Origin of the sequence: Deinococcus misasensis DSM 22328 (genome assembly GCF_000745915.1) — a bacterium.
GTDB classification, from domain to species: Bacteria; Deinococcota; Deinococci; order Deinococcales; family Deinococcaceae; genus Deinococcus_C; species Deinococcus_C misasensis.
This window is the reverse complement of sequence record NZ_JQKG01000016.1, coordinates 33,182-90,852: the sequence shown is the minus strand read 5'-3', so window position 1 is coordinate 90,852 and position 57,671 is coordinate 33,182. Positions and strand designations below refer to the sequence as shown.

General features: G+C 55.9%; 39 protein-coding genes (1 of these 39 cut by a window edge). 11 read left to right on the top strand and 28 right to left on the bottom strand.

Annotation, left to right across the window (positions count from 1 at the left end):
- From Q371_RS25725 to Q371_RS12385, 7 genes are all read right to left on the bottom strand, one after another.
- Window positions 1-2,147 carry the 5' portion of a sensor histidine kinase gene (locus Q371_RS25725; RefSeq protein ID WP_051964204.1) on the bottom strand. It extends 481 nt beyond the left edge of the window, so only the first 2,147 of its 2,628 coding nucleotides appear in the window; the start codon lies at window positions 2,145-2,147; the stop codon falls past the left edge of the window.
- A 9-nt stretch (window positions 2,148-2,156) separates the two neighbouring features.
- Window positions 2,157-2,822 (bottom strand): response regulator transcription factor, encoded by a 666-nt coding sequence (locus Q371_RS12410; RefSeq protein ID WP_034341011.1) that lies wholly within the window; start codon window positions 2,820-2,822, stop codon window positions 2,157-2,159.
- A 234-nt stretch (window positions 2,823-3,056) separates the two neighbouring features.
- On the bottom strand, window positions 3,057-4,118 hold the full coding sequence (locus Q371_RS12405) for an HD domain-containing phosphohydrolase (RefSeq protein ID WP_051964200.1): 1,062 nt from the start codon (window positions 4,116-4,118) through the stop codon (window positions 3,057-3,059).
- 75 nt (window positions 4,119-4,193) lie between these two features.
- Window positions 4,194-5,882 carry an alginate O-acetyltransferase AlgX-related protein gene (locus tag Q371_RS12400; protein ID WP_034341009.1) on the bottom strand — a complete coding sequence of 563 codons (1,689 nt, stop codon included), beginning with the start codon at window positions 5,880-5,882 and terminating at the stop codon, window positions 4,194-4,196.
- Window positions 5,883-5,918: 36 nt separating this feature from the next.
- On the bottom strand, window positions 5,919-6,527 hold the full coding sequence (locus Q371_RS12395) for an alginate O-acetyltransferase AlgF (RefSeq protein WP_034341006.1): 609 nt from the start codon (window positions 6,525-6,527) through the stop codon (window positions 5,919-5,921).
- Window positions 6,528-6,540: 13 nt separating this feature from the next.
- Window positions 6,541-7,578: an alginate O-acetyltransferase AlgX-related protein gene (locus tag Q371_RS12390; RefSeq protein WP_084571404.1), complete on the bottom strand. Its 1,038-nt coding sequence runs from the start codon at window positions 7,576-7,578 to the stop codon at window positions 6,541-6,543.
- A gap of 12 nt (window positions 7,579-7,590) precedes the next feature.
- A complete protein-coding gene (locus Q371_RS12385) occupies window positions 7,591-9,000 on the bottom strand; it encodes an MBOAT family O-acyltransferase (protein ID WP_034341002.1) in 1,410 nt (469 codons plus the stop codon).
- Window positions 9,001-9,445: 445 nt separating this feature from the next.
- On the opposite strand from Q371_RS12385, the gene Q371_RS25720 reads away from it, so the two are divergent.
- From Q371_RS25720 to Q371_RS12345, 6 genes are all read left to right on the top strand, one after another.
- Window positions 9,446-12,016, top strand: coding sequence for an ATP-binding protein (locus tag Q371_RS25720; protein ID WP_051964199.1), 2,571 nt, complete (start codon window positions 9,446-9,448; stop codon window positions 12,014-12,016).
- Between the two features lie 137 nt (window positions 12,017-12,153).
- The gene (locus Q371_RS12370) at window positions 12,154-12,309 is read left to right on the top strand and encodes a hypothetical protein (RefSeq protein WP_157442688.1); all 156 of its coding nucleotides are present in this window, start codon (window positions 12,154-12,156) and stop codon (window positions 12,307-12,309) included.
- A 135-nt stretch (window positions 12,310-12,444) separates the two neighbouring features.
- A complete protein-coding gene (locus tag Q371_RS12365; protein WP_051964197.1) occupies window positions 12,445-13,470 on the top strand; it encodes a LacI family DNA-binding transcriptional regulator in 1,026 nt (341 codons plus the stop codon).
- A 370-nt stretch (window positions 13,471-13,840) separates the two neighbouring features.
- Window positions 13,841-16,519, top strand: a complete 2,679-nt coding sequence (locus Q371_RS25715) for an Ig-like domain-containing protein (RefSeq protein WP_051964194.1) — start codon at window positions 13,841-13,843, stop codon at window positions 16,517-16,519.
- A 70-nt stretch (window positions 16,520-16,589) separates the two neighbouring features.
- Window positions 16,590-18,566: a fibronectin type III domain-containing protein gene (locus tag Q371_RS25710; protein ID WP_169743837.1), complete on the top strand. Its 1,977-nt coding sequence runs from the start codon at window positions 16,590-16,592 to the stop codon at window positions 18,564-18,566.
- Window positions 18,567-18,722: 156 nt separating this feature from the next.
- Window positions 18,723-19,103: a hypothetical protein gene (locus Q371_RS12345; protein ID WP_211253838.1), complete on the top strand. Its 381-nt coding sequence runs from the start codon at window positions 18,723-18,725 to the stop codon at window positions 19,101-19,103.
- Window positions 19,104-19,173: 70 nt separating this feature from the next.
- On the opposite strand, the gene Q371_RS12340 is transcribed toward Q371_RS12345, so the two are convergent.
- Window positions 19,174-20,481, bottom strand: a complete 1,308-nt coding sequence (locus Q371_RS12340) for a hypothetical protein (RefSeq protein WP_157442687.1) — start codon at window positions 20,479-20,481, stop codon at window positions 19,174-19,176.
- Between the two features lie 145 nt (window positions 20,482-20,626).
- Here Q371_RS12340 and Q371_RS12335 point away from each other — a divergent pair, with 145 nt between their 5' ends.
- Entirely contained in the window at window positions 20,627-22,285 is a 1,659-nt protein-coding gene (locus Q371_RS12335; RefSeq protein WP_034340992.1) for a thiol-activated cytolysin family protein, read from the top strand.
- Window positions 22,286-22,383: 98 nt separating this feature from the next.
- Here Q371_RS12335 and Q371_RS12330 read toward each other — a convergent pair whose 3' ends face one another.
- Window positions 22,384-23,025 (bottom strand): response regulator transcription factor, encoded by a 642-nt coding sequence (locus tag Q371_RS12330; protein WP_034340989.1) that lies wholly within the window; start codon window positions 23,023-23,025, stop codon window positions 22,384-22,386.
- The gene (locus tag Q371_RS12325) at window positions 23,018-25,066 is read right to left on the bottom strand and encodes a sensor histidine kinase (protein WP_034340986.1); all 2,049 of its coding nucleotides are present in this window, start codon (window positions 25,064-25,066) and stop codon (window positions 23,018-23,020) included. The genes Q371_RS12330 and Q371_RS12325 overlap by 8 nt, the downstream gene beginning before the upstream one ends.
- 102 nt (window positions 25,067-25,168) lie before the next feature.
- Between Q371_RS12325 and Q371_RS12320 the strand changes: the two genes are divergently transcribed.
- Together Q371_RS12320 and Q371_RS12315 are read left to right on the top strand one after the other, a co-directional pair.
- Window positions 25,169-25,852, top strand: coding sequence for an AfsR/SARP family transcriptional regulator (locus Q371_RS12320; protein WP_034340984.1), 684 nt, complete (start codon window positions 25,169-25,171; stop codon window positions 25,850-25,852).
- A 17-nt stretch (window positions 25,853-25,869) separates the two neighbouring features.
- Window positions 25,870-27,150: a VWA domain-containing protein gene (locus tag Q371_RS12315; protein ID WP_034340982.1), complete on the top strand. Its 1,281-nt coding sequence runs from the start codon at window positions 25,870-25,872 to the stop codon at window positions 27,148-27,150.
- Window positions 27,151-27,164: 14 nt separating this feature from the next.
- On the opposite strand, the gene Q371_RS12310 is transcribed toward Q371_RS12315, so the two are convergent.
- The 8 genes from Q371_RS12310 to Q371_RS12275 form a co-directional block, all read right to left on the bottom strand.
- Window positions 27,165-27,470, bottom strand: coding sequence for a hypothetical protein (locus tag Q371_RS12310; RefSeq protein WP_034340979.1), 306 nt, complete (start codon window positions 27,468-27,470; stop codon window positions 27,165-27,167).
- 237 nt (window positions 27,471-27,707) lie between these two features.
- Entirely contained in the window at window positions 27,708-29,156 is a 1,449-nt protein-coding gene (locus Q371_RS12305; RefSeq protein WP_034340976.1) for a M81 family metallopeptidase, read from the bottom strand.
- A 119-nt stretch (window positions 29,157-29,275) separates the two neighbouring features.
- Window positions 29,276-32,125, bottom strand: coding sequence for an endo-beta-N-acetylglucosaminidase (locus tag Q371_RS12300; protein WP_051964190.1), 2,850 nt, complete (start codon window positions 32,123-32,125; stop codon window positions 29,276-29,278).
- Between the two features lie 65 nt (window positions 32,126-32,190).
- Window positions 32,191-33,228: an ROK family protein gene (locus tag Q371_RS12295; RefSeq protein WP_084571400.1), complete on the bottom strand. Its 1,038-nt coding sequence runs from the start codon at window positions 33,226-33,228 to the stop codon at window positions 32,191-32,193.
- Entirely contained in the window at window positions 33,225-34,049 is an 825-nt protein-coding gene (locus tag Q371_RS12290) for a carbohydrate ABC transporter permease (RefSeq protein WP_034340973.1), read from the bottom strand. Before Q371_RS12290 ends, Q371_RS12295 begins: the two co-directional genes overlap by 4 nt.
- Window positions 34,046-34,987 (bottom strand): carbohydrate ABC transporter permease, encoded by a 942-nt coding sequence (locus Q371_RS12285; RefSeq protein ID WP_211253837.1) that lies wholly within the window; start codon window positions 34,985-34,987, stop codon window positions 34,046-34,048. Before Q371_RS12285 ends, Q371_RS12290 begins: the two co-directional genes overlap by 4 nt.
- A gap of 321 nt (window positions 34,988-35,308) precedes the next feature.
- On the bottom strand, window positions 35,309-36,571 hold the full coding sequence (locus tag Q371_RS12280; RefSeq protein WP_034340970.1) for an ABC transporter substrate-binding protein: 1,263 nt from the start codon (window positions 36,569-36,571) through the stop codon (window positions 35,309-35,311).
- 96 nt (window positions 36,572-36,667) lie between these two features.
- Window positions 36,668-37,861 carry an ROK family transcriptional regulator gene (locus tag Q371_RS12275; RefSeq protein WP_034340966.1) on the bottom strand — a complete coding sequence of 398 codons (1,194 nt, stop codon included), beginning with the start codon at window positions 37,859-37,861 and terminating at the stop codon, window positions 36,668-36,670.
- Between the two features lie 241 nt (window positions 37,862-38,102).
- Between Q371_RS12275 and Q371_RS12270 the strand changes: the two genes are divergently transcribed.
- Complete coding sequence (locus Q371_RS12270) at window positions 38,103-41,246, top strand: alpha-mannosidase (protein WP_034340964.1); 3,144 nt, start codon at window positions 38,103-38,105, stop codon at window positions 41,244-41,246.
- Window positions 41,247-41,406: 160 nt separating this feature from the next.
- On the opposite strand, the gene Q371_RS12265 is transcribed toward Q371_RS12270, so the two are convergent.
- Entirely contained in the window at window positions 41,407-42,363 is a 957-nt protein-coding gene (locus Q371_RS12265) for a hypothetical protein (protein WP_034340960.1), read from the bottom strand.
- A gap of 433 nt (window positions 42,364-42,796) precedes the next feature.
- Here Q371_RS12265 and Q371_RS12260 point away from each other — a divergent pair, with 433 nt between their 5' ends.
- Window positions 42,797-43,561, top strand: a complete 765-nt coding sequence (locus tag Q371_RS12260; protein ID WP_034340957.1) for a MurR/RpiR family transcriptional regulator — start codon at window positions 42,797-42,799, stop codon at window positions 43,559-43,561.
- Between the two features lie 45 nt (window positions 43,562-43,606).
- On the opposite strand, the gene Q371_RS12255 is transcribed toward Q371_RS12260, so the two are convergent.
- The 9 genes from Q371_RS12255 to Q371_RS12215 form a co-directional block, all read right to left on the bottom strand.
- On the bottom strand, window positions 43,607-44,617 hold the full coding sequence (locus Q371_RS12255) for an ROK family transcriptional regulator (protein WP_034340955.1): 1,011 nt from the start codon (window positions 44,615-44,617) through the stop codon (window positions 43,607-43,609).
- A 69-nt stretch (window positions 44,618-44,686) separates the two neighbouring features.
- On the bottom strand, window positions 44,687-46,201 hold the full coding sequence (locus Q371_RS12250) for a beta-N-acetylhexosaminidase (protein WP_051964187.1): 1,515 nt from the start codon (window positions 46,199-46,201) through the stop codon (window positions 44,687-44,689).
- Between the two features lie 7 nt (window positions 46,202-46,208).
- On the bottom strand, window positions 46,209-47,084 hold the full coding sequence (locus tag Q371_RS12245) for a carbohydrate ABC transporter permease (RefSeq protein WP_084571398.1): 876 nt from the start codon (window positions 47,082-47,084) through the stop codon (window positions 46,209-46,211).
- 15 nt (window positions 47,085-47,099) lie between these two features.
- Window positions 47,100-47,996 (bottom strand): carbohydrate ABC transporter permease, encoded by an 897-nt coding sequence (locus tag Q371_RS12240; protein WP_034341061.1) that lies wholly within the window; start codon window positions 47,994-47,996, stop codon window positions 47,100-47,102.
- A gap of 166 nt (window positions 47,997-48,162) precedes the next feature.
- Window positions 48,163-49,431, bottom strand: a complete 1,269-nt coding sequence (locus tag Q371_RS12235) for an ABC transporter substrate-binding protein (protein WP_051964183.1) — start codon at window positions 49,429-49,431, stop codon at window positions 48,163-48,165.
- A gap of 11 nt (window positions 49,432-49,442) precedes the next feature.
- Complete coding sequence (locus tag Q371_RS12230; protein WP_157442683.1) at window positions 49,443-50,369, bottom strand: glycoside hydrolase family 16 protein; 927 nt, start codon at window positions 50,367-50,369, stop codon at window positions 49,443-49,445.
- A gap of 765 nt (window positions 50,370-51,134) precedes the next feature.
- Window positions 51,135-54,203 (bottom strand): PAS domain S-box protein, encoded by a 3,069-nt coding sequence (locus Q371_RS25705; protein ID WP_051964179.1) that lies wholly within the window; start codon window positions 54,201-54,203, stop codon window positions 51,135-51,137.
- Window positions 54,204-54,759: 556 nt separating this feature from the next.
- Complete coding sequence (locus Q371_RS12220) at window positions 54,760-56,043, bottom strand: hemolysin family protein (RefSeq protein WP_034340952.1); 1,284 nt, start codon at window positions 56,041-56,043, stop codon at window positions 54,760-54,762.
- Complete coding sequence (locus Q371_RS12215) at window positions 56,040-57,359, bottom strand: hemolysin family protein (protein WP_051964176.1); 1,320 nt, start codon at window positions 57,357-57,359, stop codon at window positions 56,040-56,042. The genes Q371_RS12220 and Q371_RS12215 overlap by 4 nt, the downstream gene beginning before the upstream one ends.
- Window positions 57,360-57,671 lie beyond the last annotated feature (312 nt).

Below are 57,671 nucleotides of genomic sequence, written 5' to 3'. Positions count from 1 at the left end.
TCTGGGGCAATGCCGATTCCAGAATCTTTCACGCCGATCCGCACGATGTTGTGCCACAACCGGGCATACACCTCAATGGTGCCCCCTTCGCGGTTGTACTTGATGGCGTTGGACAGCAGGTTCAGCAGGATTTGACGCAGGCGGTCTGGATCTGCTTGCACCGCAGGCAGAGGATCCAGATGGATTTTCCAGACCAGTTTTTTGTCCTGACCCTGTTCCTGCATCAGGTCGATGGCATCCTGAATCAGGTTTTGCACTTTGAACGATTGCAAATTGAGGTTCAGCTTTCCGGCTTCAATGCGCGAAAGGTCCAGAATGTCGTCGATCAGGGTGAGCAGGTGGCTTCCGGCTTTCAGGATGCGTTCGATGCCTCTGGCCTGATGGGCCTCCACCCCTTTCATTTTCAGGATTTGTGCGGAGGCCAGAATGGCATTCATGGGGGTGCGCAGTTCGTGGCTCATGCGAGACAAAAAGCGGCTTTTGGCGAGGCTGGCCCGTTCGGCCTGCTCGGTGGCCTGCAGAAGCAATTCCTGCTGGGCGAGTTGTTCACGGATGTCCCGGAGCACCAGCACCACCCCGAGCACCGTTCCCTGATTGACCACCGGGCGCATCCGCAAGTCAAAAGGAATCAAAGTCCCACGAATGGACCGCAGTTGCACCTGCAAGGCACTGTTGGTGGATTGGTTTTGCAGCCCTTGCAGGATCAAATGGTGCACCATCTGTCGGTTGTCGGGGTGCAGAATGCCCATCAAGTGATCCACACTCTCCTCGATGAAGGTATTGGGATCGTAGCCCAAAAGGGAGCGCACATTGGCACTGATGATGCGGATGTGCATTTTTCCGGCCTCTCCTGCCAGATTGACCAGAATGTCCGGTGTGGAGGACACGGTGGCATCCAGCCAGTGGTGGTAACGCTGCATCCGTTCGTTTTGCTGGACTTTCTCGGTGATGTCACGGATCTGGGTCAAGAATCCGGTCACCTGACCGTCCAGTTTGACCGGTGCAATCAGCCTTTCCAGGGTGCGACCATCCTGCAGGGGAATTTCTTCTGAGCCTTGGCTTTCCGTGGAATGGTACAGCTCAAGGGTGTGCTGCATGAATTGCTCAGCGTTGCGGGTCAGGGGGGCCAGCTTCTGCTCGAAGCGCTCAAGGGCATCCTGACCCACCAGAGCACTGGAAGGCACCTCGCAGCCCATCACATCGCACATGCTCTGGTTGACCAGTTTGATGTGGTGGTTCTCATCTTCGTACATCAAACCCGAGGGCAATTCCCTGAACAGGGTGTTCAGGGTCTGGTTCTGTTCTTGCAGCAGGTTTTGCTGTTCCAGACGGTGCAGGGTGTTGGCCACTGCCTGACCGTACAACTTCAGGGCATTTTCGGTTTGCACCGTCCAGTTGCGGGGCTTCTGCACTGCAGAAAACCCGAGGTAACCCACCAGTTTGTGCTGCATGATCATGGGAAACATCATCACCGACTGAACTTTGACCTGAATCCGCACCTCTTCAGGAATTTGCTCGTGTGGATTGATGTTGGACAGGGACAGGGTTTTGCCATCTTGCATCTGGTCCAGCCACCATTTGAAGGGTGCCGGGTCCAGTTTTTGCCTCTGGGGCTTCTGGGGTTCGATGCCCGGAGCGCACCATTCATGGGTGTTGCTGATGGTGCCGTCCTGCAACATGAAAATGTAGGCCCGGTCCACGTGGGTGATCATGCCGAGCCCGGCCAGTCCTTGCTCGATCAGGTGGTCCACCTGCTCTGGGGTGGCCTGAATCAGGCGGGTGGAGATGTCAGCGACCACCGAATGGATGAACAGGGTTTCTTGCAGTTCCCCTTCAATGGCCCGTTCGTTGCGGATGTCTTCCACCCAGATTTCATGGTGGGTCTCCCTGCAACGCACGGTGATCCGCACCGCCACAGGTGGCCCCGAGTGGTAAGACCAGTAATCTTCCTGTTGCTGGCAGGGGAGGGGTTTTTGAAGGTTGAGCACCCCGGTGCTGAGGAAAGCTGGGTCCAGCACTTCATGTGCTGCAAGCCCAAGCATGTTTTGCAGGGCAGGATTGCAAGACACCACCTGTCCTTGCTGGACGGCCATGAAACCAAACGGTGAATCATGCAGGGCCAGAGGGAAAGGGGTGTCTTCAGGCATGGGCAGCTTTCAGGAACGGTCCCGGTCTGGTTTGAAGCGGTATCCCACGCCCCACACGGTCTGAATCCAGCTGGCATCGCCCATCTTGCGCCGCAAATCTGCGATTTTGACGTCCACGCTGCGCACCAGAGCGTCGCTTTCTTCGCTCCAGACTTTCTCGAAGAGTTCTTCTCTGGAAAAAGCTTTTCCGGGACTGCGTGCAAGGGTGATCAGCAGGTCAAATTCCAGCCTTGACAGTTCAATGGCCTTGTTCTGGTGGTACACCGAACGTTCGGACACATCGATCTGGTAAGGACCACGTTGCATCACTTCTGAGCGACCCGAGCGGCGCAACAGGGCCTTGATGCGCAGCAGCAATTCGGTCACGTCGTAGGGTTTGGTCAGGTAATCGTCAATCCCGCTTTTGAATCCAGCAATGCGGTCGCCTTGATGGGCCAAGGAAGTGAGCATCAAGATGGGGATGTCCGGTTTCAGGCGGCGTGCGGTCTCTGTGAAATCCATGCCGCTCATGCCGGGTAACATCACATCCACAACCACCAGATCCACCTGCGGGAGGTGGCGCAAACCTTCTTCGGCGGTGCGGGTGGCGACCACTTGATGTCCATCAAATTCCAGCACCTCGGTGATCACTTCACGGCTGGGGGGATCGTCTTCAATCACCAGAATATGTGCCATATTGGTACCAATTATAAAACGCCAACCTTTCAAGCATCTTAAGTGGCCTGCTCTGGACCCGAACCCTTTGATGTAAGGGAATTCCCTGATTCGAGCAACAGTCTGGTGCAGGATCACGCAAGAGGTGGTGTTTTTGGTTGCCTCTCGTGAATTTCACAAGCGTGAAATTCACGAGGACTTGCGAAAACATTCCATCCAGCAAGTCACGAATTGGCCAGCATGTTTGCAGTGGCGCTAATTGCTCTGGGGATGTGCCCCGCGAATGTGCACCAGCAAATCCACCAGATCCGGGTCAAACAGCACCCCTGCCTGAGATTGCAGGTATTCCAGAGCTTCCTTTTCGGTCCAAGCCTTGTTGTAAGGTCGGTCGCTGGTCAGGGCATGAAACACATCTGCAATGGCTGCAATGCGCCCAACCAGAGGGATTTGTTCGCCCTTCAGACCGTTGGGATATCCACTGCCATTCCAGCGTTCGTGGTGCGTGAGGGCCACCACTGCAGCCACATCGAACACCTCGCTTTTCAGGTGACGCAGCATCTGTGCCCCGATCATGGCGTGTTCCTTGACCACTTTGAACTCATCGTCGGTCAGTTTGTCCGGCTTGGTGAGGATCTGCTCTGGGATGGCAATTTTCCCGATGTCGTGCAGCATCACCGCTTCACGCAGGTTCTGGGCATCGTGCACATTCAGGCCTGCCAGCAAACCCAGCACTTCGCTCAGTTGACCCACCCGACTGGAGGGCTTGCCCGAGGTGTGGGTGCGGGATTCTGCCAGTCCAGCCAGCAATTCGAAAGAGCTGCGCAAGGTGTCCCGCAGGGCTCGGGTGCGTTCGGTGACCAGCAATTCCAGTTGCTCCTGATGCTCCTGTAAGCTCTGGTGGATGAAGTGGGCTTCCAGCAACACCCCGATCCGCAAAAGCACTTCCAGCGTGTCGATGGGCTTGTACAGGAAATCATGCACGCCGTTCTGCAGGGCTTGGTATTTCACTTCGCTGCGGTGGTCTGCCGTGACCATCAGGATGCGGGGAATGCGGTCCAGCTCCATGGTCCGCACCTCCCGCGCAAACTCGATGCCGGTGCACTCGGGCATCAGGTGGTCCAGCAAAATCAAGTCAATGGGTTGTTTTTTCAGCACTTCACGGGCTTCGCTGACCCGTGTGCATCGGTAGACCTGTTCATAGCCCGAGAGGTCCAGCAGCTCTGCAAGCACTTCCACGTTGGTGACCAGATCGTCCAGAATCAGGATTCTGGCCTGGGGATAAGGACAGTCATTGGCAAAGGGCATTTCTGAATTCATGACTCACCTCTGGGGACAGCAACATGCCTCAGCCTGTCATGGAAGTGTTCAGCATTTGTGACCTTGAGGGTCATTCTACCTGAACTGGACTTCCAGACGGTTGAACATCACCGACATGGGGCGGGTGTCTTGCTGGGCAAAAAACTCGGGTTGACCGTTGAACTTCTTGACCTGAAACTCCAGGGCGTTCTTGCCGATGGTTCCGGGCAATTCCAGTGTGAAACTCAGGGTGCTTCCGGCTTTCAGGCCCGTGAAGCTTTTGATCGGCTGGTTGTTGAACAGCACCGTCAAATCCTGATCGTTCAGGGGATTGTAGAGGTCCACGGTCAGGACGGCAGGTTTGCTGTCTGCCTGCCAGAAGCTGACCCCCGATTTCGGGCCCAGAGCCCAGCGTCTGGCCCCGCCTTCCACGCCACTGAAGCCCGAGATTTCCACACGGCTGATGCGGCCGTTTTTGGCGACATCCACCTTGTTCTGGGCAGGCACCAGCAACTGGGCCACTTCTGCAGGGCCATCGCACAACTGGCTGCTTTGGACTTGCAGGTTTGCCCCGGCGCTGACCGGTTCCACACTGACCCCTGTGGAGCCCGCTGGAACGGGCACGTTCAGGTCGTAATTCTCCCCTTCAACGGGAACGGGCACCTCCAGGGTTTGTGGCCCTTGGGGGCTTTGGAAAGTGACTTTCACACGGTTGCTGCCAGACAGGTTGATGGTGGCGTTCCAGTAATCGGTGATGGACAGGTCTGCTGGATATTGGGCTTGTGCAGCAGCCAACGTTTGTTTGGGTTTGTCGCACTTGCCCAGAATCAAGGGGGCCACCGTGCGAATCCAGTCCTGAGGCAGGTCGGCCTGATCCACATTCAACAGGAAGGCCTCCCAGAGTTGCCACACCATGGCTTTGGGTGGGTTTTGCTGGTAGGCCGGGTTCCTGAGGTAATCTTCCATGGGGAGCCACGGACCACGACCTGCCTGAGCGGTGTTCAGGAATTCCTTCTGCAGGTTGGCAGCCAGCCCGTAGTCGAATGGCCACATGCGGCCTCCAGCACTGGCACTGGACCCCACCAGCACCAACTCGGGTGCACTGTCTCCAAGCAGGCTGTTTGCACTGGAGGTTTTCACCAGATCGTAAGGAATGAACTTCTCTTTGGGGTATTTCTGGCGGTCCTGTTCAGAAACGCGTTTCAGAAGGCTGGAATCAAAATAATCGCTTTCAGGTGCAGCCTTCAGGTCAAATTTGGTTTCCTGCACAGCCTGCACCTCTGGCAGGTTTTTCAGCACATCGGTGATGGTTTTGGCGGCAATCAGGGCCCCTCTGGAAGACCAGTGGTGGTCCAACTTCTGGTACACCGGATACTGGGCCTCCAGAGGGTCTTTCTGACCTTCCTGCATGGCTTTCAGCAGGTCTGGTGCATTCACCCCGAGCCCTTGCAGGCTGCTCAGGTTCCGTTCGTAGCGGTTTTTGATCACAGGAGGCAGGGCAAACGGGGCTGGCAGTTCTTTCTCGTAGAGGCGGATTTTGGCGGGCACCAGAGCGGTCACCACCGGAATGCCTTTTTGCTTGAACAGGCTGGAAATCACACCGATGGTTTCCAGCTTTTGCTGGCTGACATCAGCTGCCTCTTGCTGGAAATCTCCAAACTCTGCAATGTGAAACAGCCAGCCGTTTTGCCCAAGCACCACCCCGGTTTTCTGGGCTTCCTGAAAATTGGATTGGGCATGGGCAGCAGTCAGGGAAAGGGTCAACAACAAAAACATTTTTTTCATGGGATGCACCTCTGGCAGGACGGGAAAAGGTGGAGGTTATTGCTGGATGCTGTTCTGCACCCACAGCACGCTGCTTTTGAACACGAACAGGCTGTAAGCGGTGTTGGCCTGCAGTTGGGTTTCGGGGGTGGCACCAACCAATTTGCTCTGGAAAGCCCCGAGGCTGGCTTTCACCGGATTGACACTCAGCATGTCGTAACCCCAGGCAGGCAGGCTGTTCATCAGGGTGAGGGAGCCGTCTGCAGTTTTGATGCTGCTTTTTTCTGCAGTCAGGTTGTACACATGGATGCGGGCTTTGCTCATGTTATGGCTGGTCTTGTCGGTGAAGATTTTCAGGTCATCCCCAATGATGGCCAGCGTGTAGTAACGCCCGGCTTCCATGTTGAGGGTCTCTTTGAGGGTTTTGTTCCCCACCTTGACGCTCAGGGTCTGGTTGCCTTTTTGAAACACCCGGTAAGGGCTGACTTCGTTGGTTTTCACGCTCAGGGCAGCGATCTCAGGCAGTGTGGCCGTGATGGTGCCAGAGGTCGCATTGACCACCCGCAAGAGGGCAGCATCGGCAGACACCTGAGGGGCATAAAGTGCAGCAGGAGCGGCATGGGCGACAGGGGCAATCATGGCAAGAATCAGAAGTATTTTTTTCATGTTGGTTTTCCTTTCAGGGGCGGGCAACGCCCGGAGATTTTTCGTCGAGGGGCAGGTACAGGAAGCGTTCACTGAATTCCCAGATCAAGACCTCGGGGTAAGGCTCGGGGTTTTTCAGGTAGGTGCGCAGGCTGCCATCAAAACCGCTGCCTTCACGGGCAAGGTTGATGATTTTGGTGCTGCTGGCCTGCTGCAAACGGCCATAGAAGTTGGCCCTCAGGGAGTAACTGCTGCCAGTGAGCACCACGCCGGGTGTGGGATCACCCAGCAAGCCAGCATTCAGCGATTCTTCGGCAAGGGTTTCTTCGTCTTGCTGCATGTCTCCCTTGGGGCGCATCCCTGCAGGGGCGTGCTGCAGAGACATCAAGCCGATCAGGTCGCCGGGCCTTTCGTACAGGTTGGCTTTCAGGGTGGTGTTGAAACGGGTCTCGGGCAAATCGGGAAACAGGGTGCGCAGTTTTGCACCTGCAGCATCGGCGACCACTTTTGCCCCGAGTGGGTTGTAGTGCGTGTCCGAGAGGTAGTACAGGGGTTCCTTGCTGGACTCTTTGGCTTCCAGCAGAGGGGTCAGGGCATCAATGGTTTGCACCCCTGCCTGATGCAGCAGGTTTTGCACTTCCTGATATCCGTCTTGCAGGTATCCTGTGGGCAACAGGGCTGGCAGGTGCTCTGGATAAATCCGTGCTTTGGTGGGCACAATCAGAACCACCAGCGTGGTGCCCTGTGCTTTCAGTTGTTCTTTCACTTTTGCAATGGCCTGCACATGTTGCTGGTAATGCTGGACTTTTTCACTCTGGGGACGCAGTTCCTGGGTCAGGTAAATCCAGCCGTTTTGCCCGAGGCGCACCTGATCGTCATGACCACGCAAAGTGACAAAACGGGATGCGGCTGCCACCTCCACCAGTTTGGATTTTTGAGGAAAAAGTTCGGAAAACGTGCGGGACAGGGCAGCACCAGAGGGGCTTTTCTGGATGGTCTTCGGCAAGGTGAACCCCGAGGCCACCAGTCCACAGGCCATCATTGCAGTAAATGCGTAAGTCAATCCTTTCATCCATTTCACCTCTCAGAAGCGGAAGTACAGGAAGGGCGTAAAATCCTGCACCCCCACCATCAACATGGCCTGCACAAACACCAGCAAAAGTCCGAACTGCGCCACACCCTGCCAGACTTTTGAGCCTCCGGTCCCTGCCATTTGGCGATTGAACCACGGACCAGTGAACACCACCACAGTGGCGATCAAAAGGGTCAGCACCCGCTCTGGGGTCACCGACAGGGCCACCGCAGGACTGAAAGCCACACCATGGACACCCACCAGACCTGCAAACATCCCCAGAGCCTGCGTAACGGTGTCTGAACGGAAGAACAGGCGGCTCATCATGATCAAGAGCAAGGTTTTGGGCAGGGCATAAAAGACGGGTGGAGCAGGCAGGTTGAATTTGTCTTTCAGGAAGCGTTCAAGGGTGAGGAAAAAGCCGTTCCATGCCCCCCAGATCACGAAAGTCCAGTTGGCCCCGTGCCAGAGTCCGCCGATGGTCATGGTGAGCATCAGGTTCAGGTAGGTGCGCCCCTGACCTTTGCGGTTGCCACCCAAAGAAAAGTAAAGGTAGTTCTTCAGGAAGTTGGACAGGCTGAGGTGCCAGCGTTGCCAGAATTCGGTGACACTTCGGGCCAGATACGGGTGGTTGAAGTTCTCGGGGTAACGGAATCCCATCATGCGGGCGACCCCAATGGCCATGTCGCTGTAACCGCTGAAGTCGAAGTAAAGCTGGATGGTGTAAGCGAACATGCCCACCCAACTGTCCAGCACCGTGGGATTGGGCTGGCTGAAGCTGGCTTGCACCAGTGGCCCGAGCGGATCGGCAAGCAGCACTTTTTTGCTGAACCCCACCACAAACCGGGTGATGCCTGCCTGATAATCCTCAAAAGTGGGTTGGGGCAATTTGGTGAACAGGGCATGGTACTTTTTGTAATGCAGGATGGGTCCGTTCATCACATGCATGAAGGCCCCGAGGTGCGCACTCACCGACCAGAAGGTGCCTCTGGGTCCATCTTTGCGGTACACATCCACCATGTAAGAAATCGAGTTGAACACGTAAAAACTCAGGCCCAGAGGAAGCAAGAGTTGCACGGAAGCCATCTCGGGCAGGTTCAGGCGGGTCAGGAGGGCATTGAAGGTCTCAATGCCGAAGTTCAGGTACTTGAACACCCCGAGGGCGAGCAGGTTGATCACCACACCAACAGTCAAAATGGTTTTGGCGTTGTTTTTGTCTGTTTTGCTGACCCATTCTCCGGTCAGGTGGGCCACCAGACTGACCCCCAACAGGACCAACAGGAAGCGCACATCCCACAAAGCATAAAAGCCCCAGCTGACCAGCATCAAGAGCACCAGTCGGTGCCTCTGGGGGGTCAGGTGGTAAGCCCCGAGCATCAAGGGCAAGAAACAAAACACAAACAACCAGCTGCTGAATGGCATGGGGGGTCCTCCGACTTGAAGATATGCAAGAGGTTCTCACACAATTTTCTGGGGTTCAGTTGGACTTCAGCTTGTCTAAATTTGAAGCAGGAGGCTTTGCAGGACAAAGTTTTTGCCACCAGAGATGCTCTGGTAAGGGTGTGAAAGAGTTCTGTAAGATTTTACAACTTCAGGTTTGGATCGGATTTTGAAAAAACCTTGTCCTGAAAGGTGTTTTTTGTGGTTTCTGGTGAAAAAATACAGATTGTAAGGAGAATCCCTTAGGGATGTGCGGTCACAGTTTGGCCACACTTCTGTGCAAAAATCAAAAGAATACCCTCAATGTGTGTAAAGAGAAACACAGTCCAAGACGTGCAAAATGGATGATGCACCTCGGCTTACAGATTTCCGTGAGGTCATGATTGCTGAACAATTTCTCTCTACACTCCATGTGGAGGGCGAAACGATGAAAGGCATTCCCATGGATGTACGCAGCCTGCAAATCCCGGTGGGTTGGATGAGCCTCACCGGAGGCAACGTGACCCATGCGAGTGCCTCTCTTTTGAGTTGGCTCGGATGTGCAGATGTTCTGAACCTCAAAGACCTGCAAACCGATGTCTTCGATCCCCATCAACCCCGCACAGAACCATTCACAGACCGGTGGCAGTACGGGAACCAATCTCCTGTTTACATGCACATCACACCCATCTGGCATGCAGACCATATGGAGTTGTGGATTGAAAATGCTGGACAGCAAAATCAAGAAAAGCAGCAACTGGAACGCGAACTGCAGCACCTCTTGAGACTGAATGCCATGGTTGCCGACATCAGCACCCGCATGCTGCTGGCGCATCCTGAAACGTCCTGCACAGCCATCCAGTATGGTCTGGAGCAACTCGGGACACTTCTCGATGCCAGTCGGGCATACATCTTTTTGTTTGACGACCAGGACACCCTCAACAAAACCTTTGTGTGGCGTGCCAAAGGCATGGAAAACGAAAAGTGGGTGCAGCAGGTCAACATTCAACCTTTCCCGGTCTGGCTGAAAACCCTGCAGGAAGGTCAACTGATCATGGTGCCGGACGTGCATGATCTGCCTGCAAACATGCGTTCTGAACAACAGGTGTTGCTGGATCTGGAAATCCATTCGGTGATGCTGATTCCTTTGAGGCAACACCAGCAAACCTTGGGTTTTCTGGGCTTTGATCGCCTCAGGGAGCCCAAAGACTGGTCAGAGCAATCCATCTCGGCATTGCAGATGTTTGGACAGGCTGTGACACACAACATCCACCGTCGGGAACAACATCTGCTGGTGCAAAAATACACGCACACCCTAGACACCCTGATCCAGAATCTGCCTGTGGGCATTCTTTATGAAGACGACACCCGCCATGTCAAAGTCACCAATCAGGCCATGATGGACATGTTCGGCATGCCTTTTCCTCCAGCGGCCCTGATTGGCACCGATTGTGTGGAAGGGGCCAAGCAATCTGCGCAGTACATGCAAAGTCCCGAGGCATTCTTGAAGCGCATCGAAAAAATCGTTTCAGATGAACAAACGGTGCTGCAAGAACCTGTGGTGTTTCAGGATGGACGGACCCTTGAACGGTCTTTTGTGCCTGTGCGCTCTAACGACCAGTTGACGGGATACCTCTGGCTGTATCAGGACATCACCCCACGTTTGCAACAGGAAAAAGCCCTCAAAGAGTACCACCACATGTTGGAAAGCCTGTTTGCAGCCTCTCCTGACATGATTGTGACCTGGGCATTGCAGGACGGTGAACTTTACACCCAGCTGATCAGCCCCAGTGTGAACCGCATTGCAGGCCACAACGCACAGGAACTTGGGAAGTTGCCGTACAGCAAGGTGCTGCAGATGGTGCACCCCGAGGATCAAGCTCTGGCCGCTTCCCGAATGCAAGACCTGCTGGATGGAACCGCTGAACAACACCAGCACCGCATGCGCTTTCTGGACCACACTGGCGAATACCTGCCCGCCGAGGTGCACAGCCGTCCCATTGAAGGTCAGGATGGCAAAGTGCATGGGGTGGTGAGCATTCTGCGGGACATCCGCATGCAACTGGATCAGGAAAACCAGCTGCTTTTGGCCACCGAAAGGGCTGAAAACGCCAATGCTGCCAAAAGCCGTTTTCTTTCCCGCATGAGCCATGAACTGCGAACCCCCCTCAATGCCATTCTGGCTTCGGCTCAAATGCTGCAGATGCGAGGCTTGGAAAAGCCTCAGGAACGAGGGGTTGGGCGCATTCTGAATGCAGGCCGTCACCTGCTCAGCCTGATCGATGACATTCTGGACCTCTCACGCATCGAAACTGGCAATCTGAACATCACTTTGCAGGATGTGTACCCCTACAGTGTGATGGAGGAGGCTCTGGACATGGTGCGCCAGCAGGCAGAAGTCCACCAGATCCAGCTTGAGATGGAGTTGTCAGAGTTGCCCAGGGTCCGCACCGATCAGGCCCGCCTGAGGCAAATTCTGGTGAACCTGCTCACCAATGCCATCAAATACAACCATGCTGGAGGTCGGGTCAAGCTTTATCCCGAGCGTTTCTCTGGTTTTCTGCGCCTGCATGTGCAGGACACGGGCATTGGCATTTCAGATGAGCACAAGCAAAGGGTGTTCATGCCCTTTGAGCGTTTTGGCAGCATGACCGAATCTGCACAGGGCACTGGAATTGGTCTGGCCCTCAGTCGGACTCTGGCGGAACACCTGCATGCACGCATGGGCTTTGAGAGCACATTGCACGAAGGTTCTGATTTTTACATTGACCTGCCCCTTGCTGAGCAATTCGACACCGTCTGGGTGCTTGCTTGTCCTGAGTTCTGTGAATACCTGCATCGCAACCTGCCCGATCTGCCTGTAAAATGGCAGAGTTGTGCTCCCAAGGACCTTCCAGAGCTGGCGCCTTTTGTTTTGAACCCGGAAGCCTTGCCCGGTCCATCCCATTGGATGTCAGATGTTCCAGAAGAATTGGGGGCATTGAAGCGTCAGTTGGCAGAGCGCTGGAACTTGTTCTGAGATCCTGTCCTGAACCTGTTTTGCTTACACATGACCCTTGTTGACAGTGGGGTCACAAAAAGGCCACAAATGGGTGATAAACCTGACGCATGGAGCTACCCCACTTTGAGAGTTTGGCAGCTTTACCCTCCCACCTGTTGACCCGTTCACAGTTGAAAGCTCTGGGCTGGACCACCCAGGGATTGACCCGGGTGGCCACAGTGTTGTCTTTTGGCAAAGCGATCCCGGTTTACGATGCTTCTGACTTGCTGAAAGATCTGCCAGAAACACGACGGGTGGCTTTGCCTCAGTGAGGTTTTGATTTCCACTTCATGCCATCAAGTCACCGTGCTTTGCAGCAACCTGTCAGAAAAGGGTTTTTCGCGGGGCTTGCGTGGAGTGTCTAAAGTGGTGTTGCATCCCTCTGGATGCATGTAGAATGGGGGTGCATGCCACAAGACGACCTCCCCACCCGCACCGATCCCCCCACCGTTCGTGAGCTTGCCCGAAAAGCCGGGGTGTCGATTGCCACGGTTTCCAGAGCGCTCAACAACACCTCTGGCATCTCTCCAGAAACCCGAGAACATGTGCTGAACACTGCATTGGAAATGGGCTATGACCTGTCCCGGTTGCGCCAGCAGCCCATCCGTCGGATTGGTTTCTTCCTGGAGCGTGATCACCACAATGCCAGCAGTCTGGTGGCCAACCCTTTTTATTACCCTGTTTTCATGGGTGTCGAGGAGGCCTGCCGCAAGGCCAAACTGGCCATGTCTTATTGTTCCTTTGCGCTGGATGAATCGATTCAAGACATCATCGATTTGCATGCTCTGGATGCCATTGTTTGTGCAGGATACTGCCCAGAGCATGTGCTGGAAGCCTTCCGCAAAAGCGGAAAACCCACGGTGCTGATTGACCATCAGGCAGAGGGTCTGTTCAGTGTGATGATTGACAACCAGACCTGGGCTTACCGGGCCACCCAGCACTTGCTGGCCCTCGGGCGCAGGAATCTGGCGTTCATCAAAGGGCCAGACCACCCCAGCATTCTGGAGCGTCTGCAGGGGTTCAAAGATGCCCTTGCTGACAGCGGTGTGGCGCTCAGGGAAGGGTTTGTGGTGACCCGTCGTCCTCCAGAGGCAGAGCAGGGTGCTTACACCGCCATGCAGCACCTCTTGACCCTGAAAGACCGTCCAGATGGGGTTTTTGCTTACAACGATGCCTCGGCACTTTATGCGATTGAAGCCTGTCTGGATGCAGGCTTGCGCATTCCCGAAGACATTGCTGTGGTGGGTTTTGATGACATTCAAGCTGCCGCAGACCACAATCCTTCCCTGAGTACGGTGCACATTGATCCGGCACAGATGGGGCGTGAAGGGGTGCAATTGCTCCTTTCTGGAGCGGGTGGCCCAGTGGTTCGGGTGGGGGGTAGACTGGTGATTCGCCAGAGCACCCGGATCCGTCCCATGGATCGCCGTTGAATTTTGTTACGTAACAAAAGAAACAATTGTGTCACAAGCAAAAACCAGTCTCCCAAGGCTGGTTTTTCGCATTTTCCCTCAAAAGCGATCGGGATTTTCCCCATGGATTTCTGTTCAGATTATTTCAGATTTTTGCTGTTCTGAAAGCATAAACTCTGGATGAAGGGAAGATGAAATGGCTTTTTGGAGGCGCTTGACATCCAGAGTTTGTTTATGTAACAATCATTTCATCTAAGAAACAAGAAAGTGTGTTACGAAAAGGGTCTGAATTGTGCTGTGCCTTGCAGCACGGTTGGCCTCACAGTCCGCCCCATGCAACGCCCCTTCCTCTGGAATCCACCAGAGAGTTTTTTGACGCCCCAGGAGGAACATGATGAAACGGTTCAAACACCACCATTTTGCGCTCACTGCACTAGGCGCCCTTGCGCTTACGGCATGCAGCCAAACCCCGAGCAGCCTGACCACAACGGATCAAGCTGTGAAAGGTCAGGCCGCAGCAGGCTTCTATGTTTCAAACGGCAAACTGGTGGATCCCAACGGTGTGCCTTTCCTTTTCCAGGGCATCAACTACCCCTTCTCCTGGTATGACAGCAGCAAGCGCCCCACCAGCAATGATTTCGCTGCCATGCGCGCCAAAGGGGCCAACAATGTTCGCATCGTGCTGAGCAGCGGCTGCCGTGGATGGCACAAGAGCTCTGCTGCAGAAGTCAGCAGCCTGATCAACATGGCCAAAGCCAACAAGATGGTGGCCGTGCTGGAAGTCCACGACACCACCGGCTACGGTGAAGACGGCGGGGCCTGCACCCTCGACAATGCCGCCAACTACTGGCTGGAAGTCAAGAGCGCTCTGGTCGGACAGGAAGCCTACGCCATCGTCAACATCGGCAACGAGCCCTGGGGCAACAACAACCCCGGAGGCTGGATTGGGGCCACCAAGTCTGCCATCCAGAAACTGCGCAGCAACGGCATCAAAAACACCCTCATGATTGACGGACCCAACTGGGGACAGGACTGGTCCAACACCATGAAGAACAATGCCCGCGACGTGTGGAACAGCGACGTGGACAAAAACATGATCTTCTCGATCCACATGTACGGCTCCTACAAAGACTCGGGTTCCGCAAACGGTTACATCGACTCTTTCGTGAGTCAGGGGCTTCCTCTGGTTGTCGGCGAATTTGCCAACTATCAAGGTGGAAACAACATCGATGCCTACGCCATCATGAGCGCCAGCAGAAAAGTCAACGGCTACATTGGCTGGTCCTGGTCTGGCAACGGTGGTGGAGACATCCCCCTCGACATGGTCAACAACTTCGATGCCAACAGCCCAACCCCATGGGGCAACATCATCTTCAATGACCTGCGCACCTCCAAGGTGGCCACCCACCTTGACACCGTGACCCCACCCCCACCCCCCCCACCCACCGGCGGCATCACCAAAACCGGTGAACGCTGTGGCGAATGGGACAAAATTCAAGTTGGGCCATACATCTACGTCAACAACACCTGGGGCAGCTACAAAACCACCGGCTGGAAGCAGTGCTTGCAGATTGGCACCAACAGCGCTGGCCAGACCGTGTACGGCTGGAACTGGAACTGGCCCGGCTGGGACAAAACCGTGTACTCCTACCCCGAGATCATCTACGGATACAAGCCCTGGGACAACATGACCTCCACCGACCCCCGTTTCCCCATGAAGGTCAATGGCATGCCCAATGTGCAAATGACCTGGGATGTGACCGCCACCCGCACCGGCCACTACGATTTCGCACCTGAAATCTGGCTCACCAACGTTCCCGGTGATGGCCCCGCCAAACTGGCCAACATCACCACCGAAATCATGATCTGGCTGGATTACGATGCTGCGGCTGCACCTTCCGACACCCGATGGGGCACCGCCACCATCGACGGCGTGAACTACGACATCTACACCATGAACATCACCGCCAGCGGAGCCAGCTGGAAGTTCATTGCCTACAAAGGCCCAGCTGGACGCAACTCTGGCACCCTGAACGTGGACAAATTCGTTAAAGATGCAGTGGCCCAGGGTCTTGCCAACGGCGAACACTACATGAGCGGCATCGAGTTCGGCGACGAGTCCTCTGGTGGCACTGGAGACGTGTGGGTCAACAAATTTGAAGTGAAGGTGAACACCACCCCCACCAACAATGCCCCCACGGTGTCCCTCACCGCCCCCACCGAAGGTCAGAACTTCGCTGCTGGAACCACCGTGAATGTGGCTGCCAATGCCTCTGACTCTGATGGGACCGTCACCAAAGTGGACTTCTACGTGGACAACGTCCTGAAGCTCTCTGACACCACTGCCCCTTACACCTATGCTGCCACTGGCCTGACCACTGGAGCACACAGCATCAAGGCCACCGCCACCGACAACGGTGGACTGAGCAGCAGTGTCACCCGCAACATCACCGTGGGCACCGTCAATACCCCACCCACCCTGAGCGTTTCCAGCCCCACTGAAGGCCAGAGCTTTACCGCTGGCAGCACGGTCAACGTGGCCGCCACTGCCACCGACAGCGATGGGGTCGCCAAAGTGGAATTCTATGTAGACAATGTCCTGAAGCTCTCTGACACCGTTGCCCCTTACGCTTACAGTGCTGCTGGCCTCACCGCTGGAGCCCACAGTGTGCGTGTGGTCGCCACCGACACCAAGGGTGCAGCCACCACCGTCACCCGCAACTTCAGCCTCGGCACCACCCCTCCTCCCACGGGAGCCTGCAAAGTGGTGTACACCAAGCAGAACGACTGGGGCACCGGAGCCACCGTCAACCTGGACATCACCAACACCGGAACCACCGCGGTCAGCAACTGGACCTTCGGCTGGAGCTTCGCTGGCACCGAGAAAGTGCGTGACCTCTGGAACGGCACCTTCACCCAGACCGGCCAGAGCGTGAGCGTCAAACCTGCCAGCTGGAACGGCACCATCAACCCTGGTCAGACCATTCAAGTGGGTTACAACGTGGATTACACGGGCACCCTGAACGCCCCTGCCACCTTCACCCTCAACGGTCAAGCCTGCAGCAAGTGACCTCCCATGATTCCCGGACCAAGATCTCCATTCCCGCTGGTCCGGGAATTTTTTTGAAAGGAACATGCCTGTGAAACCGCGTAAACTTTCCTCTCTGGTGTTGATCTCGCTCTCCTTGCTGACCTTCACAGCCTGTGGAACCACCCAGATTGCAGCACCTGCCTCACTCAGCAAGCAAGTCACCTCTTACCAAGAGACCCTGACGGTGGTCCAACAATGGCAGGGTGGATTTCAGGCCAACATCGGCTTCAAGAACACGGGCACCAGCCCCATCAGCAGTTTCACCCTGAAAGTCAAGAAGCCCGCTGGATTCAGCATCCTGGACGGTTGGAACGCCACCCTCAGCGGACCTGACGCACAAGGGTACTACACCTTCACTTCCCCTTCCTGGCTTTCTCCCATTGCGGTGGGTGCCAGTTACAGCATCGGGTTCAACGGCTCTGGAACCTTTGGTGCAACCGAAGTGAGCCTTGCCACCGTCAACGGTCAACCCGTGGGTGGAACCCCCACCGACACGGTGGCTCCCACCGTGCCCGGCACGCCCACGGCAACCAACATCAACACCAACAGTGCCACCCTGAGCTGGCCTGCCTCCACCGACAATGTGGGTGTGACCCGTTATGAAATCATGCTGGGCACCACCGTGCTGGCCAGCAGCACCACCAACAGCGTGAACCTCACAGGATTGGATGCAGGGGTGGGTTACTCCCTGAGAATTCGCGCCAGAGATGCTGCAGGAAACGTGTCTGTCCTGAGCAATGCAGTCAGCTTCATCACCAAAGTGCCGACCGACACCCTTGCACCCACAGCACCTACAGCTGTGACGGTGGCCAGCATCACCAGTGTCAGTGCTGGACTGCGCTGGACTGCTTCGGTGGACAATGTGGGCGTGGCCTCATACGAAGTGCTGAATGGCACCACCGTGCTGGCGACCAGCACCACCAACAGCGTAACGGTTTCTGGGTTGCGTGCAGCCACTGCTTACTCCCTGCGTGTGCGGGCCAAAGATGCAGCTGGAAATGTTTCTGCCCTGAGCACGGCGGTCAATTTCACCACCTCGGGCGCACCCCTCGACACCACCCCTCCCACCGTCAGCCTGAGTGGAAGTGCCACCAGCATCACCACGGCCAGCACCCTCAACCTGACCGCCACCGCCGCCGACAACGTGGGCGTGACCAGAGTGGAGTTCTACAGGGGCACCAGTCTGCTCAGCACCGACACGACTGCCCCTTACAACGCCAGCCTGAGCATCACCAGTGCCCTGAACGGCACCCACACGTTCACTGCAGTGGCTTATGACGCCGCAGGCAACAAAACCACCTCCAGCGCTGTGAACGTCAGTGTCAACATTTCCACAGGTGGAGAAACCCCTCCCGGTCAGAAAGACGCCATCGACCGCTACTTCCCCATTGGCACTTCTGTCGATGAAATGAAACGCATCGCCACCAACCTGCCCAAATCCGAAGTCAAGAAAACCCTCTACAAAGAGATCGACGAGCACTGGACCTTCATCAGCCAGATGCTGCAACAACCCGACAAGAAGAAAGTGTACGCCCTGTTCCTCGGGTTTGCCACCCGAGAGTCCACACTCAATGCAGGGGTGGAAACCGCTCAGGAAGAAGGCTTTGGGGTCAACCCTGCCCACGCTTACGGTCCATTCCAGACCGCAGTGACCGCCTTCTGGGGCGTGAACCCCCTGTTCGTTCCCGAGAACGACGTGCCTGAGCTGTACCAGTACCAGTTTCTCCCCGAGAACTTCTACGACATCTACATCTCCAACCACATGGGGGTCCGCAAGCTGGTGCACTTCATCCGTCAGGCCCAGACGTACGGCCTCTCGGGCAAGGAGATGGTGCGCAACGCCCTCAAAGGCTTCAACACCGGATGGGCCAACCCCGAGAACAACCCCGGTTACTACGCTGCCTACCCCGACGAGATTGCCGCGATGGGCCGCTGGTACTACCAGACCGACCACTTCTACGACGATGTGTTCACCTGGACCAACAACCCCAACGTGAACCGCACCAACCCCTGGGATTGGTGGTGAACCACAGGCAGGACAGGGCTTGAAGCAAGCTCTGGGGACCATGCACAGTCTTTTTGAAATTCAGTATTGTATCGCAACCCCGCTCTGCGGGGTTGCTTTTTTCATCACCCCATGTGCATCAAAATTGGGTATTTTAAATGCATGCTTCAAAAAATCATGTTGTTTCTGGTTTGTTTGATTGGTCTGGCCCATGCCCAGAGTGACTCCCAGCCTGCTTTCATCACCGAGGTGTTCCAGAAATCTGGTGTTTGGAACATCAAAGCCGATTACATTGTCATCCGTGAAACAGACAATGTGCAGGGCTTTGAAATCATCAACCAGAATCCTTTGATTCGCACTTTCAAAATCACCCCCAAAACCCGCATCAAGTTGTTGAAAAGCGCAGGAGAGTACTTCAATGCCACCGTGCAGCAGCTGATTCAAGGACGCAAAGGCAAAGATTTTGGTTGGATGTTCGATGTGTACACCCCTTTTTACCTGAAGGTCAACGACAAGGACCGCACCGTCATCGAAATGACCCAGATGTACCTGCCCTGAGTGCAGATCAAAAAGAACCGCATCAAAAAGGAGGAACCATGACAGGTTCCTCCTTTTTGATGCGGTCGGATTACAGGTTCAGGGTGACGCGGCAGGGGTTGTCCTGGCTCTGGCCATTGACGGTCAGGGTGGCATCTCCCGAGAGGGAACCGTACTGCGCATTCTGGTATTGCTCTTGCAACTGGCAGGTGAGGTTCACTGCGCCCAGCGTGACCTGCAAGCGAATGGTTTGTCCGAGCCACACCAGACGGTATTGCCAGTCCGGGGGCAGTTTCTCGGGGTTGCTGTTGGCGGTCAGGGTGGCTTTGCCAGACCAACCGTCTTTTTCCTGCTTGTCGAAATTCAGGCGGTAGGTCAGGCCGAACATCTCAAGGGTCCAGTTTCCCCCCTGATAGGGTTGCTTCTTGGCTGAAGTGAGCCAGGCCGGTGGGGTGGTGCTGCCCAGTTGGGAGAGGTCGCCCTTCCCGAGGGTCAGGATGCATAGGGTTTGCCCGACCATCACTTTGCCGATCACGGTTTTGTCCGGGGTGTACCCGTTGTTGGTGAAGGAGAACAGGCAGACGTTGGCATTGGGGTCATTGTCTCTGCCAATTTGCATGGCCAGTGTGTTGGGGTACTGGGGATGGTTGGGTGGAAAATACTGAAACTCCACAGGTGCATTGGTGACCCCTGTGGCCTGCCCAACAGCATTGTTGCCATTGACGGTGTTGATCTGCAAGTTCCATTTGGCGGAAGGTTCGCCCAGTTGAGGACGGATCACGAGGTTCCAGTCCTGTCCAGCTTTCATTTCAATGGGCCATCCCAGTGCGTCAGGGGTGGGTTTGCGCACAAAGTTGGTGGTGTTGGGTGCCTCTGGGGTCACGTAGCAGGGCTGGTTGAGGGGTTGGGCCGGGGTGATGTTGCCCCGGGGCAGGCGAGCAAGGTAGGCTTCCCCTTTGAGGGTTCCAGTGTTTTTGCCGTCTTTGACCACACAAACCATGCGCTGGTATGCATAAGAGCCCATCAGGTTGGAGCTTCCTGGGGGAAGCTGAACCATGAACAGGGCCACCGTGCTGCCCAGAGTGATCTGGTCTTTCAAACCCAAATCGGAGACAAAGGTTTTGATGTCGTTGTTTTTGCTGTCCTCTGGGAGCAGCATCAGGGCAGCGGCGTCGCTGTTGGGAAACAGACCAGAGGCGTTGCCATACATTTCACGGTTTTTGAGTTTTCCGGCTTCGGAGAGGGTGACGGTCCAGTTGCCCACCCCCTCTGGAAAGCGCACCTGATAAGAGGTGGCTTGCAAAGTCAGGGGCCACTTGACCTGCTGGGCTTGAGCGAAGGGAAAGGCCATGCTGGAAACCAGACAGAGTCCAAAAAAAGCAGATTTTGTTCGAGTCATCCAGAGCATTTTTGCACAGATGAATTCAGGATGAAGTGATGGAATGGTCAGATTTCACACCATTTTTGGTTTTTCATGGATCAGGTTCAAGTTGCAACGCTGATGCAACGCCCCCTTGTGTACCGTGTGCCCAGAGGACCCCACCATGCGACACACATCCACCCCATTGCACAACATTTTTCTGATCTCTCTGACCCTGCTGGGAGCTGCCCACGCCCAGAGGGGACCCATCAAAGCCCCCAATCCTGTCCCGGTTCCTGCACCCGCTCTGTCCAAATATCCCCCTCTGGACGGCAGTGCCAGCGAATTCTTTCAGAAGCTGCACAACCCACCCGGCGCACAAATCCAGAAACTCGGGCAAAGAACCTATGACGGGTTGCCCCGCAAGAACGTGCAACTGACCCCGCAAGGGGTGCAGGCCTGTCAGGTGAATCCCCAGCAGAACCCGTTCAGCCTGTCCAGCTTTCTGGGCGATTTCGATCAGGCCTCCCGAAATTCCCAGAGTCCCATCTGGTTGGGCAACATCATCCAGACCGGACCCCTGTTTGAAGGAAAAGGCATTGTGCCGGTGGGTCTGGACAGTGGGTTCAGGCAAAACCTGACCCTCACCACCAACGAACTGACTTTCTCTGGCAATCAGGTGACGTTTGCACCCACCCAATCGGCATACAACAATGGCCGGGCCACCCTGTTTCAGAATTTCAATGCTTCCGGGGTGTCGCGCAGTGTGGGCAAGTTCAACTTCCTGTCCACGGAAAGCAGCAGCAGTGAAAACACCCTGCTGAAAGCCGGATTTGCAGTTTCCTACGCAGGGGCCAAACTGAAAGGGAATCTTGAAAGCAGCACCCAGAGCAGCCAGAACCAGATTTTTGCGGTGTTCTACCAGAAGGCCTTTGAACTGAGCCTCGACCTGCAAGGTCAAGGCACGTTAAGAGGACTGATCCAGCCTGGCTTGAAAGCCAGTGACCTGAAGGCCCTTGCAGACAGGGGCGAGTTGACATACAACAACCTGCCCGCAGTGATCACCGGAATCAACTATGGACGGATCATCATGGTTTCGATGACCTCCTTTTATAGCACCGCACAGATGAAAGCTGCACTGGAAGCCTCTTACAACGGAGTGGTGAATGCACAGGGCAACCTCGGGTATGAAAGCAAACGGGTGTTGCAGGAAAGCACCTACCGCGTGGTGGTGCAAGGGGGCAACGAAAGCGAAGTCAAAAATGTGCTGCAAAGTGGGGCAGACCTTGCCACCTACTTCAAGAACTTCGAGAAAAAACCGCTGGCTCTGGAAGAATTTCAGCCGATTTCCTTCAACCTGAGCTATCTGGGCACTGGAGGCAGCGTCACCCAGGAAGGCATTCTGGTGGATGGGTACAACACCTGCCGGAACCTTGTCCCGAGGGTCTACGTGCGTTTCAACAACCGCAATGATGATGGGGACAACAAACTGGAGGTTTATGGAGACATCCGCATGGATGGACAGGTGGTGTGGAATGCGACCGATGAACGCACCGTTGATGTGCCCACAGGGGTCTTGCAACGCATGGATGACCGCTTTGGCGATCCTTACCCATCCCTGCTGGACACCACCACGTGGCAAAACCGCCTGACCCGCTTTGACATCAACCTCACCGATTACGATCCCACCGTGCTGGACAAAGACGAAACCATCGCCAAATACAGCTTTGATGTGAACTGGAATGACCTGATCGCAGACATGCAAAGAAACCCCACTGCCCCCTATTTTGAAAAGGTCTTCTCCAACAACGGCATGGACGTGGTGGTGAGGGTCGAGCGGTAAGCCAATCACTCAAGCCAATTCAGAATCAAAAAGACCAGAGCTTCAAAACTCTGGTTTTTTTGATGCATGGTTTTTCAGGCTCGCTGTAAACCGACCCCCTACAGCCCGGCATCTCTGGCCTTCAGCAACGCTTGCGCCCGGTCCCGCACCTGCAATTTGTCGTACACCAGAGAAACGTGGTTGCGCACGGTTTTCATGCTGATTCCGAGTTCGCCCGCAATTTCGGCGTTGCTGAGGCCTCTGGAAAGCAAGGTCAGCACTTCTTTTTCCCGTTCTGTGAGGTCTGCAAGGTCGATGGTCGGGTCTTTCTTCTCGGGCATGGGGTTGCTGAAATAACGCAGCATCCTTGTGGCGATGCCTGCGGAGAAGATCGCCTCGCCGTTGTGGACCGCTTCGATGGCTCGGGTCAATTCGGTGCGGTTGGCGTCTTTCAGGACGTAACCTTTCGCTCCAGCACGCATGGCAGCAAACACGCTTTCATCGTCGTCGAACATGCTGACCACCAGAATGCGGGTGTCTGGCAGGCTTTTCAGGATCTCTCGGGTGGCTTCGATGCCCGAGCGTCCCGGCATTCTCAGGTCCATCAGGATCACCTGAGGCCGGAATTTGAGGGCCTGATGGATGGCGTCTTCGCCGTGGATGGCTTCGCTGACCACCTGAAACTCGGGGTTGCGTTCCAGCATGGCCCGGACCCCTTCGCGGTAAAACGGATGGTCGTCGGCAATCAGGATGTCAATCATGGTGTTCTCCCAGAGGCAAATTCACCTGCACGGTCAGGCCGTCTGTGTGGTTCTGGAGCAGCAAGGTGCCGCCCAATTCTTCGGCCCGTTCTTGCATGGACCGCAGGCCGATGCCCATTTGCAGGTCGGCGGGCAGGCCGTGTCCATTGTCCTGCACCTGCAAAGACAACATGGCCCCAGAGGTCTGTAAAAAGATGGTGACCTGACTGGCCCCAGCGTGTTTCACCACATTGTTGAGGGCTTCCAGTGCAATGCGGTAAGTGGCCACCTCGACGGCAGCAGGCAAAGGGGGCAAATTTTCGGCGTGCAGATCAGCATGGATGGGCATGCCCAGCAGGTGTTCTTTGAGCGCACCCACCATGCCCAGTTCATCGAGGGCCGGAGGACGCAAACGGTACACCATCCGCCTGAGGTCGGCAATGCAGCGTTTGAGGTGTTGCTGGATGCCTTCCAGCATCTGGTGCTGCTCCTGAGGATCGGAGGTGTCCATGAGGGTGTCGAGCCTCTGGTACAGACCTGCAAGGGTGGGGGCGATGCCGTCGTGCAGGTCGGCCCTGAGGCGGCGGCGTTCTTCTTCGCGGGCCAGCACCAGTTGTTCTCTGGACTGCTGCAAAGCGGCCCCCTGTCTGAGGGCGTATTCCAGCACCGAAAGCTGCCTGCTGAGCACTTCCAGTAAGGTTTTTTCCTGTCCAGAGAACCCTTCCGGACTGCGTGGCGAGAAATCCACCTGCCCGAGGTGCTGGTCCTGAAATTCCAGCTTGACCGAAAAAGGGGGGTAGGGCATGGGTTCCTCTCCAAGGCTGAGCATCTGGTTGCCTTGCAGGCGGATGGAGGGCAAGCCCAGACTGTCCTGAATGGATTTCAAGGTGGACATCCGTAAATTGGCAGTGTTCTCTGGGGTGCCAGAAGGTTTCAGGCGATTCAGAATGGCGTAGGGATCGTCCCGCTCGCCGTACAGGCTGCGGTTGATCCACCTCTGGATCTGGTCCCTGAGGGGTTGCACCAGCAGGGCCACCACCACCGAAGTCACCAGATAGTAGGGGAGGGGGGTTTGCAAACTGAGCACAACACCCAGAATCAAGACCATCAGGGTGTGCAGCATGACCAACCAGAGGGTCAAAAGTGTGTAAACGAAAGTGCGGTTCAGGCTCCACGGAATGCCAAACAGGCGGTCCCGAAAAACCGCCAGACTGACCGAAATGCCAAACCAGCCGGCCAGCATGCTCTGGGTGAGGTTCTGTACGGTGTGCAGCACGGTGGCGGTTGGAGAATCGTTGGGAATCCCGAGGGCAGGCAACACCACCCGGGCCAACTGGTTGAACACGATGAACGCCACCCCCATCCCGATTCCGCTGGGCAGGATGGTGCGGATTTGGTCACGTTCGGTGGGATCTCCAGTGCGGTACCTCTGGGTCAGGGCAATCAGGGGCAGCAAAGGAACCCCCAGATTGATCAGGATGTTGAAAAAGGCTGACCAGTTTTCGTAGGCCAGAGGGCTTTCCCGAAAAAACTGGTTGAAGAAACACAGCACCAGCCAGCCCACCCCTGCAAATGCAGCCCATTTTGGAAAAAAGCGACCACTCGGGAAGGTGAGGCCCAGCAGAATCACCCCGCCCATGGCCAGAAAAGCCACGTAATGGTGCACCAAGGGGGCAGGGTAGGCCGCTTCTACAGCGAGGCGCACCGGAATGTTGATCACATCGCCGAGCCATCCGGTGAGCAGCATCAGTGACAGCAGCAACCCGCCGGGGTGCTCGCTTTTGAACCTGAACAGCACAAAAGCCATGCCGATCCATGGCACAGCTGCCACCACAATGGCCAGAGCCTGCAACCCGGCATGCAAAGCCAATGGAAACCCCAGTTCAGCGAACCACTTCAGGGACATCGGACAGCCCACATCCAGACCATTCCTGCACGGACTGATCAGGTAAGACTGGTATTCCACCTTCACCCCGAGCAGCAGTTCCAGCAGAACCAGCACTGCTGTGAACACCCACACCCCCCTGAAAAGGGGCATCCAGAGGGACCGGGAGAGGGGCATTCCACCATGATAAACACTGAAGGGATTTTGCTCACGGGACCAAGTCCCGGGACTGCGGCCCCATGTGGGAGCAGGAAGGTCTTGTTTACCATCCAGAGGATCATGTGGCACATCAAACTGCTGGGACATCCGGTTGTTTCCCGTTCAGGTCAGGTTTTCAAAGTCACCCCCCGCAGGCTCAGCATCCTGACGGTGTTGGCCCTTGAGGGTCCGATGTTGCGCAGCCAACTGGCCGATTTGCTGTGGGACGAAAGTGCACCCGAAACCGCCCGCATGAACCTGAGGGTGGAGTTGCACCGCATGAGACAGGATTTTGCTGGTTTGCTGCAAACCGGAGAAATGCTTTCCCTGCCAGAGTGCACCACCGATGTGGACGGCTTTCTGTCCCTCCTGCAAGACCATCAATTCGAAGCGGCCATCCAGTTGTGTGCAGGTGAATTGCTGCAAGGATGGGAAATCTGGGAAGGTCCTGCCCTGCAAAGTTGGCTGGAACTCCACCGTGAAAAGATGCGGCAACACCTGCTCTGGGCTTTGCAATCGGCAGCCCAGCAAGCCGAACATCTTGGGGCTTGGCAAAAAGCTTTGCAGCACCACCGTCAGGCCCTGCGGATCAACCCTTATCTGGAGCACCACCATCAGGGCAGCATCCGTTGCCAACTGCACATGGGCGAACGGCAAGAAGCCCTGCGTGCCTACCAGAGGTGTCAGGCCCTGTTCCAGGAAGACCTCGGGATGCTGCCTTTGCCAGACACCACCCAGTTGGTTTTGAACTTGCAGGGGATGTGATCCGTTTACACTGAGGCATGCTTTCCCTTTCCAGAGGTCAAAAACAGGCATTGCCGGATGGGCTGTTGCAGCGTCCCCTCACCTTCATTCTGAAGTTTCAGAATCCTGAAAATCTGGTGCTGGATGCAGGTTTGTTTGGTGTGGATGCTCAGGATCAGCTTTCCGATGACCGTTATTTTTGTTTTTTCAATCAACCCGAAAGTCCAGAAAAAGCCTTGCAATTGCTTCCTGCTCAGGGTTCAGAATCCGCCCGTTTTCAGGTGGAATTGAACCGCCTGCCTGAGTCCATCCACAAACTGGTGTTCACCGTTTCGATTGATGGACACGGCACCATGAAAGACCTTCCCTCGGGCAGTATCGAACTGTATGCGGAGGGTCAGGTGCAGCACCGTTTCGAGGTGAGCGGTTCGGATTTCGATCAGGAAAAAGCGGTGATCCTGCTGGAGGTGTACCGCAAGGGCGGATGGCGAATTGGTGCAGTGGGACAGGGTTTCTCTGGTGGCCTTTCAGATCTGCTGAAAGCCTACGGCGGTCAGGAAGCTGAAGAAACGCCTCCTCCTGCCCCCAAAGTCCAATTGAACAAAGCGGTGGACCTTGAAAAGAAAGTCCAGAGCCACCCCAAGGGTCAGAAACTGGTTTCTCTGGTCAAAACCGTGAATGTCACCCTTGAGAAAAAAGGCCTCTCAGACCTCACGGCAGCGGTGGTGATGGCAATGGACGCCACCGGAAGCATGCAAAAAGCCTACCGCTCGGGTCTGGTGCAGAGCGTGGTGGACCGTCTGGGTGTGCTGGCCATGCGCCTCGATGACGATGGAAAACTGGAAACATGGTTTCACTGCAGGGAACACCTCAGGACCCCGGACATCACGCTGGACACGCTGGACGGTTATGTGACCCGCACGGTTTTGGATGCCAACGGAAAATTTGTGCAACCGTTTGGCAGTGCCAACAACGAACCGCCCATCATGAAAGCCCTGATCGAGCGGCACAAAAACAGCCGTCAACCTGTCCTGATCGTGTTCATTTCGGATGGAGGGGTGAAGCTCTCTGGGGAAATTCGCGATTTGATTGTGCAGGCCGCCCATTTCCCGATTTTCTGGATGTTTGTGGGGCTGGCCGGGCAGAATTATGGGGTGCTGGAAAAACTGGATGACCTGCCCAACCGGGTGGTGGACAATGCCGATTTCTTTGCCATCGATGACTTGCAGCACATCACCGATGAAGAGCTTTATGGGCGGTTGCTCAATGAATTTCCCGGCTGGTTGACCCAGGCCCGGAGGCAAAACATTGTGCAGTGATCTTGTGCCAGAACTCAGCTTTCCAGATGAGGCGCGAAATGCAAGTCGATGCTGTTCAGGTCCTGGTCCTGCAGGGCCTGCAGCATCCCGAGGCAACGCATCCAGAAACGTTCCGGAGCCTCCTGAATGACCAGATGGCTTCTGCCACTCAGCAGGTCAATGAATTCGATGCGGGTCAGGTGGGGCCTTGAGGTGGGAACAATCGCTTTGATGTGACGGATGCGTAAACTGCGGATGTCTCCCTGCATGGTCTCGACCAGCAGGTGGTCGGGGGTGTAGAGGGGAACCATGGGCAACACACTGTAAAGGTCTGCATTCATGCCAGCACGTCCTGGTGGTGAGAGGGCGGTCACTGCACTGGGCTCTGGGAACGTTTACGAAAACCAGCAGTGATTACAGAATCATAACACTATTCATTCTTAAAAATAAAGTCAAGTCGGATCATCCCTTATTGCTCCTGCAAGTTGTTGAATCGTTTCACGAGTCACTCGGTTTTTACACCAATCAGGTGAAATCACAATGAAAAACCTCTTCTGAAGCGGTTTTCTTGATTTTTTTCAAGAGAGGGTCTGTGTATTGTTGGGATGTCTGGCAATGAAAGCCTGGGCCTGAAAGTCAAAGTCCTTTGAAAAAGGGAACAGTGCTTTTTTCCGAAACAGGCCGGGCAAGCTTTGCAAATCCTGACACACCGCTCCCTCTGAAAGCACCAGCAAAGCAGGCCATCCCAGAGCTGCAAGTTCTGGAGAAAGGTAGCCAGATTTCACCACCAGCACTGAAAAATCAGCGGGATTCAGGTGCAGTTCCTGAAAATCTTTCAGGTCATGAAAAGGCCTGCGTTTTTCGCACAACACCACCACAATGCCCTGCGTTTCCACCACAGCACACACTCCGTAATGCGTATTACAAAGTTGCATGACTGTCAGCCGTGCCTGAACTTTTGGACCTGTGGGGTCCAGTTCACCTCCCAAAACCACCTCCACTTCCTGCCCTACACCCACCGAACCACAGTAAAGGGTGACCTCTGGTGCCGTGATTCCAGCCACCAGAGCGTTTTGAACGTTTTCTTCCAGCAACGTTTTCAGCACATCTGTCCGGTCTCCCACACCACCTGCGGTTGGGTTGTCGCCAGAGTCGGCCAGAATCCGGTGGGGTGCATTTCCTGCGTGCAACCAGTCCATGACCTGTTCCAGAGGCCGTGCATCCGTGCCAAATTGGAATTCATGCCGATGGTCCCAGTACATCTGGGCCATGTGCAGGGTGGCCTCCTGCATGGCTTTCAGGTCTGTTCCGGTGGTGACCACACTGGCACTGCTGCGCTCGTGGTCGGCCCACACGTAACCCACCATCAGGGACACCTCCCACACCCCTTCAGACTCCAGTTCAGGCAAACGGGCATACAGGCTTCGGGCGGGTTCATCCACTGTGCTGGTCATTTCGCCGGGCAGCAACACGGGCACCGGACACCAACACACCGAGGGCCTGACCCCCTGATCCAGAGCCCGATGCAAATGATGAAACCCCCTCTGGCGGGTTTCCAGCACGTCAATGTGGGGTGCAGTTCGGTAGGCTGCAAACATGTCGATTCCACCCACCACCTGCTGTGAGACATTCCCGTGCAGATCACAGCTCACAGAGACGAGCACCTCTGGACCCACCAGAGCCCGCACCGCCTGAATCCAGTCGCCTTCAGGGTCCCGAAGGTCTTCCACGGCCATGGCCCCATGCATCAAAAGGTACACCCCATCCAGAGGCAAAGCCGCTTGCAGGAGGTCCAAAAAGCGGCTTTTGAACCCCTGATAGGCTTCTCTGGAGACCGGACCACCGGGCAAGGCTCTGGCATGCAAAAGGGGAATGAGATCCGTGTCCTCTGGAGCCTGCAAATCAAACATGGGATGGTCCAGCAGGTCCTGCCCCTGAAGCACCAGAAAGTCCTGTTCGGTGGTCAGCACCGGATTGAGGGTGCCGCTTTCAATGTGGATGCCGCCAAAAGCAATGCGTTTTTTCATGCGTTCACCTGTTGCCCGAAAAGGTGGAGGGAAAACCTCCACCTTGAAAGTTGTGTTTGTAGAGCAGCATAACCGATGGGACCGGGCGAGGCATGCCTCGCCCCTACACTTTGGCCTTCTCAGTACACTTCAAACTCGTAAATGCGTGCTGCTGGATCACCAGACTGGGACGCTGCCGTCACATTCAAACGCACGAAACGGGCTTTGACCGGCAGGATTTTGACTTTGCTTTCGTCTGTACTGTTGTCGGTCACGGTGGCCACCGTTTTCCATGGGTCCGATTCGTTTTCTTTCACCTGAATGTTGAAATCGCGGGTGTTGAAATCGGCAGGTTCTCCGCCCAGAGCTGCATGTTTGACCACAAATCGGCTGACATCCTTCACCTCTCCGAGGTCCACTTCCATCCATTTTTCCTTGCCCAGAGAGCACCATTTGTCGCTGTTGCCCCCATTGACAGTGCCGTTCACGGCTTTCTCTGGACCCTCTGGGGCACCGCAAGCACTGTCTGCCTTGGTGGGACGGTTCAGGGCGTAATTGATGGTGTTGATGGGGGTGTTGTTGCCGTACACCTCCAGTTCATAAATGCGTGCAGCAGGATCGCCCGAGTTGGTGGGTTTCAGCACCACCAGACGCACGTAGCGGGCTTCAGTGGGCGGAATGGTGTGGCTGGATTCGTTCGAAACGTTGTCGCGCACGGTCACCACGGTTTTCCAGGTTTCCTCGGGGGTGCTTCTGACCTGCAAGGCGAATTCGCGGGTGTTCAGCTCGGGGTCTTCGCCCCCTGCTCCAGCGTGTTTGATCACAAATCGGCTGAGTTCCATCACGGCCCCGAGGTCGAGTTCCATCCACTTGTCTTTGCCCAGAGAGCACCACTTGTCGCTGCCTCCAGTGTCAAAGGTGCCGTTGATGGCTTTCTCTGGACCCTCGGGGGCACCGCAAGCACTGTCCGAGGTGGCGGTTTTGCCCACAGCAAGGTTGTCTTTCCCGATGGGTGAGGGTTTGTCGCTGAATTCGTTTTTGGCCAGAGACACACTGCCTGCGATGTCTTTCCATGCAAAAGTGGTGCTGGCCACCGCTGAACGGCCCCGCTCTGGAGACACCGCCTCCACTTCCAGCACGCTGGAAGGTTCCACATTCAGACGTTTGAGGCCAGAAACGTAGTAATGGTTGTTGGGGGTGGCCCCGAGGAACACTTTTGAACCGTCTGCATTGCGCTTGTACAGGTTGTAATGCAGAACAGGGGTGCTGGCTTTGCCCCAGTTCAGCCTGAGGTTGGCGGTATCTGAGTCAGGCTGCATGCTGGACAGCACTTTCAGGTCGGTTGGGGCAGAGGGGGCGTCCACATCCCCTTTCAGGAAGCCCAGTTGCCCGATGTTCATCTGGTAGGCATCTGCTTTGCCAGAGAACACCAGAGACACCACGCTGATGGTTTTCCCTGCGTGAGCTGTCAAGCTGACGGTGTTGCTGTTCCACCCGTCGGTTCTGGCATCGCCCAGAGCAAGCGTGGTTGTGCTGCCATCCGTGAAGGTCAGGCGCACACCCAGACCAGAAGCCCCGGCTTTCTGGGGTTTGAACACCACATTCAAATGGCTGTCTTTTTCCAGTTTCAGCTGGGTCTGGTACAGCTTCAGGACGTTCTCACCGTCCAGTTTGCCAGTCACTTTCAGGGAGTTGCCTCCGTTGTAAGCGGTGTCAAAATCCATCGAGGGTTTCAAAGTGCCCTGCATCACCCAGCGGTAAGACGGCAGGATGTCCTGCACACTCAGGTTGTTCCACTCGCTCTGGGACAGCACCTGACCGTCAATGGCGTACTGCTTGCCCTGTCCCACATTGAAGCTGGTCACAAACGGCATCTGCTGAACAGAAGAGGCCGAAGGCACATAATACGCCAGTCCTTTCCAGGCCAGACTGGTGTCGATGTTGGCTGGGTTCCCGTTCAGACCCACCCAGAAAATGCTGTCTCGGGTGTAGAAATCTTCCAAGGTGCGGGTGGAGTTGTAGGTCCACTCGGGACGGTAAATGCCCAGAGAGGTCAACTGGTCCTTGTTGGGCGGAAAGAGCGCGTCCCAGTCCAGAGCGGTCACGAAACCGTTGGCCTCCACATCGATTCCGGTGTACAGGTCGTAAGGGCTGCGGCCCAGTTTTTTTGCAAGGTCGTGTGAACTCTGGTTGACCTCTGGGGTCCACCAGAAGTTGTTGAACATGCTGCTGGACGCCTGAAAGTACATCTGGTTTTTGGGGGTGAGGGCGTTTTGCCAGTCGATCTCGCCGTTTTCCACCATCGAGTCGTACCACATCACCTGCTTGCCGGATTTGTCTTTCAGGTACTGCACAAATTTGAGGGTTTGCTTGGCCAGAGCAGAGTCAGCCCCTTCGGTTTCCTGATTGATGAACCAGCCATCAAAACCGTAGAAGTGGGCGACCTCGATCATCTTGTCTGCCACAGGGAAAGTGCCGTCTTTTTCCTGCACGAGGTCTTTCAGCCACTGGATTTTTCCGCCATACACGGTGGGAGGCAAAAAAACCGTCCCAAGCACCGGAACCCCGTTTCGGTGGGCTGCATCAATCACGGTGCTGTTGGGGGCCAGAATCAAGCCCTCGCCAGCAGAGCCGCCCCAGAACACCAGTTGGTCCACATACTGCCAGTACTGCGGGCTGTAATACCGCATTCTGGCACTTCCCTGAGAAGGGTTTTGTGCCGTGGAATTAAAGGCCACCAGAGACACGATTCTGGCCTGATTGATTTTTGCAGAGGGGTTGGCCTGCGTCTTGGGATCAATGAAACGCTTTGCCAGAGGCACACTGCTCCGGTTGAACACAGCATCCGGGTCCTTCTCGGGGCTCCACTGCAAAAGTTGCTCTGGGAACCAGTAAGAGGCGTAAGGTTGCAGGTTGCTTTCCTGCGCAAGGGCAGCGCTGCCCATCAGTGTTGCAGTCAGTACGGCAAGGGAAACAAGGGGGGTTTTCATGGTTTTCTCCTCTGGATGCACGGGTCAAGGCCCGGAAAAAGGGTTTTGGGGATCAAAACAAAAACTCATTTGTTGGAGTGAACTGAAGCCAGAATGCTCTCGGCCCTCTCTTGGTTGTGAAACGTGCTCGTAGGATCGCCCGCCTCGCAATGACCGCTCGGCCCTTGGCCCTCGGCTCTCGGCCCTCGGCCCTCGGCAACTGTGCCCACAATGTCAATCAACTCCGCTGCCAGAGCCGCACCCAGCACCCCGGCTTCATTTCCGAAGTGGGCCGCTTCAATGGGCGGAGCCACCCATCCCGAGATGCTTTGCTGGTAACTGTCCCGAACCATGTTCAGGTAGGTGTCGCCAAGGGCCACGGCAATGCCACCTCCCAGCACGATCACCTCGGGGTCGAAGGCTTTCACGCAACTGGCAAGGGCCACGCCGACGTGGTGGGCAGCCTGCCAGAGAATCCGCACGGCTTTTTCTTCGCCCTCTTGGAAGCGTTCAAACAGGTCATGGGTGGTCATGGGGGTCTGGTAAGCGAAGGTGGCTTCCCTTGCAAGGGCACGTCCAGAGGCAAGGGCTTCCAGACACCCGGCATTGCCGCATCCGCACATCGGACCGCCGGGAAGCACGGTCAGGTGCCCGATTTCTGCTCCCTGTCCGTGGCTGCCCCTCAGGGGTTTGCCGTCCAGAATCACCCCTCCGCCAATCCCAGTGGAAATGGTGATGAACAGGGAAGAGGTGGCCCCTTGCGCCGCCCCGAGGTGGTGCTCGGCCAGAGCGGCAGCGTTGGCGTCGTTCTCCAGTCGGGTGGGCAGCCCAAGTTTTTCTGCCAGTTTCTGCTGGATGGGGAAGTTGTCCACGCCTTTCAGGTTGGGGGCAAACCGGATGCTGCCAGAGCGGTAGTCCAGAGGTCCGGGGGTGGCGAGGCCCACCGCCAGAGGGTTGAGGCGGGCTTCTCGGGCGGCTTGCAGGGCGGCTTCTCCCATCAATTGCACGATGGCGTCTCCGCCTTCCTGGGGGGTGGGGAAAGTCAGGTGGGATTTCAATTCACCGTTCTGAAAGGCACCCACGGCAATTTTGGTTCCACCCAGATCAATGCCGATCACGCTCATTTGATGCTCCCGAGGGTCATGCCTTCCACGAAAGCCTTCTGGAACATGAAGAACACCACCACCACCGGCAACACCACCAAGGTGGAGGCGGCCATCAGGAGGTTCATGTCCACATCGTGCTGGGAACGGAACGCGGTCAGACCAATGGACAGGGTGTAGAGTTTCTCATCTTGCAGGTACAACAAGGGACCCAGAAAGTTGTTCCATGTGCCCAGAGCCGAGAAGATCGCCACCACCGAAAGGGCAGGTTTGGAAAGCGGCAGAATGATGCGCCACATGGTTTGAAATTCACTGGCCCCATCCACCCGGGCGGCTTCAGAGATCTCGAAGGGAATTTGCATCAAAAACTGACGCAGCAGGAACACGCTGAATGCAGCACCGAAGAAACTCGGGACGATCATGGGCAGGTAGGTGTTGATCCAGCCCAGTTTGGCAAAAATGATGAAGGTGGGAATCATGGTCACCGGAAAGGGAATGAACATGGTCGCCAGCATGATGCCGAACAGGGCATCCCGCCCTTTCCAATGGATCCGCGAAAAGCCGTAAGCAATCACGAAATTCGAGGCCACACTGCCGATGGTGCTCAGCACGGTGATCAGCACCGTGTTCCCGAGGTAACGCCAGAACGGGAAATATCCCATCGCCTCGGTGAAGTTCTCCCACTTCCAGATTTTGGGAACAAGGGTGGGTGGAAAGACGGAAAGCTCTGGGGCTTCTTTCAGGGCGGTGTTGATCATCCAGTAAAAAGGGGACAGGAACAGCAGGCAAGCCACAACCAGCACAATGCGGGCCAACCACATGGACTTTTTGGTGCGGGTCATGACACCACCTCGTAATTGACCCAGCGTTTGGACCACCAGAACAGCAGCACAGCCAGCAGCACACTCACGATGAACAGGAACCACGACAGTGCAGAGGCGTAACCCATCTGTCCGTAACGGAAAGCGTTGTTGTACAGGTAGAAAACGTAAAACAGGGTGGAATCGGCAGGCCCACAGCCCGTGGTGATGTAGGCGCTTTCGAAAACCTGCAAGCCACCAGAGAGACCCGTGATGATGTTGTACAGAATCACAGGGGTGAGCAGGGGCAAGGTGATGAAGCGGAACTTGTGCCAAGGGGTTGCACCGTCAATGTCGGCGGCTTCATACAGGGTTTTGGGAATGCCACGCAAACCCGCCAGAAAGATCAGTGCGTTGCCTCCAGCTCCGACCTGTGCCAGCAGCACAATCGCGAACTTCGACCACTCGGGATCGCCAAACCAGTCAATGGTGGGCACCCCGAACATCCCGAGGAACAGGTTCACCAGACCAAATTTGGGGTTCAAAAGCCAGATGAAAATGAACGAAACCGCAAAAGCAGGCAGGATTGAAGGCAGATACAGGATGGTGCGGTACAGACCGATCTCGGGCAGGGCCTGGTTCATGGCGAAAGCCAGAATCAAGGCTACCACCACACCGATGGGAATGGCCAGCACCGTGTAGTACAGGGTGTTTTGCAGGGCTTTGTAGAAGATCTCGTCCTGAAACATCCGCTGGTAGTTTTCCAGACCCACGAAATTGGGGGTGCCAAACCCGGTGAAGTCGGTGAGGCTCAGGTAAGCGGAAGACACAATCGGGTAAGCCAGAAACACCAGAAAACCGATGATCCACGGGCTGACGAAAAGCAAACCCAGCCAGAAGTTGTGCTTCTCGCCTCGGGTCATGCTCATCCGGCCCAGAAAGCCTGATTTGGTGGGGTTTGGGGTTGCAGTTTGTCTCATGGGGTGTCCTTTGATGCGTTGATCCGTGAAACAAGAGGAGTCTGCTCTTGTTTCAAGAACCCAAGCTCTGACAGACCACTTTTGTTTCTCTGTCAAAAGCCCTTAAAACAGGGGAGGGGTGGTGGGGTAAGCGCAAAGTCGCTGCTCTTGGTGATGTTGTGTCGAAAATCATCAGCGTTCAGCAAGAAGAAAAGGCTTTCTCCCATCTTTTGAGACCCAAAGACCCGTGAGGTTTTCCCTTTTTGGGTTGCTGTTCTCAAGAGCGAAGGCCGAACCGTGTGCTTTGTGCTGCCGGCTGAACGCTGATGGCTGATGGCTACCTCACTTGCAGAAACGTCTCAGCTGGTTGTTCACCCGGTCTTCCACCTGTTTGAGGGCCGCCAGAGGTTCCATCTGATTGAGGATCACTTTGCCCTGAGCGCTGGTCAGTTGGTCCCAGTACAGTGCGCCCACAGGCAGTGCAGGACGGGATTTGGCGTAAGGCAGCAGGTTCTTGAAGAAGGTGTGCTTGCTGTCAAACAGCCCCTTTTCGTTCAGCAGTTTCTTGACGGTGGGCAGGTGGCTGGTGGCCTTGATGTAGGTGCGTTGTCCTTCGGCCCCGGCCATGTAGCGCATGAAGGTGAAAGCCTCCTCGGGGTTTTTGGCCCCTCTGGGCATCACCAGAGACCAACCTCCGGCCCAGCTCACTTTTTTGCCGTTGGGGGTGGGAATGTAGGTGATGCCGTAATCCACATCCGGGGCGTTCTTTTTCATTCCGGCGATGTCCCAGTCTCCAGAGATCGAAAAGGCCAGTCTGCCCGTGATGAACGGCCCTTTGACGCTGCCAGAGTAGGTGGAGAGGAAAGTCTGGACTTTCTTGGGATCGAGGTTTTTGGCGTAGTCGTACAGGAACTGGAACCCGGCCACCACATTTTTGTCGGTGGGGGTGACTTTGCAATTTTTCTCGTCGTAGAAGTCTCCTCCGAAGGCGTAACCCCATGTGTAGTGCCAGCCCTGATTGTCCCACGGCACCATCCCGAGGCGGGTGTAATTCCCTTTGTCGTCGGTTTTGTTGACTTTGTTGGCGATGTCCACAATCAATTTGATGGAAGGCACCCCGTTTTTGGGGTCCAGAATGCTCGGGTCCACCCCGACCTCTTTCAGGATGTCTTTGCGGTAGTACAGCACCCGGGTGTCGGTGTCAAAAGGCAGGGCGTAGGTCTGGCCTTTGAACTGGGTTTCCTCCCACGCAAACGGCAGGTAGTCTTTGGCAATGTTGGGCGATTGGGTTTTGATGTAGGGGTCCAGAGGTTGCAGGAATCCCGATCCAGCCCGCTCTGACACGATGAAACGGTCCAGCATGTAGATGTCGGGTCCGGTGCCACCAGCAATGGCGGTGGTGAGTTTTGCGGTGTCGGTTTCGCTGCCGGCCACCTGCACCACTTTCACCTGAATGTCTTTGCTTTTCTTGTTGAAGTTCTCGGCGATCTGTTTGATGGCGTTCAACTCTTCGTTGCCGTGTGAGACCCACAGGGTCACCTCTACGGGTTCGGCGAGGGCAAGGCTTGAGAGCATCAACAGGGAGGTCAAAACCGTCTTTTTCATGTGCTTCCTCTCTCCGCTGGGGTGTCCAGCAGAAGCAATGGTTTTCCGTGCAGTCCAGAGGGGCCTCTGGCTGCTTGCGGTCAAATGGGGGGGTGCTTACTCGCGGACTTTTTTCATGAGCACTTCGGTGCTCGGGGCTGCCCCTTCCACAAAGGGCAAACTGGCTGCGCCGAAACAGGCGGCTTCCCAGGAGAGTTCTGCACGTTCCAGACGGGCGTGTCTGGCCATGCCCTGCATCCCGAGGTGGGGCAGGCGTTTTTTGAGGCGTTCCAGCAGGTGGTCAACCATGGGATCGGGCAATCGGCCTCCCATGCAGATCACATCGGGATTCAGCAGGTTTTCGATGGTGATGAGGGCCATGCACAGGTAATCCACCGCCTGATCCACCCACTTGTGCACCGCAGGGTGTCCGGCTTCAAAGAGGGGCAGCACCTCCTCGATTTTGCTGAGGTGGATGCCTTCACGTTCCATGTCTTCAAAGAAAGCTGCCAGAGACACATAGCGTTCCAGACAGCCTTGACCTCCGCAGGTGCAGGGCCTGCCGTCTTTGACCACTGGAATGTGGCCGATTTCAGCGGTGTTGCCCCATGCGCCGTGGTAAATTTCTCCGTTCAGGACCATCCCTCCGCCCAGCCCCACCCCGAAGTACAGGTAGAAGTAATCCCGGGTGTGCCGTCCCACCCCGTACCATCGTTCTCCAATGGCCGCAGAGGTGGAGTCGTTCTCGATGAAGATCGGGTAGGGGGTGTGCTTTTCAAGGCTTTCCCGAAAAGAGAACCCATCCCAGCCGGGGAAATTGGGAGGGGAGAGCAGTTTTCCGGTGTGGGTTTCCAGAGGGCCGGGCAGGGCCACGCCCACCCCCCAGATGCGGGATTTGTCGATGCCAGAGGTTTCGCTGAGCTGTTCAATCATGTGCAGGAACAGCGGAATGGCCCGGTCGGGGGTGGGGAAATTCAGGTCATAGATGATTTTTCCTTTCACGTTTCTGGAGAGGTCCATGATCAGGCCCATCACGTGGTCGCGGTCCAGATGCAGGCCAATGGAAAAGGCGCCGTCAGGCTTGAGTTGCAACTCCAGAGGGGGTTGTCCCCGTCCACCGAGTTTCTTTCCGAGGGCTTGCACAATGCCCATCTCCATCAGCTCGGTGACGATGTTGGATACAGCTTGCAGGGTGAGTCCGGTCTTTCGGGCGATGTCCGCTCTGGAGATGGGGGCGTGGAGTCGAATGGCTTCCAGCACCACCCGGCGGTTGTGGGAACGTGCGTATTCGAGGTTGGTGCCTGAGAGCATGGAAATCTCCCTGTCATGAATGGGGGTCTTGGATGGGTGCTTTTTGACCCGGTTCAGGGCTTTCGATGTGGGGGCTTTACAGCCTGTGGGGGTATGGAGTAAAAATAACTCAAAATGATTTAATTAGTCAAGACGGTGTTCGCAGAGGATGAACCCACCTCCACCCACCCAACAGGCGAAAATGAGTCATTCGAGCTGTCCCAGAGCACCCCAAAACCACCCCAAAAACCCAAGGAGCCCCATGACCGCAAAGACCGCAGAACAGCAAATTGGCAGTGTGGAACAAAAATTCCACGAACTTCTCACCTGGCGTGACCTGAAAAGCCTTCCCCTGACACACGCCCGGTTCAAAAGCCAGACCTCTGATTGGCAGGACTGGGACCCCACCACCCCATGGCCTTCCAGAGATTTCCCGGTTCAGATGGAGTTTCTGGCGCAGGTGCCTCAGGAATGGGCTGGACACGACGTGCACCTGAAGACCCATGTGGGCGGAGAAGCATTGCTCAAAGTGAATGATGAAATCGTCGGAGGACTGAACCCCTACCACAAGGAATACCCCATCCTGAAGCATGCACAGGGCGGAGAAAACCTGCACATCCACATCACCGCTTCGCCCAAAGGGCTTTTTGGCAGTCCCATTTTCAACAACACCATCGAAGAAATCCGACTGCTGGTGCCAGACGTGCAGGTGCGCAGCTTTCTGGAAGACGTGCAGGGCTGCCTTGATGCCGCCAAATACCAACTCAAAGCAGGAAAACACGAACTGGCCGGAATGCTGGCCGACCTGATGCTGCAAGCCCTCTCGGGTCTGGACCTCCCCAGAACCCCGAGCCGTGATTACCTCGGGCAATTGATGAAACACCCTCAGGCCAGCGGATTTGTGGCCGGGCTCTGGGACGAATGGGCTTTCGAAAAGGCCGATTTGCTTTTGTCCAGAAAGACCCGCGAAACCTTGCAGCTTCGCCAGAATGAACTGCAAGCTGCGTTGCAAGACCTCAAAAAGCGCTTTCCTTCTGAAGGACGGGTGCTGACCTCAGGACACGCACACATCGACCTCGCATGGCTCTGGCCGTTCCATGAAACGCGCCGCAAAGTGGAACGCACCTTCGGAACGGTGCTGCACCTGATGGACCGTTACCCCGAGTTCACCTTCAACCAGAGCAGTGCACAGGCTTACCAGTGGATCGAGCAGGACAACCCCACCCTGTTCGCCAAAATTCAGGAGCGGGTCAAAGAAGGCCGCTGGGAAATCATCGGGGGCATGTGGGTGGAACCAGACGGCAACCTGCTCTCTGGAGAATCGTGGGCCAGACAGCTTCTGTACGGTCAACAGTACTTCAAGAGCCGATTTGGCAAGCAGGTTCAGGTGTGCTGGATGCCCGACACCTTCGGATATGCAGCCAACCTGCCCCAACTGCTGCAACTGGCGGAAGTGCCGTATTTTTTCACCAGCAAACTCAACTGGAACGAAACCAACACCTTCCCTTACGACCTGTACCACTGGGAAGGCATTGACGGCACACAGGTGATTGCCCACACCTTCTGCAACCCCAATCAGGGCTACAACGGCAGCATCGAAGCCTTTGACATCGCAGAAACCTGGAAAAGTTTCCGTGGAAAACGGGCTTTTGACACCACCCTGCTCTCCTTCGGACATGGAGATGGCGGAGGAGGTCCCACCGAGGAAATGCTGGAGCGCTACGACCGCCTGAAAGATTTCCCCGGACTGCCCAAAATTGAAATGGGACGGGTCCATGACCTGTACCAGCGTTTTGAAAAAGAAAGCGGCCCTCTGCCTGTCTGGGTCGGAGAACAGTACCTCGAACTGCACCGGGGCACCTACACCACACAGGCCCACACCAAGAAACTGCACCGCGAACTCGAAACCCTGCTCCCAGAGGCCGAAGCCGCCTGCGCTCTGGCCCATCAACTGCTCGGGTCTGCGTATCCCACAGCGCAACTGCATGACCTCTGGACCACTTTCCTGCTGCACCACTTCCACGACGTGCTGCCCGGTTCCAGCGTGCATGAGGTGTATCAGGACACCCTGCAAAACCTCTCAAGGGTCAAAACCGAAGCCGAGACCCTCCGCCACACTGCCCTGCAAGCCCTCAGTCAGCAAGTGCAGTTGGTGGGCTTTGAGCAGAAACTGGTGTTCTGGAACTTCAGTCTGCAAGAACGCCCCTTGCAAGCCACCGTGCCCTGCCTGCAAGACGACCCCATCCGCCTGATTGCCCCGGACGGGCAGGAAGTGCCCCACCAGAGGGAACACGACACCCTGATTCTGGACGCAAACCTGCACATCCCTCCCATGGGTTATCTGGCTCTGGGCGTGCAACCCGAGACCCAGCAAGAGCAAGTGGTCAACCTGATCGCCACCAGCAGCCTGCTGGAAAATGCCCACCTGCGTGTCGAAATTGGCGAAGACGGCACGGTGCATGCCTTGATCGACAAGACCTCTGGTCGCAATGTCCTGAAAGAGCGCGCCAACCAGATCTGGGCTTACCCCGACCTGCCCCGCCACTGGGAAGCCTGGGATGTGGACCCCAACTACGCCACAGACGGACAGGAAATCAAAGCCCTGAAAGCCCCTGTGCTGGTGCAAAGCGGTCCCTTGCAGGCCACCATCGAAGTGGAACGCGAACACAACGGCACCCGACTGATCCAGAGGTACGTGCTGGGCCTGAACGCCAAGCGCCTCGACATCGAAAACCACCTGATCTGCCACGGACGCCGCACCCTCTGGCGTGCCCAGTTCCCCCTCAACGTGCGCAGCCACGAAGCGTGGTATGAAACGGCTTATGGGGCTCTGGCCCGCCCCACCCACCGCAACACCAGTTGGCAACAGGCCCAGTTCGAAGTGCCTGCCCACCGTTGGGCCGACCTCAGCGAAGCCCACGCCGGGGTGAGCCTCCTGAACAACGGCAAATACGGTCACAGTGCCCATGGAAACACACTCGGACTGACCCTGCACCGTTCTCCCCTCTACCCTGACCCCATGGCCGACGAGGGCGAATACCACTTCACTTACAGCCTGTACCCCCACGCTGGAGACTGGAGAAACGGCACCGTTCAGGAAGCCCAGAGGCTCAATTCTCCCCTTTGTGGCATCTGGACCTCTGAAACGGGTGACTGGGAACCCTCCAGAAGTCTGGTTCAGGTCTCGGGGCAGGGTGTTCAGTTCTCCAGCCTCAAGAAAGCTGAAGAGGGGAACGGCCTGATCCTGAGGGTGTACGAAGCCCTCGGAGGCAGCAGCACCGTTCAGGTGAATGCCGAAGGGTTGCAGGTGGCCGGAGAAGTGAACCTGCTGGAACATCCTCTGGAAGGAAGCGCGGAGATTCGACCCTTTCAGGTGAAAAGCATTTTGCTGACTTCCGAGAAGTAAAAGCGGAGGAACAGCATTCCGTGCAAGTTCACAGCGAGAAAAATTCGGACAGAACATCACAGCTCGGCCAACGTCATTTGTGAAATTGCAACAGCACACCCTGTTCCCTGCCCATAGAAAACCCCGTCCCCTCAGAGCAAGGGGACGGGGTTTTCTGCCATCAGCAACTGCTGACTTGGGGCGTGCTGGTGAAAGTGAAATTGTTGAACCTGAATTCAACGGGCTGAAAATTCGCGGGGTTGTCCGCCCGGAACAGCCAGAGGTTCATGTGGAGGGGCATGCTTTCCGCCGAAATGAAGTGCGAAGCGTCATACCAGCCTGCAATGCTCTGGGTGGAGGTGGAGATGGCCCCTGCGTTGGTGCGGTTGGTGGTTTCCAGCAAAGTCTGGTTGCCGGTGTTGTACACCTGGAACCGGGTGCAGCGGAAGCGGTTGGACAGTTGGGTGGTGTGTCCGTGAAAACCTTCCATCAGCACGTAATTGGCGGTTCGGGTGATGCGGTGGGTGGTGTAGGTGCCGCCCAGACTCTGGCTGAATTTCTGGTGGAAGGATTGCCCTTCGGCGGTGTAGGGGCTGTAACCGCTGTTGATCAACAGGTTTCGACCCTCTACGGTGCCCGGATAGACCGTGTAATTGACGGGACCGTTGCTGTCGTTGCCCCAGCGGGCAAACTCGATGTCCATCTCCTTGTAGCCGTCGGAGTCTGGTCGTCCTGCCGGAGCAATGGTGGAGTAAGGAAACAGCCCGAGCACCACCTGACGGTCAATGGTGCTGAAATCCCCCACCATGTTCCAGGTGTAGGTTCCGGTGCCCAGGGTTTGCTGGGTTTTGATTTCGGCGCTTTCCCACACGCCTGCGGAAGGATCCAGCCGCATGACCAGTTGCCCGGTGACATCGTCCACGCAGATGTTCTGGGGGGTGAACACATTGGGTCCGGGTCCGACTTCGCTGCCCTGTGAGTCCTTGACCGTCCATGTGCGGCCTGCCCACTGGATGGTGGATTGTCCACATTGCAAGGCCTGCCCTTGAATGGGTTGAGAGGTCTGGGTTTGAGGGGATTGCTGGGAACAGGCAGCAAGCAAGACGCTTGCCAGAGCAAGAAATTTGAGTTTTTGCATACCTGTACTGTAGTGGAGGAGTGAAATAAAATTTCAAAATGTATATACAAATATGAAATTCTTGGTGCTGTGGTCCAGAAACCCCTCCACAGAAAATGGCTTCATGAAGCACCGTCCATAAAGAAGTTGTGCTTTTGGATCCTTGCTCCAAAAGTTTACAGTTCACAGTGGAAAGTTGACAGCAAACACTGTCCTGTGAAAGCTGAAAGTGATGGGGTAGCATCATTTGGGAAACTGCAGCAAAGCCAGTGTGAGTGGGATTTTGGGAAGTGGGGCCAGCCTTGGGTCTGCCTGTTTGAGTTCTGAAATGCAAAATCGGCTATGCTCAAAAAGTGAAATTGAATTTCAGTCTTTGGATGGATGGGATGTTTCCTGCCAGAACAGTCAGACAAAACCCACATGCCTCCTCGGGCAAAGGGGTAGAGTGCCGATCATGACCCAGCCCGAGTCCTCGCTCCTTCAACGCCTGCGCCAGCAGGTGGACCAGTTGGCGCCCGCCATGCAACAACTGGCCCGGCACATGCTGGACCAACCCAGAGCGGTGCTTCAGCAGTCGGTGCAGGAATTGGCCCGTGCAGCAGAGGTCCCGGATGCCACGGTGACCCGTCTCAGTCGGAAATTGGGTTGCACAGGATTCCCGGACCTCAAAATCAAACTGAGTGCCGAACTCGCCCAGCAGGAAACGGCCCCCAAAGCAGGAGACCCCCTGCTCGGGGTGTCCTTGCAGCACATGGTCACCTCCATGTACCAGAGCCGCGACACCCTTGATGCAGGTGTGTTGCAGCAGGTGATCGCGTCCCTTGTTCGGGCTTCACGCATTGAAATTGCAGGAGAGGGAAACAGCCAGCTTGCCTCCCGTTTCCTGCTGGAAAAACTGCTGAAACTCGGGTTGCCTGCCTCCAGCCACGCAGACCCCAGAGTGATGTGCCTGCATGCCAGCACCCTCGGGAAAAGTGGGGTTTTGCTGGCGTTCAGCCGTTCTGGCAGCACCCACACCGTTCTGGAATACCTGAAACTGGCCCATCAAGGCGGAGCCCTGACCGTCCTGATCACCCACAGTTCCCACCCAGTGCCCGATTTTGTGTCCTGCGCTCTGGTTCTGGCCGCTCCAGAGCAGGCCGGATCGGTTTCTGCGTTGATCGGGCAACTCTGGGTGGCGGAAGTGATCTGCGAAGGGGTGGCCCAGCAAAGGACTTGAAGGATGGCTTCATCCACCTGAAGGCCCTGTGCTCAAAAAAATGGGTCAGAACTCAGGCCAAGCCAAGAGGTCCAGATGCAACGCTTCCACTGCCCGCACCAGAGCCCCTGCCGCCGTGGCGTCCCGGCCCAGTTTGCTGTCCAGCACACCAATGCGTTGGGGAAGCAAAGCCCGCACCCGGCTTTTGAGTTGCGAGGTCTCTGGAATCAAAGGGCTTTCGTAAATCACGATGGCGTTCAGGTCCAGAGAAACCCCCAGAGCGGAAATCACGTTGGCAAGGGCCACTTCTTGATTCTCCGGGTCCAGGTCCTCGATGGACATCACCTGTGTTCCGACGCTCCATTTCACCAGAGAGATTTCTCCGGCCAGCCCACGTTCGCCCCGGCACAATTGCCCGTTCTGGAACAGACCCATGCCAATTCCAGAGGGTCTGCGCCTGAGCAGCACCAGAAAGTTCCTTTCCCCTTGAATGGCCCCGATTTCCTGCTCGGCCATGGCGGCCAGATTGGCGTCGTTTTCCAGAATCAAACGGGTGCCCAGACGGTCACATTGGGCCTTCACTTGCAGCAGGTCCAGCTCTGGGAGGCCGTTGGGCACGTAAGGCTGGCCCTGTCCATCCACCGGAGCTGCCAGCCCGAGGCACAGGTACTTGAGGGGATTGTTGGGATGCTGCCGGACATTCTCCTCGATGCAGGCCAGCACCCTTTCGGTGACGTGGCTCGGGTGCTGCACGGGCATGTCCTGCACCTGAAAAGACTGCCCCCGAATGTTGCTGCTGCCATACCGCAGTTCGTCCGGTTGCACGTCGATGCCCAGCACCCACCCGAGATGTGGATTGATGTGCACCTTCTGGGCGGGTCTGCCTGCAGAGCCTTCGCTGTAACCCTCCTCGACCAGAAAGCCTTCTTTTAAAAGGTCGTTCACAATGCTGGTGACGGCCACTTTGGAGATTCCGGTTTGCTCGGCGACCTCGGTGCGGGACGCGTCTCCGACTTGCAGGATTTGTTTGAGGATGGTGGCCCGGTTGAGCGCACGCAGTGAATTCAAGTTGCCCATGTTGTCTCCTCCGGTCTCAAATGGTTCTGACTTTCACAATGCCACACTTTTCCCGGTTTGCCAGCTTTTTCATCTGGAAAAGGCAGCCAGGTGTGGCCTGAACCGGATGCCCTTTCTTTGCAAGTGCTGCAATTGCTCGGGGATGCGTTGCAGAAACCCTTCAAGGTTTCTGCGTTCCTGAGGGGTCCAGCACATTTCTGCCACGGCAAAAAGCCTCGGGAACAGCATGTACTCGGTGTGTTCGGGGGTGGGCAGGTACTCGGTCCAGAGGTTGGTTTGCACCCCCAGCACCCGCTGTTTTTCGATGTCGGTCAGCCCAGCAGGCATCGGGTCGTACTGGTACACCTTCTCCAGAGGCAGGCATCCCCCTTGCGCCAGAGGTTCCAATTCGGGTGCACCGGACTGGTAATAATCCAGATACAGGTGGCTGTGGTGGCACACCACAATGGGATGCCCTTTTTGCACGGCTTCTCGGGCTTTTTCGGCATGCAGCCAGATCAGACCTACGGTGTTTTCGGAAAGTCCATCTTGCAGGATTTCTTCCCATCCGCACACTTTTTTCCCGGCTTTTTCCAGCGTCTCACTGACCGAGCGGGTCACGTATCCTTGCAGGCCTTTGACGCTTTCAAGACCCAGATCCTGTGCCAGTTGGTGCATTTCCGGGCTGTTCTCCCATTCGGTGGTGGGGCACTCGTCGCCTCCAATGCACACATAAGGGGAGGGGAACATTTCCGTGACCTCCAGAAGCACGGTGTTCAGGAAGTCCAGAGTGGTCGCTCTGGGATGAAACACCCGCTCGCTGATGCCCCACGAGGTCAGCACTTCTGTTCCTTCCCCTGAGCCAAACTCAGGATGTGCAGCCAGAGCGGCCTGTGCATGACCGGGGAGTTCAATCTCTGGAATCACCGTGATGAAGCGTTCCTGTGCGTACTGAATCACCTGCTGGATGTCATCCGGGGTGTACACCCCTCCATGTGGGGTGCCGTCAAAGGTCCACGGCTGGTCTTCGTAATGTCCGATCAGGGTTTCTTTGCGCCATCCGCCCACTTCCGTTAAACGGGGAAAAGCTGAAACGGGAATCCTCCAGCCCTGATCGTCTGTCAGGTGCCAGTGGAAGGTGTTCATTTTGAGTTCGGCCAGCACATCCAGCCAGACCAAAATGCTGGAAACCGGCATGAAATGGCGGGCCACATCCAGCATCAGGCCACGCCACCTGAACCTCGGGCGGTCCATGACCTGCTGACAGGGCACAGGCCCCCCTGAACGCAGCAATTGCAGCAAAGACATGCTGCCGTAAAACAAACCTGCCACACCCCATGCACGGATTTCCAGACGGGTTTTGTGCACCGAAAGTTGATACCCCTCTGGCCCGAGTTCAGGAAGGTGAGGGTCCAGCACGAACGTCAGGGTGGGCAAAGAAGCTTGCCACTGCACTTTGATCCGGGTTTCTTTCTCAAGCCGTTCAGTGAATTTGCGGGCTTCTGGCAGGGCTTCCCCCTCTGCATGGACAGAGAGGACGGCAGGAACATGGAAGTGCCCAAGGGCAGGCAAGACGGTCTCGGGAAGGGGAAGGATGCTGGTCATGGTTGCCTCATTTCACCGCGCCAGCCGTGATGCCAGCCACGATTTTTTCGGAAAGGAAGATGTAGAGAATCAAGGTCGGAACCACCACAATCATCACACTGGCAAACAGGCCCGCCCAGTCTCCGGTGTAGCGCATGGATTGCAAGAGGGCTTCAAGTCCAATGGATAGGGTGCGTTTTTCAGGGGAATTCACAAAAATGAGGGCCCAGAAGTACTCGTTCCAGAGGTTCACAAAATTGAAGATGGTCACCGTGACCAGTCCGGGCTGCGAGAGGGGCAGCATCACCTTCCAGAACGCCTGCACTTCGGTGCAACCGTCGATCATGGCAGCTTCCTCCAACTCTCTGGGGAGGGTGCTGAAGAACCCCGAGAGGAAAAACACCGTGAAAGGAATCGAGGTGCCCACGTAAATCAGCACCAGTCCGGTGATGGTGTTCACCAGATCCAGTTTCAGGAACAGGGTGAACATCGGAATCACCAGCATCACGCCCGGAATGGCCTGTGCAGAGAGCATGGCGGTGTTGATGGTCCGCCGACCCCGAAACTCAAAGCGGCTTAAAGCATATGCAGCCGGAGCAGAAATCAGGGCAATCAGCACCAGAGCGATCCCCACGTACCAGACGGTGTTGAAGAAGTAACGGCCCATGTTCAGGGTGGTCAGGGCGTTCAGGTAATTCTCGAAGTGCAGGCCCGAAGCCAGCAGGGTGTTGCTGAAAATCTCTCTGGTGGTGCTCAGGGAAGCCAGCACAATCCAGCCGATGGCCACCACCGCAAAGAGCGTCCAGAGCACCAACACCCCGTAAACCGGAAGTCGGGTCAGCAGGTGGGGAAGACGCGAAGGTGCGGGTTTGTCCTGCAAGGTGGGATGGGGTTGTTCGATCATGGTTCAGGTCCCTTCTCAGTACTGGAGCTGGTTTTTGCCCATCAGGCGGGAAATCAGGCCCGAGACCACCAGAACCACCAGCAGAATCATCAGTGCGGCAGCAGCGGCTTTGCCAATTTCCAGAGGGCTGCTGGAGTTGCCTCCAAAAGCCAGAGCGTACAGGTAGGTGGTGGGTGTCGAGGTCGCAACATCCTGTGAAATCGGTGAAAACAGCCTCGGGAACACGAACAGGTTGAACACCGTGATGCTCCACATGGTGAAGGCCACCCTCAGAACGTCTTTGAGCAAGGGCAGGGTGATGTACAAAAAATTCTGCCCCACATGAGCCCCTTCCAGCTTGGCAGCTTCGTACAATTCGGCTGGGATACGCTCGGCTCCGGCCAGCAGCAACAAGGTGAACCACCCGATGCTGCCCCACGCGTAGGCGATCAGCATGGCCCAGAAAATGGTGTCGGGTTGGGTCCACGCAATCCCTGCCAGACTGTCCAGCCCCAACCATGTGAACAGCTTCTTGAACAGGCCATATTGGGGCTGATAGATGTACTGGGTCCACATGGTCACCATCGCCACAGCATTGATGATGTTTGGAAAGTAAATCACCGCCCGAAAAAACGCTTTGAAGCGCACCCCGGAAGCCAGAGCCGCTGTGAACACGAACGCACTCAGAAAGACCGCAAGTCCACCCACCAGCCACACCAGCACCACATTGCCTGTGGCCTTCTGGAAGAGGGGTGTGTGCAGCAATTCAAGGTAATTGTCAAATCCACGAAATTCGGTGGGTGCAGCCGTGAAGCTCTCCACCCGGAAAAAACTCAGGTATCCGGTTTGCAGCAGCGGATACACGAACATCAACACAAACAGCAAGAGGGCGGGGGTCAGGAACAAAATCAAAGTCAAGGGTTTCAGTCGCATGGGTTCTCCCCAGTGTTCTTGTGCAGGTTCACATGCCTGAAAAGACCTGTTGTGAAACGGCATCAAGTTGGCAAGACAGCACGTTTTTTGGCCTTGTGCTTTCTGCTTTCTGCCTTCTGCAAGCCTGAAAGGAGAGGGAAGCCTTAAACTTCCCTCCCTTTTCACATCAGCGGCGGGTTTTCCAGAAAGCTGCTGTGTCCTTCTGCAAGCGCTGCACAAAGGCCTCTGGACTGCTTTTTCCGGTGAACAGGTCGGTCAGGGCGGGGGTGATCACGTTGTCGCCCAGTTCTCCGGCCTCTCCCAGTTCGCAGGCCCAGCCAATCGCCTGTTTGGCATCGTTGACCTGCTTCCATGCCTCATCCAGAGGGGCTTGCCACACCAGATCCTTGCGTGCCGAAGTGAACCCCGCTTTGACCATGGCCTGCTGGGTTTTCTTGCCCACCATGAACTCAATGAATTGGAAGGCCAGCTCGGGGTTTTTGGAGGCTTTGGGAATGGCCAGAGCCTGAGACCCCATCATCACGGTGGTGACTTTGCCGTTCCCTCCAGAGATGGCCGGGAATCCAAAGGTGCCCCACTTGAACTCGGGTCCGGTGGTGGCTTTGACTTCGCCGGGCAGCCAGGTGCCGTTCAGGTACATGCTGACCTCTCCCAGTGCGAGGCGTTGCTGGCCTGTCGGGTAACGGTTTCCTGCGGTCCCTTTGGCAAAGTACCCTTTTTGAAGCAACTCTTGCACGTTCTGCGCCAGTTTCAGGTAGCCCGGCGTGGTCAGCCACATTTTTCCAGTTTTGTCTTTGAGGGTGCGGGAAAGCTGGTTGCACCCTCCAGCGTAGCGTTCCACGAAATACCCAAACATCACATCGATGTAGGCGTCAATGTCGGTGGTGAGCGGTTCAAACCCGGCCTTCCTCAGCTGGTTGCTCACGGTCAGGAATTCCTCCCAGTTTTTGGGTTCTGCTTTGATGCCTGCTTTCTGGAAATGGTCTTTGTTGTAGAAAAACAGCACTGCAAACGGCTGGTACACCACAAAGTGGTTTTTGCCTGCCACCTGATACTGCTTTTGCAGGATGCTGTACAGGCTCTGGGCCACGGTCTGTTTGGGGTTGTCCATCGAGGGGCGTTTCAGGTAAGGGTCCAGAGCCAGCAGGTGTTTGTTGTACCGCTTCATCCAGTCGGTTCCGGTGTCAAAAACATCAATGCTGGTTCCGGTGTCCAGAGCAGGCAGGATCAGGTTTTTCACCTGCCGTCCCAGCCAGTTGACCTGCACATTCACACCGGGATGGGCGGCTTCAAAGTCTTTGATGGTGGCCTGAATGACCTGCCCTTGCGGTTCGGTCTGGTTCCACATCGACCAGTAGTTGAGGGTGGTTTTCTGGGCGTGGGCCGTTCCCAGAGTGAGGAGCAAGCTTGCGGTGAACAAAAGGGGTTTTTTCATGGTGGGTCCTTTCAGGGTTGGATGGTGTTGACGAATTTCAGGTTCTGCTTGCGAAGTTTCACAATCTGCTCTTGAAGTTCACTGAAACTGAGCGCCCGGTCTTTGACGTGCATCACCCAGTCCACGTCCTGCTCGTAGGTGCGTTTCTGGTTGGAGGCCAGAATGCCCCTTCGAATGAACCAGAGGTTGAAGTCCAGTCGCATTTTGCTGTCCGGGTACCACTTGCCGTCGTGCTGGGCGTACTGAACCCCATCCACGAAGTAGGTGACTTTGCCTTGATGCACCGTGACCATCACGGTGCGCCATCCTGCGTGGGATTTCTCGTTGGCAACCGGGTTTTGTTCTTCCACATAAGGTTCGTTTTTGTAGGCCGCCCAACTGGTGGTGAGCATGGTGGTGTTGGGGCGTCCCCACATCGGGGCACCGTTGGGCAGGTACTCGAAGTCCAGTTCGCTGTACTTGCTGGCATCAAAGTTCGGATCGTCTGGCAGGGCAGGGTCAGAAATGGTGAAAAAGGTCTGCACGACGCTGTCTCCATCCGGTCCGGGGGTTCCAGAGCTTTCTGGAATTGGCTGGTCGGTGAAACGCACTCTGGCGGCGTAAGTCCCTTCCAGATAAGCCAGAGGACCGTAAATCTCGGCCTGTCCGGTCAGGGCGGTTTCGTTGCCAGAGGTGAAGGCCGTGAGGCGCATCAGGGTGTTGCCTTTCTGGGCCGGGTCTTCCACAAAGCGGATGTGGTTTTTGGACCATGTGCCGGGCACGCCGGGACCACCGACCCCTTCGCGCACCGTCCATCCATTTCTGGAGAGGCTCGGGTCAAGGGAGGTCTGGTAGGCAAAGTCATCGAAGAAAGTCTGGGTGGGCATGGCAGGGGGCCTCAGGTTGGCGCAGGAAGTGAACACCATCACGGCAAGGGAAAGGCTGATACATCGTTTCATGGATCCTCCGGAAGGGAAAATCCAGCTTCCAGAGGCAGGGAGGGCCTGAAAACAACCATGGGGGAGGTCCCCTGAAACAGTTCAGGTGGGTGTGAAATCGGCTTGCATCAGGGAACGGAACCTTCTATGCTCAAAACCGGGAACGGTGGTTCTGACGGTGGTCGATGCTCTGGCAGGAGCAAAGACCCTCGGGTTTTCAGGCGGTCCATGCCACAGAAAACCGGACGGCTGCTGGGAATGAAGGGCGAAAGTGCTTCATCTGGCGGTCAGAACACAGCGGTTCCTGTTCTCCGGGATGACCTGGCAGTTGACCCGGAGAATTTTTTTGCTGGCTGACCGGTGGTCAAAAAGGGCTCTGGGGCCTCCTTTCTGCAAAAGCTTGCCGGGCAGACCCGGGTGGCTCCACTGGTGGATTTGAATTAATTAATACTAAGTCTTAATTAATTCGGTGTCAATGCGGGTGTGTTGTCATCTCTATCTGCTCTTGTGAAAGTGTCCATAGAAGGGGATTTTCTGGTTGTGGGGATGGCAGACCGGAGAATGCTGGTGTTGGCATGCTGCTTTTGACCACTGTCCATCACGGCTCAGAAAGGAAACCACAACCAACAGCACCACCAAGGCCTGTTCTATCGGTCGATCAAAATCAGGCTCTGGTGGTGCAGCAGATGGGTGAAGTGGGTTTCTGTGGGGTGGTCCCTGTCAGGTGCCCAGGTGACATCAAATCAAGACGTGCCCTGAATGGGTTGAAATCTTGTGGTGGGTGCTTCAATCAAACAGGGTGCGGAAGGCTTCCACCACTTCAGGGTCGAACATGCTGCCCGAGCAGCGCTCGATTTCTTGCATGGCTTCCTGATGGGGCATGGGTTTTTTGTAAGGCCGTTCTGAAACCAGGGCATCGTACACGTCCAGCACGCTGAAGATGCGGGCCAGCTTGGGGATGTCGCGGTATTTGAGCCTCAAAGGATAACCCGTTCCGTCCCACCTTTCGTGGTGATGCAACACCACTTCCAGCACATCTGCAGGCAAGGTGGGGATGTTCTTGAGCAGATCAAAACCAATTTCACTGTGTTTCTTGACCTGCTGGAATTCCTCTGGAGTCAACCTGCCGGGTTTGAGCAGGATGTGGTCCGGAATGGCCATCTTCCCGGTGTCATGCAAGTACGCTCCCCACCTGAGGGCATCCAATTCATCTGCTGACAGTCCCATTTTCATCCCGAGGCTTTGGGAGAGGTGCACCACCCGGTCGGTGTGGCCTTTGGTTTCGTAATCCCGGTACTCCAGAGCAAGCCCGAGGGTCCTGAGGGTTTCTTCGCGGGTGACGTAGAGTTCCTGCACGTGCTGGTTGCGTTCCACCGCCAGAGTGATGCGGTCCCGCATGGCGTGAATGAAATCCACTGCGGTGGCCGTGACGTAACTTTCTTGTTCCTCGTTCCCGAGGATGATCAAGCCATACAGCCGTCCCTGCTCGTTTACCGGACAGAGCACCACCTGCTCAGGGGTCATGATCATTCCGGCTTCAAAAGGCTGGATTTCTCGGGTTTCACGGTGGTAGACCATGGTGCCCCTGCGGAGTTGACGGCGGTGGTCAGATCCTCGCAAATGATGCATGTGTTCTTCAATGCGTTCATGCAGACCACTTGAGGACACATTGACCATGTGGTTGATGGTGAAGCCTTGGTCGTGGAGGTGCAGAAAGTACGCCTGATTGAAGGGCAGCACTTTCAGGGTGTAGTGGATGGCATGCTCAATGATGTCTTGCAGTGAACCGGCTTTTTCAATGTCGATGGTGAGATCCACCAACTCTCGGGTTCTCACCAAAGCTTCCACCAATTCATGGTGGGCTTGCTGGCGTTCGGTGATGTCCACAGTGGCGGTCACCATGCCCGTGAGTTGCTGTTGTTCGTCTCGCAAGAACTTGATGTGGCTTTCCACCCACACTGTGTGGCCTTTCTGATGCAGGCAACGGAGTTGTACAGTGGTGAACGCCTGATGGTTCTTGAGGGCCACCCGCAGGTGGTCCATGTACTCCTCACGGTCATCGGGGTGAACGACTTCCATGGTTTTCTCAAGCATCTCCTGGGGGGTGTATCCGAAGACATGCACGCACGAAGGGGACACGTACTGCTTGATGAAGTTGTGGTCGTAATAGCAAATCACATTCCGCATGTTCTCAGTGACGAGTTGCAGGGTGTGTTCACTCTGGCGGATGCGTTGCTCGTACTCGTCTCTCACAGTGATGTCATAAGGAATCACCATGCGGGCTGGACGGCCTTTGTACTGCATCGGGTAACTGCTGATCTCGACCATCAGCTTCCGTCCATCCCGTGTCTGGTGGATGGACACATTCCCATCTGGGACCACATAAGGCGCCTGCCGAATTTTCTGCAGGGATTGCTCAAGTTTCGCTGCTTCCTCAGGTGGACGGATGTCTTTGAGGGTCAGGTTGAGGAATTCTTCGCGGGTGTATCCATATTTGTGCTGGGCGGCCTGATTGACTTCCAGAAAGTGCAGGGTGTGCACATCGTAAATCCACATGGGGAGGGGATTGTGCTGGAAGACTTCCTCAAACACCTGATAGTTGCGCAGCAAGGATTCCTCATACATTTTCTGGGTGGTGATGTCTTTCAGGGTGATCAGACAACGGTCTACACCGGCTTCACAATCCTGAATGATTTTGGGGGCCAGGGCCAGCCACATCCTCTGGCGATTGCGGGTGTGCGCCAGAAATGAGAACTCAGCCAGAATGCCCTGTTGAAGGTTTTGCATGATGCTGCTGGCAGTGTCCGCATCGGTGATCAAGAACAGCAGTTTTTGCAGGTCACTTCCAAAATCCAGTTCGGTGTATCCAGTCTGTTTGCAAAACACTTCGTTGACGTAAATCAACCCCAGATGATCGCTGCTCCCTTCCTGGAAGCAGGTCAAGATCATGGGGTCGGGGGCCTGATCGATGATGCGCCGGAACACCATCAGGGACTGTTCCTCACAGATGTGTTCGGTGATGTCCCGGGCAAATCCCACTTCTTCGCCGTTCACATCAAAAGCTGCCCATTCCAGATGCACCACATGGCCTTTTTTGTGAAGGTAACGGTTCCGGAAACGCACGACCGTCTGACCGTTCTGTACTGCAACCCCTTTGTGCGTGGTTTTGCTGAGGTCTTCTGGGTGCACGAAGGAACGGTAATCCCGACCAATCATTTCCTCAGGTTGGTACCCGAGCAAAGTGAAACTGGACTGGTTGATGTTGGTGATGGTGTGGTTCTGGGCCACCAGGAACAATTCCGGAGCGAGGTCCAGCACTTTGGAGAGGTGGTCATTGTAACTCTTGCGGTTGGTGCGGGCCACGTGGTTTCCCCAACCAATGATCAAAGCCTGAATCAAACGGTGGGTGTGGGTGATGGCAAGCAGGTCAGGTTCTCGGGGGATTGGGCTCAGGGCATAAAGGAAGGCGGTGCAGCCATCGGTGAGTTTGAACACCGAGCAGACCAGAGTTTTCGCGTGACAAACGTGCATGAGGTTCTGTTCTGCATGGCTGAGGTGTTGGTGGTCACGTGTCCACAGAACAGCAGAAGCCTGCTGGCAGGCCTGATTGAGCAAACTGTCTTCCCGAATGTACATCAAACTCTGGAACAGCAGGGTTTCCTCTCCATCATTGAAACCGTGGTGTCCGATGGGAAGCATCCAGTGGGGGGATTCCTTTTCGGTCTGAATGAAGAGGATGGCATGGGTGGCATTCAGTGTCTGGGCGAAGAGGTGGGCGAAGGCACTTTCACTGCCGTTGGGCCATTCCATGGCGAGTTGTGCAGCTGTGGATGTGATGGTTTGGTGTAGGTTCATCAACGTCTCCGGCTTTCGGCACATGGAAAGTGCGAAGTGAATGGATTCGATGCATTGTGGGTGGATTTGAAGGGACGGTACAGGGACCTTTCCTGAATTTAACCTGAAAGTGTGAACAATTTGTAGACGTTGGATGTTCTGTTGATCTGCAATGTGAGTGATCTTTGGGTTTTCATCAACTGTAAACCCCAAAAAGACACCTTTTTGGTCCTTCATTCCCAAAATCTGAGAACAAGATGTCACATCAATTGACCGATCATCCAATGCCGTGATGGACCCACCTGCTCGGGGTGAGGTGTCCAAAAGGATGCCCAAGCAGGCACTTCACACCACCAGAAAGCAATTCAAAAACGCAAGTCTTGACGTTGGCTCTGGTGACTCTAGGATTTTGTGTGGGGTCTGTTTTTATCCCAACACCAAATCAGGCCAGCAGTCATTTTCAAGATCAAATTCCACAATCCGATTTATTTCTTCCTCAGAGATATTTTGGTGATTCATGGAAGACGACACAAAAAAGGCCGGGAACCCCCGGCCTCTTTCAATTCCATCCCCTGTATCAAGCAGGCAAAACCCGAGACACCTTCACCCTTTGCACCTGCACGCCATCCACAGCCAACACTTCCAGTTTGTGGTGAGGCAAGGCCACGGCGTCTCCGACCTGTGCAGGTCGCCCGAGTTCTTCAATCACCCATCCGCCCACCGTGGCAGCTTCGGTGTCCTGAATTTCATGGTCGGTGATGGATTCCAGTTCGCTCAAAAGCACCGTTCCACTCACGATGGCGGTGTCCTCGTCGATCTGCTGGATCTGGCTCGGGCGTTCGGTCAGGATGTCGCCCACCAGATCGCTCAGGGTCAGGATGCCCGAGGTGCCTCCAAATTCGTCCAGCACCACAGCCATGTGGGCGTGGCGTTTTTTGAGGACTTCCAATGCATCGGTCAGGTGCATGGTCTCGGGGATGCTCGGGAGGGGTCTCAGCAGCGTAGAAACGTTCAGTTGCCCTCCGGGGTGGCGGATGATGTCTTTGATGTGCAAATAGCCCAGCAACTGGTCAAGGTTGCGGTCCATGACCGGGTAACGGGAATGCTCTCCGCCCAGCAATTTGCGTTCGATGTCCTGCTTGCTGGCCCGCACCGACAGGGCTTCCACTCGGGTTCTGGGGGTCATCACCTCATGCACCTGACGCTCTCCAAATTCAAAAATGTTTTCGATGATGTGCTGGCGTTCTGCGTCCAGTTGGCCGCTTTCGGCGGTTTCCTGCACCAGATACTCCAGTTCATCGGAGGTGTAGAGGCGCTCACCGCTTCCCTCGTCTTTGATGCGCAGCAAACGCAGCAAACCAAAGGCCATTGTGTTCAGAACCCACACCAGAGGGCGGAACACAAAACCGAACACCCGGATGGGGGTGGCCACGCCGAAACTGGTCTGCTCGGGGGCTTGCAGGGCAAGGGCTTTGGGGATCATCTCGCCGAACACCACATGCATGTAGGTGATCAGGGACAGCGAGATGATGGTTCCCACCGTGTGGGATGCGGCATAACCCAGGCCTCCGTACACCTCCAGAGGCTTGTACAACCACGAAGCGATGGTTTTCTCTCCGTACATCCCGAGCCCGATGCTGGCCAAAGTGATGCCCAGTTGGCACACGGCAATGAACTGGTCTTTTCCGGTTGCCGATTTGATGGTTTTCAGGATGTATTTGGCAGGTCCGCTGCCTTGCTCAAGGGCCATCTGCACACGGGAGGCTCTGGCCCCCACAATGGCAAATTCTGCAGCCACAAAAACACCGTTCAGGGCGACCAGCACCAGAATGATCAGGATGGGAATCAGGTATTCCATCATGCCTCACCTTCCTGACGTTCACTGCTCTGGTGGATGCGAACACGGGTGACCTGTTTGCCTTCCACGGCCACCACTGTCAGGGTTACTCCGGCCACTTCAAGGGTTTCCCCTTTGACCGGAACGTGTTCCAGTTCGGACCAGACCAGTCCGCTGATGGTGTAAGCATCTTCGTCTGGGAGTTGCAGGTTCAGTTGCTGATTGACCGTGTGGATGGAGGCGTCTCCACGCACCAACATGTCTTCGCCGTCTTGCTGGAACAGGGGCTCTTGATGGTCAAATTCATCTTGCACTTCACCAAAAAGCTGCTCGATGATGTCTTCACGGGTGATCAATCCGCTCACTCCGCCGTATTCGTCGCTGAGGATGGCCATCACCTGTTTGTGTTCTTTCATTTGCTTCCACACGTCCTGCACCGACAACACGTCCGGCAGGATCAGGATTTTCTGCACCAGTTCCCCGAGCGGTTGCTGGGGGTTTTTTTGCTGGGCAAAATACAGATCTTTCACATGCACGGTGCCCAGAATGCGGTCCGGGGTGCCTTCGAACACGGGGAGGCGGGTGTGTGGGGTTTTCCTTGCCCGGTCCAGAGCACTGCTGACGGTTTGCTGCACGTTCAAAGCGTTCATGCGGACCCTCGGGACCATCACCTCACGCACGTTCATGTCGTCCAGGCTGAACACCCCTTGCAACAGGTTCCTTTCATCCCGGTCAATCAAGCCACCACGGGCACTTTCGGTGAACAGCATCTCCAGTTCCTCTGGTGAGTGAACGTGGCTGTGTCCGGTGTCGGCCTGAATGTTCAGCTTCCGCATGATGCCATAAGCCGAGCCGTTGTACAGGTGAATGAGGGGCCGAAACAGCCACAAAGAGAAGCGCATGGGGGGCAGGGTCAGGAGGGCCAATTTCTCGGGATAGCGCAAGGCCACGGTTTTGGGCAGCAACTCGCCCAGCACCACTTGCAGGGCGGTCAAAAAGACCAGCAGGATCAGGGTGGCTGTGGTGGTTGCAGCTGCCTGCTGCAAGTTCCCGAGCCGCTCAAAAAAAGGCGCAAGAATGGGTGCAAGTTGTGCCTGTCCGTAAGCACCCACAATCAGGCTGGACAGGGTGATGCCCACCTGGCAGGCCGCCACATACTCGTCCAGGTTTTTTCGGTCAGAAAGGATGCTTTGCAGTTTTTTCGCACTGGCATTGCCAGCTTCAATCATCTCTTGCAATCTGGACCGTCTGGCGCTGACGGTGGCAAATTCTGCCGCCACATACAGGGCGTTGGCCAGCACCATCAACATGATCACCGTCAAGGGGAGAACTGCGCCCACTCACACCACCCCCTTTGCGTCTGTGCGCACCATGATGGAGGTGGTGTAAGGCCTATGGGGAGGGTCTTCAGGTTCTCGGAAAATGTGTTTCATTCTGGTTCAGCAGTATAGGGCATAAATACATGGTGCTGCATCACCAAGCATACATTCTTCTTCTCATGGATTTCTTAATTTTGGCAGATGTCTTCATCTGGGTTTTAACTTTCTCTGGCGAGGCGGAGGCTTTCCCTTTTCTGAATCGCGTTCAGGTCAATTGATTTGGGACAGAAGGCAGAAGGCAGAAGGCAGAAGGCAGAAGGCAGAAGGCAGAAG

Bases quoted from the DNA above. Each gene is read 5' to 3' on its own strand.
- Q371_RS12325 (WP_034340986.1), bottom strand. From the start codon at position 25,066: ATGCCCCTCTCCCGGTCCCTCTGGATGCCCCTTTTCAGGGGGGTGTGG.
- Q371_RS12340 (WP_157442687.1), bottom strand. From the start codon at position 20,481: ATGACTCGAACAAAATCTGCTTTTTTTGGACTCTGTCTGGTTTCCAGC.
- Q371_RS12305 (WP_034340976.1), bottom strand. From the start codon at position 29,156: ATGAAAAAACGCATTGCTTTTGGCGGCATCCACATTGAAAGCGGCACC.
- Q371_RS12220 (WP_034340952.1), bottom strand. From the start codon at position 56,043: ATGATGGAATACCTGATTCCCATCCTGATCATTCTGGTGCTGGTCGCC.
- Q371_RS12230 (WP_157442683.1), bottom strand. From the start codon at position 50,369: ATGAAACGATGTATCAGCCTTTCCCTTGCCGTGATGGTGTTCACTTCC.
- Q371_RS12335 (WP_034340992.1), top strand. From the start codon at position 20,627: ATGCGACACACATCCACCCCATTGCACAACATTTTTCTGATCTCTCTG.
- Q371_RS12385 (WP_034341002.1), bottom strand. From the start codon at position 9,000: ATGCCATTCAGCAGCTGGTTGTTTGTGTTTTGTTTCTTGCCCTTGATG.
- Q371_RS12240 (WP_034341061.1), bottom strand. From the start codon at position 47,996: ATGCGACTGAAACCCTTGACTTTGATTTTGTTCCTGACCCCCGCCCTC.
- Q371_RS12330 (WP_034340989.1), bottom strand. From the start codon at position 23,025: ATGATTGACATCCTGATTGCCGACGACCATCCGTTTTACCGCGAAGGG.
- Q371_RS12345 (WP_211253838.1), top strand. From the start codon at position 18,723: ATGTTGTTTCTGGTTTGTTTGATTGGTCTGGCCCATGCCCAGAGTGAC.
- Q371_RS12390 (WP_084571404.1), bottom strand. From the start codon at position 7,578: ATGAAAGGATTGACTTACGCATTTACTGCAATGATGGCCTGTGGACTG.
- Q371_RS12295 (WP_084571400.1), bottom strand. From the start codon at position 33,228: ATGAGCGTGATCGGCATTGATCTGGGTGGAACCAAAATTGCCGTGGGT.
- Q371_RS12320 (WP_034340984.1), top strand. From the start codon at position 25,169: ATGTGGCACATCAAACTGCTGGGACATCCGGTTGTTTCCCGTTCAGGT.
- Q371_RS12275 (WP_034340966.1), bottom strand. From the start codon at position 37,861: ATGCTCTCAGGCACCAACCTCGAATACGCACGTTCCCACAACCGCCGG.
- Q371_RS12285 (WP_211253837.1), bottom strand. From the start codon at position 34,987: ATGAGACAAACTGCAACCCCAAACCCCACCAAATCAGGCTTTCTGGGC.
- Q371_RS12410 (WP_034341011.1), bottom strand. From the start codon at position 2,822: ATGGCACATATTCTGGTGATTGAAGACGATCCCCCCAGCCGTGAAGTG.
- Q371_RS12255 (WP_034340955.1), bottom strand. From the start codon at position 44,617: ATGGGCAACTTGAATTCACTGCGTGCGCTCAACCGGGCCACCATCCTC.
- Q371_RS12290 (WP_034340973.1), bottom strand. From the start codon at position 34,049: ATGACCCGCACCAAAAAGTCCATGTGGTTGGCCCGCATTGTGCTGGTT.
- Q371_RS12245 (WP_084571398.1), bottom strand. From the start codon at position 47,084: ATGATCGAACAACCCCATCCCACCTTGCAGGACAAACCCGCACCTTCG.
- Q371_RS12250 (WP_051964187.1), bottom strand. From the start codon at position 46,201: ATGACCAGCATCCTTCCCCTTCCCGAGACCGTCTTGCCTGCCCTTGGG.
- Q371_RS12315 (WP_034340982.1), top strand. From the start codon at position 25,870: ATGCTTTCCCTTTCCAGAGGTCAAAAACAGGCATTGCCGGATGGGCTG.
- Q371_RS12405 (WP_051964200.1), bottom strand. From the start codon at position 4,118: ATGAATTCAGAAATGCCCTTTGCCAATGACTGTCCTTATCCCCAGGCC.
- Q371_RS25720 (WP_051964199.1), top strand. From the start codon at position 9,446: ATGAAAGGCATTCCCATGGATGTACGCAGCCTGCAAATCCCGGTGGGT.
- Q371_RS12265 (WP_034340960.1), bottom strand. From the start codon at position 42,363: ATGCAAAAACTCAAATTTCTTGCTCTGGCAAGCGTCTTGCTTGCTGCC.
- Q371_RS25705 (WP_051964179.1), bottom strand. From the start codon at position 54,203: ATGAACCTACACCAAACCATCACATCCACAGCTGCACAACTCGCCATG.
- Q371_RS12235 (WP_051964183.1), bottom strand. From the start codon at position 49,431: ATGAAAAAACCCCTTTTGTTCACCGCAAGCTTGCTCCTCACTCTGGGA.
- Q371_RS12300 (WP_051964190.1), bottom strand. From the start codon at position 32,125: ATGAAAACCCCCCTTGTTTCCCTTGCCGTACTGACTGCAACACTGATG.
- Q371_RS12260 (WP_034340957.1), top strand. From the start codon at position 42,797: ATGACCCAGCCCGAGTCCTCGCTCCTTCAACGCCTGCGCCAGCAGGTG.
- Q371_RS12365 (WP_051964197.1), top strand. From the start codon at position 12,445: ATGCCACAAGACGACCTCCCCACCCGCACCGATCCCCCCACCGTTCGT.
- Q371_RS25715 (WP_051964194.1), top strand. From the start codon at position 13,841: ATGATGAAACGGTTCAAACACCACCATTTTGCGCTCACTGCACTAGGC.
- Q371_RS12400 (WP_034341009.1), bottom strand. From the start codon at position 5,882: ATGAAAAAAATGTTTTTGTTGTTGACCCTTTCCCTGACTGCTGCCCAT.
- Q371_RS12270 (WP_034340964.1), top strand. From the start codon at position 38,103: ATGACCGCAAAGACCGCAGAACAGCAAATTGGCAGTGTGGAACAAAAA.
- Q371_RS12310 (WP_034340979.1), bottom strand. From the start codon at position 27,470: ATGAATGCAGACCTTTACAGTGTGTTGCCCATGGTTCCCCTCTACACC.
- Q371_RS12395 (WP_034341006.1), bottom strand. From the start codon at position 6,527: ATGAAAAAAATACTTCTGATTCTTGCCATGATTGCCCCTGTCGCCCAT.
- Q371_RS12280 (WP_034340970.1), bottom strand. From the start codon at position 36,571: ATGAAAAAGACGGTTTTGACCTCCCTGTTGATGCTCTCAAGCCTTGCC.